At 70.2% G+C, this 52760-nt stretch carries 56 protein-coding genes (1 of these 56 only partly in view); 20 read left to right on the top strand and 36 right to left on the bottom strand.

Annotation, left to right across the window (positions count from 1 at the left end; genetic code table 11):
- From Q9G87_RS47475 to Q9G87_RS47485, 3 genes are all read right to left on the bottom strand, one after another.
- Nucleotides 1–404, bottom strand: the 5' portion of a protein-coding gene (locus tag Q9G87_RS47475) for an RNA polymerase sigma factor (RefSeq protein WP_305923252.1). The gene continues 109 nt to the left of window position 1, outside the view; only the first 404 of its 513 coding nucleotides appear in the window; its start codon is at nt 402–404; the stop codon falls past the left edge of the window.
- Nucleotides 405–408: 4 nt separating this feature from the next.
- A complete protein-coding gene (locus Q9G87_RS47480; RefSeq protein ID WP_305923253.1) occupies nt 409–918 on the bottom strand; it encodes a hypothetical protein in 510 nt (169 codons plus the stop codon).
- A 117-nt stretch (nt 919–1035) separates the two neighbouring features.
- Nucleotides 1036–1401: a chorismate mutase gene (locus Q9G87_RS47485; RefSeq protein WP_305923254.1), complete on the bottom strand. Its 366-nt coding sequence runs from the start codon at nt 1399–1401 to the stop codon at nt 1036–1038.
- A gap of 251 nt (nt 1402–1652) precedes the next feature.
- Between Q9G87_RS47485 and Q9G87_RS47490 the strand changes: the two genes are divergently transcribed.
- Nucleotides 1653–3536: an adenylyl cyclase gene (locus Q9G87_RS47490; protein ID WP_305923255.1), complete on the top strand. Its 1884-nt coding sequence runs from the start codon at nt 1653–1655 to the stop codon at nt 3534–3536.
- 81 nt (nt 3537–3617) lie between these two features.
- Here the strand turns inward: Q9G87_RS47490 and Q9G87_RS47495 are convergent, their stop codons facing one another.
- Nucleotides 3618–3920 carry a DUF3817 domain-containing protein gene (locus Q9G87_RS47495; RefSeq protein ID WP_305923256.1) on the bottom strand — a complete coding sequence of 101 codons (303 nt, stop codon included), beginning with the start codon at nt 3918–3920 and terminating at the stop codon, nt 3618–3620.
- A 209-nt stretch (nt 3921–4129) separates the two neighbouring features.
- Between Q9G87_RS47495 and Q9G87_RS47500 the strand changes: the two genes are divergently transcribed.
- The 3 genes from Q9G87_RS47500 to Q9G87_RS47510 all read left to right on the top strand — a co-directional run bounded on the left by Q9G87_RS47500 (nt 4130) and on the right by Q9G87_RS47510 (nt 6928).
- Nucleotides 4130–4849 carry a dienelactone hydrolase family protein gene (locus tag Q9G87_RS47500; protein WP_305923257.1) on the top strand — a complete coding sequence of 240 codons (720 nt, stop codon included), beginning with the start codon at nt 4130–4132 and terminating at the stop codon, nt 4847–4849.
- A 67-nt stretch (nt 4850–4916) separates the two neighbouring features.
- Nucleotides 4917–5405 carry a MarR family winged helix-turn-helix transcriptional regulator gene (locus Q9G87_RS47505; protein ID WP_305923258.1) on the top strand — a complete coding sequence of 163 codons (489 nt, stop codon included), beginning with the start codon at nt 4917–4919 and terminating at the stop codon, nt 5403–5405.
- A 71-nt stretch (nt 5406–5476) separates the two neighbouring features.
- The gene (locus Q9G87_RS47510) at nt 5477–6928 is read left to right on the top strand and encodes an MFS transporter (protein WP_305923259.1); all 1452 of its coding nucleotides are present in this window, start codon (nt 5477–5479) and stop codon (nt 6926–6928) included.
- Nucleotides 6929–7078: 150 nt separating this feature from the next.
- Here the strand turns inward: Q9G87_RS47510 and Q9G87_RS47515 are convergent, their stop codons facing one another.
- Nucleotides 7079–7426, bottom strand: a complete 348-nt coding sequence (locus Q9G87_RS47515; RefSeq protein ID WP_305923260.1) for a MerR family transcriptional regulator — start codon at nt 7424–7426, stop codon at nt 7079–7081.
- 59 nt (nt 7427–7485) lie between these two features.
- Between Q9G87_RS47515 and Q9G87_RS47520 the strand changes: the two genes are divergently transcribed.
- Nucleotides 7486–8391 carry an aldo/keto reductase gene (locus tag Q9G87_RS47520; RefSeq protein ID WP_305923261.1) on the top strand — a complete coding sequence of 302 codons (906 nt, stop codon included), beginning with the start codon at nt 7486–7488 and terminating at the stop codon, nt 8389–8391.
- Between the two features lie 12 nt (nt 8392–8403).
- Here the strand turns inward: Q9G87_RS47520 and Q9G87_RS47525 are convergent, their stop codons facing one another.
- Complete coding sequence (locus Q9G87_RS47525; protein WP_305923262.1) at nt 8404–9057, bottom strand: response regulator transcription factor; 654 nt, start codon at nt 9055–9057, stop codon at nt 8404–8406.
- Between the two features lie 12 nt (nt 9058–9069).
- A complete protein-coding gene (locus Q9G87_RS47530; RefSeq protein ID WP_305923263.1) occupies nt 9070–11085 on the bottom strand; it encodes a sensor histidine kinase in 2016 nt (671 codons plus the stop codon).
- A gap of 153 nt (nt 11086–11238) precedes the next feature.
- On the opposite strand from Q9G87_RS47530, the gene Q9G87_RS47535 reads away from it, so the two are divergent.
- Nucleotides 11239–11892, top strand: coding sequence for a hypothetical protein (locus Q9G87_RS47535; RefSeq protein ID WP_305923264.1), 654 nt, complete (start codon nt 11239–11241; stop codon nt 11890–11892).
- A 58-nt stretch (nt 11893–11950) separates the two neighbouring features.
- Here the strand turns inward: Q9G87_RS47535 and Q9G87_RS47540 are convergent, their stop codons facing one another.
- From Q9G87_RS47540 to Q9G87_RS47555, 4 genes are all read right to left on the bottom strand, one after another.
- On the bottom strand, nt 11951–12784 hold the full coding sequence (locus Q9G87_RS47540; protein ID WP_305923265.1) for a YoaK family protein: 834 nt from the start codon (nt 12782–12784) through the stop codon (nt 11951–11953).
- A 104-nt stretch (nt 12785–12888) separates the two neighbouring features.
- On the bottom strand, nt 12889–14016 hold the full coding sequence (locus Q9G87_RS47545) for a helix-turn-helix domain-containing protein (RefSeq protein ID WP_305923266.1): 1128 nt from the start codon (nt 14014–14016) through the stop codon (nt 12889–12891).
- A 132-nt stretch (nt 14017–14148) separates the two neighbouring features.
- Nucleotides 14149–15183, bottom strand: coding sequence for a helix-turn-helix domain-containing protein (locus Q9G87_RS47550; RefSeq protein WP_305923267.1), 1035 nt, complete (start codon nt 15181–15183; stop codon nt 14149–14151).
- A gap of 157 nt (nt 15184–15340) precedes the next feature.
- Nucleotides 15341–15799: a GtrA family protein gene (locus Q9G87_RS47555; protein WP_305923268.1), complete on the bottom strand. Its 459-nt coding sequence runs from the start codon at nt 15797–15799 to the stop codon at nt 15341–15343.
- A gap of 145 nt (nt 15800–15944) precedes the next feature.
- Between Q9G87_RS47555 and Q9G87_RS47560 the strand changes: the two genes are divergently transcribed.
- On the top strand, nt 15945–16751 hold the full coding sequence (locus tag Q9G87_RS47560; protein ID WP_305923269.1) for an MOSC domain-containing protein: 807 nt from the start codon (nt 15945–15947) through the stop codon (nt 16749–16751).
- 90 nt (nt 16752–16841) lie between these two features.
- Entirely contained in the window at nt 16842–17138 is a 297-nt protein-coding gene (locus Q9G87_RS47565) for a hypothetical protein (RefSeq protein ID WP_305923270.1), read from the top strand.
- 47 nt (nt 17139–17185) lie between these two features.
- Here Q9G87_RS47565 and Q9G87_RS47570 read toward each other — a convergent pair whose 3' ends face one another.
- From Q9G87_RS47570 to Q9G87_RS47590, 5 genes are all read right to left on the bottom strand, one after another.
- A complete protein-coding gene (locus Q9G87_RS47570) occupies nt 17186–17560 on the bottom strand; it encodes a hypothetical protein (protein ID WP_305923271.1) in 375 nt (124 codons plus the stop codon).
- 179 nt (nt 17561–17739) lie between these two features.
- Nucleotides 17740–17943 carry a hypothetical protein gene (locus Q9G87_RS47575; RefSeq protein WP_305923272.1) on the bottom strand — a complete coding sequence of 68 codons (204 nt, stop codon included), beginning with the start codon at nt 17941–17943 and terminating at the stop codon, nt 17740–17742.
- Between the two features lie 175 nt (nt 17944–18118).
- On the bottom strand, nt 18119–18508 hold the full coding sequence (locus Q9G87_RS47580) for a hypothetical protein (protein ID WP_305923273.1): 390 nt from the start codon (nt 18506–18508) through the stop codon (nt 18119–18121).
- A gap of 138 nt (nt 18509–18646) precedes the next feature.
- Nucleotides 18647–19906 (bottom strand): DUF5994 family protein, encoded by a 1260-nt coding sequence (locus Q9G87_RS47585; protein WP_305923274.1) that lies wholly within the window; start codon nt 19904–19906, stop codon nt 18647–18649.
- A 236-nt stretch (nt 19907–20142) separates the two neighbouring features.
- The gene (locus Q9G87_RS47590; protein WP_305923275.1) at nt 20143–20349 is read right to left on the bottom strand and encodes a cold-shock protein; all 207 of its coding nucleotides are present in this window, start codon (nt 20347–20349) and stop codon (nt 20143–20145) included.
- A 401-nt stretch (nt 20350–20750) separates the two neighbouring features.
- On the opposite strand from Q9G87_RS47590, the gene Q9G87_RS47595 reads away from it, so the two are divergent.
- Nucleotides 20751–22175, top strand: a complete 1425-nt coding sequence (locus tag Q9G87_RS47595; RefSeq protein WP_305923276.1) for a hypothetical protein — start codon at nt 20751–20753, stop codon at nt 22173–22175.
- A 24-nt stretch (nt 22176–22199) separates the two neighbouring features.
- On the opposite strand, the gene Q9G87_RS47600 is transcribed toward Q9G87_RS47595, so the two are convergent.
- Nucleotides 22200–24182 carry a transposase gene (locus Q9G87_RS47600; RefSeq protein WP_305923277.1) on the bottom strand — a complete coding sequence of 661 codons (1983 nt, stop codon included), beginning with the start codon at nt 24180–24182 and terminating at the stop codon, nt 22200–22202.
- A 580-nt stretch (nt 24183–24762) separates the two neighbouring features.
- Between Q9G87_RS47600 and Q9G87_RS47605 the strand changes: the two genes are divergently transcribed.
- The 4 genes from Q9G87_RS47605 (at nt 24763) to Q9G87_RS47620 (ending at nt 28738) form a co-directional block, all read left to right on the top strand.
- A complete protein-coding gene (locus Q9G87_RS47605; protein WP_305923278.1) occupies nt 24763–25692 on the top strand; it encodes a hypothetical protein in 930 nt (309 codons plus the stop codon).
- Nucleotides 25693–25989: 297 nt separating this feature from the next.
- Nucleotides 25990–27060 (top strand): phosphate ABC transporter substrate-binding protein PstS, encoded by a 1071-nt coding sequence (gene pstS, locus Q9G87_RS47610; protein WP_305923279.1) that lies wholly within the window; start codon nt 25990–25992, stop codon nt 27058–27060.
- Between the two features lie 304 nt (nt 27061–27364).
- A complete protein-coding gene (locus Q9G87_RS47615; protein WP_305923280.1) occupies nt 27365–28201 on the top strand; it encodes an SAM-dependent methyltransferase in 837 nt (278 codons plus the stop codon).
- A gap of 126 nt (nt 28202–28327) precedes the next feature.
- Nucleotides 28328–28738 (top strand): ATP-binding protein, encoded by a 411-nt coding sequence (locus Q9G87_RS47620; RefSeq protein WP_305923281.1) that lies wholly within the window; start codon nt 28328–28330, stop codon nt 28736–28738.
- A gap of 86 nt (nt 28739–28824) precedes the next feature.
- On the opposite strand, the gene Q9G87_RS47625 is transcribed toward Q9G87_RS47620, so the two are convergent.
- From Q9G87_RS47625 to Q9G87_RS47635, 3 genes are all read right to left on the bottom strand, one after another.
- Nucleotides 28825–29721: a sugar phosphate isomerase/epimerase family protein gene (locus Q9G87_RS47625; protein ID WP_305923282.1), complete on the bottom strand. Its 897-nt coding sequence runs from the start codon at nt 29719–29721 to the stop codon at nt 28825–28827.
- Between the two features lie 10 nt (nt 29722–29731).
- On the bottom strand, nt 29732–31837 hold the full coding sequence (locus tag Q9G87_RS47630; protein WP_305923283.1) for a PQQ-dependent sugar dehydrogenase: 2106 nt from the start codon (nt 31835–31837) through the stop codon (nt 29732–29734).
- Between the two features lie 226 nt (nt 31838–32063).
- Nucleotides 32064–32828, bottom strand: a complete 765-nt coding sequence (locus Q9G87_RS47635) for an STAS domain-containing protein (protein ID WP_305923284.1) — start codon at nt 32826–32828, stop codon at nt 32064–32066.
- A gap of 85 nt (nt 32829–32913) precedes the next feature.
- Here Q9G87_RS47635 and Q9G87_RS47640 point away from each other — a divergent pair, with 85 nt between their 5' ends.
- Nucleotides 32914–33126, top strand: coding sequence for a hypothetical protein (locus tag Q9G87_RS47640; RefSeq protein ID WP_305923285.1), 213 nt, complete (start codon nt 32914–32916; stop codon nt 33124–33126).
- A gap of 4 nt (nt 33127–33130) precedes the next feature.
- Here the strand turns inward: Q9G87_RS47640 and Q9G87_RS47645 are convergent, their stop codons facing one another.
- The gene (locus tag Q9G87_RS47645; RefSeq protein WP_305923286.1) at nt 33131–34309 is read right to left on the bottom strand and encodes a site-2 protease family protein; all 1179 of its coding nucleotides are present in this window, start codon (nt 34307–34309) and stop codon (nt 33131–33133) included.
- Nucleotides 34310–34737: 428 nt separating this feature from the next.
- Nucleotides 34738–34878, bottom strand: a complete 141-nt coding sequence (locus Q9G87_RS47650) for a hypothetical protein (RefSeq protein WP_305923287.1) — start codon at nt 34876–34878, stop codon at nt 34738–34740.
- 350 nt (nt 34879–35228) lie between these two features.
- On the opposite strand from Q9G87_RS47650, the gene Q9G87_RS47655 reads away from it, so the two are divergent.
- Nucleotides 35229–35729, top strand: coding sequence for a hypothetical protein (locus Q9G87_RS47655; RefSeq protein WP_305923288.1), 501 nt, complete (start codon nt 35229–35231; stop codon nt 35727–35729).
- 18 nt (nt 35730–35747) lie between these two features.
- On the opposite strand, the gene Q9G87_RS47660 is transcribed toward Q9G87_RS47655, so the two are convergent.
- The 3 genes from Q9G87_RS47660 to Q9G87_RS47670 are packed head-to-tail and all read right to left on the bottom strand — an operon-like array spanning nt 35748 to nt 37507.
- Nucleotides 35748–36266, bottom strand: a complete 519-nt coding sequence (locus Q9G87_RS47660; RefSeq protein ID WP_305923289.1) for a GNAT family N-acetyltransferase — start codon at nt 36264–36266, stop codon at nt 35748–35750.
- Nucleotides 36267–36305: 39 nt separating this feature from the next.
- Nucleotides 36306–36776, bottom strand: a complete 471-nt coding sequence (locus Q9G87_RS47665) for a protein-tyrosine phosphatase family protein (RefSeq protein WP_305923290.1) — start codon at nt 36774–36776, stop codon at nt 36306–36308.
- Nucleotides 36773–37507, bottom strand: a complete 735-nt coding sequence (locus Q9G87_RS47670; RefSeq protein WP_305923291.1) for a CGNR zinc finger domain-containing protein — start codon at nt 37505–37507, stop codon at nt 36773–36775. The genes Q9G87_RS47665 and Q9G87_RS47670 overlap by 4 nt, the downstream gene beginning before the upstream one ends.
- Nucleotides 37508–37576: 69 nt before the next feature.
- Here Q9G87_RS47670 and Q9G87_RS47675 point away from each other — a divergent pair, with 69 nt between their 5' ends.
- From Q9G87_RS47675 to Q9G87_RS47690, 4 genes are all read left to right on the top strand, one after another.
- On the top strand, nt 37577–38146 hold the full coding sequence (locus tag Q9G87_RS47675; RefSeq protein ID WP_305923292.1) for a helix-turn-helix domain-containing protein: 570 nt from the start codon (nt 37577–37579) through the stop codon (nt 38144–38146).
- Nucleotides 38147–38219: 73 nt separating this feature from the next.
- Nucleotides 38220–38672 (top strand): STAS domain-containing protein, encoded by a 453-nt coding sequence (locus tag Q9G87_RS47680; RefSeq protein WP_305923293.1) that lies wholly within the window; start codon nt 38220–38222, stop codon nt 38670–38672.
- A 105-nt stretch (nt 38673–38777) separates the two neighbouring features.
- Nucleotides 38778–39437 (top strand): class I SAM-dependent methyltransferase, encoded by a 660-nt coding sequence (locus tag Q9G87_RS47685; protein ID WP_305923294.1) that lies wholly within the window; start codon nt 38778–38780, stop codon nt 39435–39437.
- Nucleotides 39438–39591: 154 nt separating this feature from the next.
- Nucleotides 39592–40704 (top strand): S1C family serine protease, encoded by a 1113-nt coding sequence (locus tag Q9G87_RS47690; RefSeq protein WP_305923295.1) that lies wholly within the window; start codon nt 39592–39594, stop codon nt 40702–40704.
- Nucleotides 40705–40707: 3 nt separating this feature from the next.
- On the opposite strand, the gene Q9G87_RS47695 is transcribed toward Q9G87_RS47690, so the two are convergent.
- From Q9G87_RS47695 to Q9G87_RS47730, 8 genes are all read right to left on the bottom strand, one after another.
- Nucleotides 40708–41553 (bottom strand): geranyl diphosphate 2-C-methyltransferase, encoded by an 846-nt coding sequence (locus tag Q9G87_RS47695; RefSeq protein ID WP_305923296.1) that lies wholly within the window; start codon nt 41551–41553, stop codon nt 40708–40710.
- 22 nt (nt 41554–41575) lie between these two features.
- A complete protein-coding gene (locus Q9G87_RS47700) occupies nt 41576–42730 on the bottom strand; it encodes a family 2 encapsulin nanocompartment cargo protein terpene cyclase (protein ID WP_305923297.1) in 1155 nt (384 codons plus the stop codon).
- Nucleotides 42731–42758: 28 nt separating this feature from the next.
- Nucleotides 42759–44147 carry a family 2B encapsulin nanocompartment shell protein gene (locus Q9G87_RS47705; RefSeq protein ID WP_305923298.1) on the bottom strand — a complete coding sequence of 463 codons (1389 nt, stop codon included), beginning with the start codon at nt 44145–44147 and terminating at the stop codon, nt 42759–42761.
- Nucleotides 44148–44248: 101 nt separating this feature from the next.
- Nucleotides 44249–45181: an alpha/beta fold hydrolase gene (locus Q9G87_RS47710; protein ID WP_305923299.1), complete on the bottom strand. Its 933-nt coding sequence runs from the start codon at nt 45179–45181 to the stop codon at nt 44249–44251.
- Between the two features lie 125 nt (nt 45182–45306).
- Nucleotides 45307–45576: a hypothetical protein gene (locus Q9G87_RS47715; RefSeq protein ID WP_305923300.1), complete on the bottom strand. Its 270-nt coding sequence runs from the start codon at nt 45574–45576 to the stop codon at nt 45307–45309.
- A gap of 39 nt (nt 45577–45615) precedes the next feature.
- Nucleotides 45616–45969, bottom strand: coding sequence for a hypothetical protein (locus Q9G87_RS47720; protein ID WP_305923301.1), 354 nt, complete (start codon nt 45967–45969; stop codon nt 45616–45618).
- Between the two features lie 5 nt (nt 45970–45974).
- Nucleotides 45975–46529, bottom strand: coding sequence for a hypothetical protein (locus Q9G87_RS47725; RefSeq protein WP_305923302.1), 555 nt, complete (start codon nt 46527–46529; stop codon nt 45975–45977).
- Nucleotides 46530–46552: 23 nt separating this feature from the next.
- Nucleotides 46553–47005, bottom strand: a complete 453-nt coding sequence (locus Q9G87_RS47730) for an Hsp20/alpha crystallin family protein (protein ID WP_305923303.1) — start codon at nt 47003–47005, stop codon at nt 46553–46555.
- A gap of 326 nt (nt 47006–47331) precedes the next feature.
- On the opposite strand from Q9G87_RS47730, the gene Q9G87_RS47735 reads away from it, so the two are divergent.
- The gene (locus Q9G87_RS47735) at nt 47332–48672 is read left to right on the top strand and encodes a lipase family protein (protein WP_305923304.1); all 1341 of its coding nucleotides are present in this window, start codon (nt 47332–47334) and stop codon (nt 48670–48672) included.
- 47 nt (nt 48673–48719) lie between these two features.
- Here the strand turns inward: Q9G87_RS47735 and Q9G87_RS47740 are convergent, their stop codons facing one another.
- The 3 genes from Q9G87_RS47740 to Q9G87_RS47750 form a co-directional block, all read right to left on the bottom strand.
- The gene (locus Q9G87_RS47740; RefSeq protein ID WP_305923305.1) at nt 48720–50135 is read right to left on the bottom strand and encodes a hypothetical protein; all 1416 of its coding nucleotides are present in this window, start codon (nt 50133–50135) and stop codon (nt 48720–48722) included.
- Nucleotides 50136–50298: 163 nt separating this feature from the next.
- Nucleotides 50299–51594: an ABC transporter substrate-binding protein gene (locus Q9G87_RS47745; protein ID WP_305923306.1), complete on the bottom strand. Its 1296-nt coding sequence runs from the start codon at nt 51592–51594 to the stop codon at nt 50299–50301.
- 6 nt (nt 51595–51600) lie between these two features.
- On the bottom strand, nt 51601–52760 hold a 1160-nt coding region (locus Q9G87_RS47750; protein ID WP_305923307.1), incomplete at its 5' end, for a family 43 glycosylhydrolase.

A 52760-nucleotide genomic window follows, 5' to 3' on the forward strand; every position in this document is an offset into this window, starting at 1 on the left:
GCGACCTCGGCGGCGGTGAACCCGCACAGGTCCATCAGAACCAGGGCGATCTGCTCGTCGATGGGAAGCCGCCGGATGGCCGTTTCGATCAGCGAGTGGTTGATCGCCTCGTCCTCTACGTCCGCCGGCCCCGGCGGGTCGAAGCCGGGCTGCCAGCTCGTCTCGGCGCGGTTGGCGGTACGGCGCAGCCGGTCGCGGCCCAGGTTGAGGCAGATCGTGGCCAGCCACGGCGCCGCCTTGCGCGGGCGGCGGCCGTCCTGCCAGGCTGCCCACGCCCGCGTGTAGGTCTCCTGGACCAGGTCCTCGGCGTCGGCGGCGCAGGTGGTGAGCCGCCGGGCCAGGTTGTGGACCAGGTCCGACGCGGGCATGGTCGCCTGGAGGAATCGCTCCTGCCGCCGGGTCATGGTCTCAGTGGGTCGTGGCCCGGCCGGGCGAGCCGATCGCCAGGAAGCCCTCCGGGCGCCGGACGCCGGATCCGTAGAAGAAGAACGCCAGCACCGTGCCGAACACCACGTGGGCGAACAGCTCGAACGGCTGGTTGGCGTCCCGGAACACCGGGAACAGTAGCGGCGAGATCACCAGGAAGTTGACCACGTACAAGAGGGCGCCGTACACGGTGCCGACCAGGGCGACGGTGCCGTTGGAGCGCAGCCACGGGGCAATGAGCGCGAACACCAGGCCGAAGGCCATGGACAGCGCCAGGTGCACCACCAGTCCCACCCAGATGCTGGTCTGCCCCGCCATGATTGCTTCCCGGCCGCCCTGCACCATGCTGGCGATCATGTGCAGCGGCATGTCGGCCTTGCCGGGCGGCTGGGTGGAGGCGAACCACATGGTGACCCCGGCGAAGATCAAGCCGGAGATCAGGCCACCCACCGCGCCGCGAGCCAGCCGAGTTGCCAGAGGTTCGATGGCCATCGCGGGCTCCTTAGGAGAGCTTGTCTTTCCTGCTACCCCTACGGACGGATGACAGGCGGCGCTGATTGCGCCCCGCGCGACTCCAGGGTGCTTGCCGCGATGCTCCGGGAAGACCGGCTAATTCCCGCGCGCCGCCGACATGCTGTTGGCTATCAATTCATGATGCCTGACGACTTCTTCGATGATGAAACCCAGAAATCTCTCGGCGAAAACAGGATCGAGCTTCGACTCCTCTGCCAGGAGACGCAGCCGGCGTATCTGCTGGGCTTCCCGCTCGGGATCCGCAGGCGGCAGCTCATATTGCGCCTTGAGTTTGCCGACCTCCTTGGTGCACTTGAATCGCTCCGCAAGAAGGTGAATCAGTGCGGCATCAAGGTTGTCAATGCTGTCACGGAGTCGCTGCAACTCTTTTCGGGCGAGCGCATGGGGATCAGATTCGTCTTCGGCCGTAGTGCCGTCGGAGTGCCCATAAAGTTCAGACATAAGGGTATTCCCACTTAAACTTGCTATGATCCTCTTGCCGGAAAAACCTATCATAGTAAGGTTCCTGCGCTCTGGAGAGCCGAGGCGACGGCCAGAGGATCCCCGGCTACGGGCAGACGCGGTTCGTGCACTTGTGATCCGCCCGGTTCACACGGTAGAAACGTTCCACACCTTTTCTGACCTTGATACGAGCGCTGGTCGCGAGAGAGCGCTCTCTCGTTGATCCGGCGGCAGCGGAAAGGACGACCCGTATGACGACCCAGCCTCCCGGCGACGGGAGTCGCACGAGCCGGAGCCCCGGCCGGCACATCGCCCGGGCGTTAACGGCCGGTCTCGTGCTGGCCACCGCCGTCATGACGGCGGGAACGGCCGCGACCGCCACATCGCCGGCCCCCGGCGCTCCTGATCTCGGGCCGAACGTCACCGTCTTCGATCCGAGCATGCCGGTCAGCGACATCCAGGCGACCCTCGACGCCGCACATGCCGCTCAGGTCGACAACGAGATGGGCGCCACGCGCCACGCCTACCTCTTCAAGCCTGGCACGTACGGGACCGCGGAGCACCCGCTCCAGATCAAGGTCGGCTACTACACCGAGATCGCCGGCCTGGGCGCCTCCCCCACCGACGTCGTCATCAACGGCAAGGTCGAGGTCTACAACCGCTGCCTGGCGGACGGTGGAACCGCCAACTGTCTCGCGCTCGTCAACTTCTGGCGCACCCTGTCCAACCTGTCGATCAACGTCAACGCGGCCGGCCAGGACGGCTGCCGGGCGACGGCGAACTTCTGGGCCGTCTCCCAGGCGGTGTCCCTGCGCCGGCTCAACATCAGCGGCGGCAACCTGTCGCTGATGGACTACTGCACCGCCGGCCCGCAGTACGCCAGCGGGGGCTTCATCGCCGACTCCAAGCTGCCGTCCGTCACGAACGGATCGCAACAGCAGTGGCTGACCCGCAACAGTGAGGTCGCCGGCTGGTCGAACGGCGTGTGGAACCAGGTCTTCTCCGGCGTCGTCGGCGCACCGGACGACGCCGCGTTCCCAAGCCCGCCGTACACGACCCTCGACGCCACTCCCCTCAGCCGGGAGAAGCCCTACCTCTTCGTGGACGCGCAGGGCAAGTACAAGGTCCGCGTGCCCGCCGCTCGGAAGGACACGCGCGGCATCACGTGGGCCGGCGGCATGACACCGGGCCGTACGCTGCCGATCAGCGACTTCTTCGTCGCGAAGCCGTCGGACTCGGTGCAGGTCATCAACAGCCAGCTGGCCCGCGGCAAGCACCTGCTGCTGACGCCCGGCGTGTACGACATCGCGCGGAGCATCGAGATCAAGCGCCCGAACACGGTCGTCCTCGGTCTCGGGCACGCCACGCTCACCGCCGTCCACGGCTCGACCCCGCTCGACGTCGCCGACGTCCCCGGCGTCGTCGTCGCCGGTATGACCGTCGACGCGGGTCTCGAGAAGTCGCCTGTCCTGCTGAGGGTGGGCAAGAAGCACGGGCCGCGCTGGAGCTCGGCGGACAACCCGACGACGCTGTCCGACGTGTACTTCCGGGTCGGCGGGCCGCACGTCGGCAAGACCGACGTCGCGCTCGAGGTCAACAGCGACAATGTGCTCATCGACCACGCCTGGGTGTGGCGCGCCGACCACGGTGTCGAGGGCTTCACCGACACCCAGCGCTGGAACACCAACCTCGGCCGCAACGGCGCCATCATCAACGGGGACCACGTGACCGCGACCGGCCTGTTCGTCGAGCACTTCCAGCAGTACAACACCGTCTGGAACGGCGACGACGGCACGACGATCCTCTACCAGAACGAGCTGCCGTACGACCCGCCGACCCAGGCCGACTGGATGAACGGCGAGGTCGAGGGCTGGGCCGGTTACAAGGTCGGCGACCGTGTGAAGACGCACCGCCTCTACGGCGGCGGGGTCTACGTCTTCAACCAGAACAACCCGCAGATCCACACCGAGAACGGCTTCGAGGTTCCGCAGAGCCCGGGCGTCAAGCTGCACCACATCATGACGGTCAATCTCAGCGCCGGAATCATCGACCATGTCGTCAACGGCGTGGGTGACGCGGCCGACACGACCAAGGTCGGTGTGCCGGTGTACGTCGCGGACTACCCGGCCCCTTAGAGGCCGCCCAGGTGGGCCGGAGTCTCCGCACCCCGGCCCACCGGGCCGTACATCGCGACGGTGTACGAACGGGGAGCTGGGTCAGACGGCTTCGGGGGCGACCTCCGCCGCCCGGGACATGCGCCGCTCGAACCATACCGAGGCGAACGGGGGCACCCCGCAGGCCAGGCCGAGCACGATCGTCCCGGTACGCCAGCCGTGGGCGCGCCCGGTAGAGAACACAGCGGCGACGTACAGCAGGAACAGTGCGCCGTGGATCGGACCGAAGATCTTCACGCCGAGCTCGCCGACCACCACGATGTACTTGAAGAACATACCGACGAGCAGCCCCGTCCACGACAGCGCCTCAGCGATCGCCACGAGTCGGAACAGACGAAGCTCCACCACACGCCACCTTTCAAGATTTGCCAGACTTACAGCGACTTCCCAGATCCACCGCGCCCAGAGGTCGCTCGGGGCTTCTGGAGGCAACGTCACTTACTCTACGATGCGTAGAGCACTGTGGTTACACCGGCAGAACGACCGGCCGTGATCTTTCCCACCAATAGTTTCCCGTCGAACCGGGTCGGCTAAGGACGCTGATGAGGCAACACGTGCGCATTCCGCTGCCGGACGGCAGTTCACTTGACGCGACCGTGGCGTTGCCGGAGGGGGCCGCACCTGCGGCCGGATGGCCGGGGGCGGTGGTCGTGCATGAGATCTACGGCATCGAACCGGACATGCTGGATGTGGTCGACCGGTTCGCCGAGCATGGATATGCGGCAATCCTGCCTGATCTGTACAGTCACGGCACCAGAATCGGATGCCTGGCGCGGGCCATGCACCAGTTCACGACCGGTAAGCCGGGGCGGCCGACCGCCGACATCGACGCGACCCGGCAATGGCTGGCAGACCGCGATGACGTCGACGGCAGCCGGCTCGGCGTGATCGGATTCTGCATGGGCGGTGGGTTCGCCCTCGCCTACGCGGCGAGCACGCCCCCCGGTGTGCGGGCCGCATCGGTGAACTACGGCGCGGTTCCCCGCGACCAGGAAGAACTGCGGACGGTGTGTCCGGTCGTGGGCTCCTACGGCGGGCGGGACCGAGGCTTCCGGGCGCACGGCACGCGGCTGCAGGAGCATATGAGGGCGCTCGGCCTCGAGCACGACGTCGAGATCTATGCGGCGGCCGGGCATTCCTTTATGACCGACGGCCACCACCCCCTCGCGAAACTCGCGCTGTTCCCGCTGCGGCACGGCCTCGTCCAGCCGGCAGCGGACGACGCGTGGCAGCGTACCTTCGCCTTCTTCGACAAGTACGTCGCCAACGGCTGACGTGGGCGCCGCCTCATCGTTCCATCGCAGATAATCCGCACCGGGACGACTTGGGTAGGCTGATGACATGACAGCGATGGCTCCCGCGCGTACAGAAACAGACCTGTCCTTCCTGCTCGACCACACCAGCCACGTGCTGCGCACCCAGATGTCGGCGGCGCTGGCCGAGATCGGGCTGACGTCGCGCATGCACTGCGTGCTGGTCCACGCACTGGAGGAGGAGCGCACCCAGATCCAGCTCGCCGAGCTCGGCGACATGGACAAGACCACGATGGTGGTGACGGTCGACGCACTGGAGAAGGCCGGCTACGCCGAGCGCCGCCCGTCCAGCACCGACCGCCGCGCACGCATCATCGCGGTCACGGACACAGGCGCGGCGATCGCCAGGCGCAGCCAGGAGATCGTGGACGGCGTGCATCGGGCGGCGCTGACCGCATTGCCCGAGGACGAGCGCGAGGTCCTGGTCCGCGCCCTGAATCGCCTGGTCAGCGGGCATCTTGCCGCCCCCGCCGAGGGAGCCCAGCAGACGCGAAGGGCACGGGAGCGCGGAAAGTAGGTCCGAAGAGGATCGTCTATTACGGAACCATCTGCTACGGTCTCTCATGTCGACTTGAGACGGGAGAGACCATGTCGTACGTGCGTAACTCGCGCTGGACCGCCCTGGGTGTGCTGTCCGCGACGGGACTGATGACGATCCTCGACGGCAGCATCGTGACGGTGGCGATGCCCGCCATCCAGGAGGACCTCGGCTTCTCGGGCGCGGAGCTGAGCTGGATGGTCAACGCCTACCTGATCCCCTTCGGCGGGTTACTGCTCCTGGCGGGCAGGTTGGGCGACCTGATCGGGCGTCGGACGATGTTCCTGACCGGGAACATGATCTTTGCCGGCGCCTCCCTCCTGGCGGGCGCGGCCACCGGTCCCGGACTGCTCATCGCCGCCCGGTTCCTGCAGGGCGTGGGGAGCGCGCTGGCCTCCGCCGTGGTCCTGGGCATCCTGGTGACGCTGTTCACCGACCCGCGCGAACGGGGCAAGGCCATCGCGATCTTCAGCTTCACCGGGGCCGCCGGCGCCTCGATCGGCCAGGTCCTGGGCGGTGTGCTCACCGACGCCCTGAGCTGGCCGTGGATCTTCTTCATCAATGTGCCGATCGGCGTGATCACCGTCGTGCTCGCGCTACTGGCGCTACCCGCCGACCGCGGGATCGGGCTGGCCGCCGGCGCGGACGTCCTCGGGGCCGTGCTGGTGACCACCGGCCTGATGCTGGGCATCTACACCGTCGTCAAGGTCGAGGAGTACGGCTGGCTCGCCGCCCACACCCTTGGCCTCGGCGCGGTGTCTCTGGCCCTGCTCGCCGCGTTCGTGGCACGGCAGGCCACGGCCAAGGCCCCGCTCATGCCGCTGCGGATCCTGCAGTCGCGCAACGTGGTCGGCGCCAACCTCGCCCAGATGCTCGCCCTGTCGGGGATGTTCGCCTTCCAGGTCCTCGTCGCGCTCTACATGCAGCGGGTCCTGGGGTATGGGGCGCTGGACACCGGGCTGGCGATGCTTCCCGCCGCCGTGGGCATCGGCTCGATCTCGCTGTTCGTCTCGGCCCGGCTCAGCGCCCGCTTCGGCGCCCGCGCCGTCCTGATGGCCGGCCTGGTCCTGCTCATCGGGGCCATGCTCCTGCTCACCCGGGTCACGGTGAACGCCGGCTACGTCACTCACCTGCTCCCTGCGATGCTGCTGATCTCCGGCGGCGGGCTCGTGCTCCCGGCGCTGGCCACGCTGGGCATGTCCGGCGCGCGGGAGAGCGACGCGGGTCTGGCGTCCGGGTTGTTCAACACCACCCAGCAGGTCGGCATGGCCATCGGCGTGGCGGTGCTGTCCACGATGGCCGCCTCGCGCACCGGTGAGCTGCTGGCCTCCGGAGCCGGCCAGGCCGCCGCGCTGACCGGAGGGTACCGGCTGGCGTTCGGCATCTCTGCCGGGCTGTTGCTCGCGGCGTTCGCCGTGGCACTCGCCGTCCTGCGCCAGCCCGCCGTCGACGGGCCCGCGCAGGAGAAGGTGGCGGCCAGGGAGACCTCTGCGACCTCCTGACAGGAGGCGATTCCGCCCGGCGCGCTGCGGCCCGCCGGGCGATTCGGCGCTCGGTGCCTTCATGCGGTTGAACAGCAGGAGCAACACGGACCGGCATCAAGGGGATGTGGCGGGTGGCGCGGTCGGGGCGGGGTCGGGGTACGGCGGTCGTCAGGCGGCGGTCGTCTGGATCAGGGATGCGAGCGCGGAGCGGCTCTGCTGGAGCGTGGAGATCCGGGCGTCCATCTCGCTGAGCTGCTCGTCCAGGTAGCGGCGGACGCACGGGTGCAGGTCGGCCAGGCTCGGCCCCTCGACGCAGGGAAGGATCTCACGGATCAGGTGCGTGGGCAGCCCCGCCGCCAGCAGTCCCCGGATGTTGCGGACGGCGGCGGGCGTGTCCTCGGCGTAGCGGCGGTGACCTCCGCCGCTACGCTCCGAGCGCAGCAGGCCCTGCTCCTCGTAGTAACGCAGCATGCGGGTGCTGGCCCCGGTCTCCCGCGCCAGATCACCGATCTTCATATGACGTCCCTCACAAACCCTTGAATCTCACACCGGCGGCAAATCCTACGGTCTTGGCCATGAGCGAGAAACTGATCGACACCAATCACGACAACATCCTGCTGGGCGGGGATCTTCCGGTGCGCCGGATCGGCTACGGAACCATGCGGCTCGCGGACGGTCCGGACTCCCCGCGCGGGGCCGAGGCGCACATCTGGCGCCCCCCGGCCGACCGGGCGGCCGCGATCGCGGTGCTACGCCGCGCGGTGGAGCTGGGCGTCACCCTCATCGACACCGCCGACGCGTACGCGCTCGGCGGCGGTGAGGAGCTGGTCGCGGAGGCGCTGTACCCGTACGGCGACGGCGTGGCGGTCGCGACCAAGATCGGCGTGCTGCGGCCGTCCCCTACCGAGTGGGTGCCGCTCGGCCACCCCGCCTACCTGCGGCAACAGGCCGAGCTGAGCCTGCGCCGCCTTCGCGTCGAGCGCATCGACCTGCTCCAGTTGCACCGCATCGATCCGAACGTCCCGCTCGCCGACCAGATCGGGGCGCTCAAGCAGCTGCGGGACGAGGGCAAGGTGCGGCACCTCGGCCTGTCGGAGGTGTCGGTGGAGCAGCTCCGCGAGGCGGCCGAGATCGTCCCGATCGTCAGCGTGCAGAACATGTACAACCTGGCCACCCGGCAGCATGAGCCGGTCGTCGACCACGCCGCGGCCGGCGGCATCGCGTTCATTCCGTTCTTCCCCGTGGCGATGGGCGCGCACGCGGGTCCGGACGGCCCGGTCGCGGTGGTGGCGCGGGAGATCGGCGCGACGTCGGCGCAGGTGGCGCTGGCCTGGCTGCTGCACCGCTCGCCGACCATCGTCCCCATTCCAGGAACGACCTCTCAGTCGCATCTGGAGGAGAACCTCGCCGCGCTGGATCTCAGGCTGACCGACGAGCAGTTCGCCCGGCTGGACCGGGTCGGCGGTGACACCCCTGGATGAAGGCTCACTCGCCTAGCGGCGGCCGAGGCCCGCGTCGCGGGCTCGGACGATGGCCTCGGCGCGGTCGGCGACGTGCAGCTTGGCGAAGATGTTGGAGACGTTGTTGCGTACGGTCTTCTGCGACAGGAACAACGCCGAGGCGATCTGCGTGTTGGACCGGCCGGCCGCCACCAGCGCGAGTATCTCCCGCTCGCGCGGCGTGAGCTGCGGGAACACCGGATCCTCGGTGACCGCAGCCCCCTGGAAGAATTCGGCCACCCGCAGCGCGACGGCCGGCCCGAAGATCGCCTCACCGTGCGCGACGGCCGTGATGGCGCGGACGATCTCCGCCTGGCCGGCGCCCTTGAGCAGGTAGCCACGGGCGCCGGCGCGCATGGCGGCGAACAGCGTGGCGTCCTCCTCCGACATGGTCAGCACCACGACGCCGATGTGCGGGCTGTCGGCGGCGATCCGCCTGGTCGCCTCGATGCCGTCGAGCCCGGGCATGCGTACGTCCATCACCACCACGTCGGGCTGCAGATCGGCGGCGCGCTCGACCGCCTCCGCGCCGTCCGCGGCCGTGCCCGCCACCTCGATGCCCGGTATCGAGCCGAGCAACACCGCGAGCCCGTCCCGGTAGACCGGGTGGTCATCGGCCAGCACCACGCGGATGGTCTCGTCAGACACTCGCCACCTCCATCAAGCCAGACAATCCATCGGCAGCCGCGCGCCGACCAGCGTCCCCCCGCCGGGCGGGCAGCTCACTTCGCAGTGCCCGCCCAGCTCGGCCGCACGCTCGCGGAGCGACAACATGCCGACGCCGGCGGCCACGTCGGGCCCGATGCCGCGGCCGTCGTCCCGCACCGTCACCTCCAGCCCGCACTCGCCCACGCGCAGGCTGATGTCGCAGCGCGCCGCACCCGCGTGCTTGACCACGTTGGCCAATGCCTCGGACACGATACGGTAGGCCGCCACCTCCACCGCCGCGGGCAGCGCGTCCAGCGCGCCATCGCCGGTGACACGGACGTCCAGCGCGGCCGAGCGGACCCGGTCTGCCTGCTGCTCGATCGCGCGCAGGACGCCGAGCTCGTCGAGCGCCGGCGGGCGCAGGTCGTGCACCAGCCGGCGCATGTCGGCCAGCACGCCGCCGACGTCGGCCGCCGTCTGCTCCAGCAAGCGGTCGGCCTGGGCGGGCGCGGTGGCGGCCAGGTTCCTGGCCGCCTCGATGCGCAGTGCCATCGCGCCCAGGCTGGGGCCGAGCCCGTCGTGCAGGTCGCGGCGGAGCCTGCGGCGTTCCTCCTCGCGGGTCAGGACCAGGTGGGCGCGGATGCGCTGCAGGTCGGCGCTGAGCTCGGTGGCCCGCGCCGCCGCGGCGGCCTGCCGTACGAGGTCGCCCAGCAGCCGCTGGTCCCGCTCGCTCAGCTCGCCGGCACGGCACAGCACCAGCCGCCCCACGACCTCGCCCCGGTAGGCCACCGGCAGCGACACCGAGGGCCCGCGGGGCGTCCCGCGTTCCACGACGGAACGGTCCCCGTTCGGGCGTTCGATCTCCACCCGCACGTACGCCAGCCGGAACGCCCCGGCCAGCGTGGTAGCGACCGCGAGCAACTGCTCATCCGGGTCGGTCGCCAGCTCCAGCCGCTCGGCCAGCGTCGAGACCGCGGCGTAGGGATCGTGCCGGGGACCGCGGGTCAGCCGCCGCGCCCCGCGCCACAACCAGCTGCGGAGCGGCGCGTAGAGCACGGCCACGATCGCGATCGCGGCCAGGGCGGAGTCGCGTTCGCCGAGCACACTGCCCGCCGCCGTGAACACCGCCACGTCCACCAGCACCACCAGCGCCGCCAGCACGCCGTAGGCCACGGTGGCCGACATCAGCCTGTCGACGTCGTAGAGCCGGTATTTGGTGACCGCCACGACGACCGCCGCCGAGGTCAGCGCGATGGCCAGGCCCAGCAGCACCGCGGGCAGCTGCGGCGGCACCGTGAGCGGCGTCAGCAGGACGACCATGTCCATCAGGGCCGCCCACATGAGCCACCGGATCTGGGCCCGCCGCTCGGGATCGGCCACCCAGTAGCGACGCACCGTCGCCGCGAACGGCACCACCAGACTCACCAGGATCGACACGTACGCCACGCTGAGCGCCGGCTCCCAGAACGCGTACGGCAGCGGGACCGCCAGCGGATCGAGATCCAGCCGGGCGATCTCCGGCGGCAGCTGCGTGCCGTGATATCGCGCGATCATCGTGAACGGCACGGTGATCAGCAGGATAGGCAGCAGCCCGGTCAACGCCAGGCTCGTCACCGACAACGCGCGCCAGACCCGGCCCTCCGGCAACCGCCCGTCCGGGAACAGCAAGATCAGCACCGGCAGCCCGAGCAGCAACGTCGAGCCGAAACTCGCATAGAACCAGTACGCCGCCGACGCGCCCGGCGTACCCGGCGCCACGTAGATGGCGTAGGCAGCCCAGCTCGAGGCCAGAGAGTCCAGCATCCACAGCAGCCCGAAACCGGTCAGCACCCAGGCCACGGCGTGGCGCGGCAGCAGACGCAGCAACAGCACGCCGGGCAGCAGCATCGCCAGCCCCCACAGCGCCGACGGCCACCCGAGGTCAAGCTCCGCCGCCTCCGGGATCGGCACGCCGCGCGCCTGGACGTCCAGCACCACCGTCGCCACCGCGATGGCCAGCCCGGCGGCGGCCAGCACGACCGGCAGCATGCCTCGCCCCTTACCTGTCATGCCACGAATTACATCCTGGCTTCAGTCCTTTTGTCCCGGGACACGGGTCCCGATCAGGAAGGGACGCCTGGCTCTGCCTGCCCGGGTCACCCGGCGCGGACTCTGGGTGCCACGACAGAGAAAGGAACCGTCATGGACGCCCACATCAGCACCACCCCGGCCAGGGCCAGGACCGATGTCCCCACCCACGGCCTGCCGCCCGCCCCCCGCCGCATCACTCCCGAGGCCGTGCGCCGGCTCGGGCTCACGCTCACCGCGGGCACCGTGGCCTGGGCCACCAGCGTCTTCCTCTTCGGAACCGTCAACGACGGGTTCGAAGAGCGCGTCGGCGACCTGACCGGGCTGGCCTTCCAGCTCGGCGTGTTCGCCCTGCTCACCGTGCAGATCCGCACCCTGGCGACGGGCGTGTCGCGGGTCTCCAGGATCATGCTCAAGGTCGAGTTCGTCCTGCTCGGGCTGGCCAGCCTGTGGTCGCTGCTGCACGGCGTTCTCCCGGACCCCGCCCAGGACCATGTGGCGCTGGCCATCCTCGACGTGTTCTGGCCGCTGTCGATGCTGGGCATGATGATCATCGGCGTGAAGCTGGCGGTGGCCGGACGGTGGAGGGGACCGCTGCGGTGGTGGCCGCTGATCGCGGAGAGCTGGGGCGTGGTGACGGTCCCGCTGTTCATCCTGGTCGGCGAGGACAGCGCGCGCTGGGTGGGCGGCGGACACCTGCTCCTCGGCTATGCCACGCTGGGCGTGCTCCTCGCTCTCCGGCCCGCCCTGGTCATCCCGCGTGACTGACGCGGCCGGTCCTGCGCTCTCCGCGAGGTTGACCGCGCTTCACGCCGGGCGGGCGGATTCACGAACCTTCCGTCCGCCCACGGGTGGAGATCGCGATGATCGCAACGACGACGGCGACCAGAACCGCCGACAGGGCCGGCGCCCACAACGGCGCCACGAGCAGCAGCAGCGCGCCGACGGTGGCGCCGCAGAGCAGCGCCGCCAGCCTGCCCAGGCCGCCGGCGGCACGCCGGAGCAGCCTCCCGGCCCCGCCGGCGGCACGCCCGTGCGGCGTCCCGGCCCCAGCGGCGGCACGCCGGAGCGGCGTCCCGGTCCCGGCGTGCACGAGGCTGGTCAGCGTGCCGGTCAGGTAGGTGGTCGATGCTCCGGGCACGCCGGAGCCGATCGTCAGCGCGCTCTGCACACCCATCGCCGCGGATGCCGGCGCCAGCAGCAGCACGGCGACGGTCGCGTTCGGCTGCCCGCCGGTGACCAGCCATCCAGCGCACACGCAGACCAGCAGCGCCAACTCGGCCACGGCGATCAAACAGGCCCCCCGGCGCCAACCGACCGCGCCGCGGCCAGCCCCACCGCGGCCGAGCCCACCGCGGCCGAGCCCGACGCGGCCGAGCCCGACGCTGGCGGCCGCGACGCCGAGAGCGTAAGCGGCGACGGCTGTGGTGGCGCCCGCCGCCAGCGCACCGTCCAGCGTCGCGACGCCCCGCCCGAGTTGCACGAGATTGCCGGTGATGACGCTGGCGAACGGGCCGCCGAGCCGCATCACGCACACCGCGTCCAGGCAACCCGCCGCCGCGGCGAGAACCACGAGAAGGCGCACCGCCACCCGCTCGGACACCACTGGACCCGCCCCGCTCGACGCGTCCCCGGATGGCCTGATCTCCTTGGGTGACATGCCGCGTCCTCCCTGTTCAGCCGAGAACGGTGGCCGCCGCCCGGCCGGCCACCGTCACGTCACGCGCGGTACTGATCCTTTCCCACGCGCGCTCGGCCACGCCGTCACAAGCAGGCGAGCCGCACCGGGCCGGCCACCATCGACTGGTCGCCGGTCGTGTTCCCCTTGCCGTTGTCGGTGATCTTCACCATGACCAGGCCGGTGGTGACGACCACCGGGACCGGCGCCGGCACCCACGTGCCCTGCCGCATGCGCTGGTCGAGAGTGAACTCCGCAACCGTCCGCGCGTCCTCGTCGAAGCCGTCGCTGACGGTGTACCAGACCCGCTGCCCGGCGAACCCGGACTTAGGGACGTACACCCCCACCAGGCATTGGCGCTGGCCACGCAACCCCGTGGTGAACCTCCACTGGAAACTGTTCTGCGGATGCGTGGCGGCCAGCGGGTCGTACGTCAGCTCCGAGAACAGGAAACTGTCCCCGCAGCCCGCGCCCGTCCAGCCAGGTGCGCTGGCGTCCTTCCAGCCGTCCCGGCCCGGCACCCCATTGATCCGGACGCTCCGGCTGGTGTCACGCGGGCAGCCCGGCCCCGCAACCGCCGAGAAGGCCGGTCGAACCTGGGCCGAGCCGGTCTTCGAACCACCCTGGGTGCGCTGGGGACGCGGCTGCTCGGCTCGAGACGTGGTCGGCTCTGCTTGAGGTCGTGCCGGGAGTGCACCGTCTGCCCTGGGCGTGGGGCCCTGGGTCTGTACGGCGGACACGGATGCGGGCGCCTGGCCCTGGCGGAAATGGATGACCGCGAACGCCGAGACCACCGCCACCTGCCCCAGCACCCCGACGATCACCCAGGTCTTGACGGAGCTTCGCCGCGGACGGGCCTGCTGCGGTGGATAAGCGGGCGAGACTCGGCGGTATGCCACGGTGTCGTGGGACTTGTCCAGCTCTCCTCTGAGGGTGTGCCAGATCTTGGTCCATTCGGCCTGATCGCCACCGCACGCGGCCACGTACGCCTGCGTGAGCGCCAGGCTCGGCAGCTTCTCACCCGCGGCCACCTCGGAGAGTTCCGAGGCCGAATACCCTGTCTTACGCTTCATCCTGCGGTAGCTCGGATTGCCCGCCCGCACCCGGAGGTCGCGCAACCCCTGGGCGAATTCCTGGAGCGGATCGGGCGGCGTCGGTCGCTTGTGCCGCCCACCGGCCGCGCTTTTGTCGACCGTTGTGTTCTTACTTGTCATCGTGTCCCCTAGCGATCGAGCGTTGCCCCTGATTCGGGGCCATACGGATTGCGAACTGACCAATCGGCGATTTCGCCGGGTCGTGTCGTCGTCCATGCGTGCGGCAGGCACGCTCAGGAGCCGGCCGCGCCGTTACGGACAGGCGAGCCGGATGGGGCCGGCCGCCATCGACCGGTCGCCTGTCGTGTTCCCTCTGCCGTCGTCGGTGATCTTCACCATGACCAGACCGGTAGTGACGACGACCGGGACCGGCGCCGGTACCCACGTGCCCTGCCGCATGCGCTGGTCGAGGGTGAACTCCGCAACCGTCCGCGCGTCCCTGTCGAAGCCGTCGCTGACGGTGTAGCGGACCGACTGGTCGGCGAAGGAGGACTTAGGGACGTATACCGCCACGAAGCACTGCTGCCGGCCGCGCAACCCCGTGGTGAACCTCCACTGGAAACTGTTCTGCGGATGCGCGGCGGCCCGCGGGTCGTACGTCAGCTCCGAGAACAGGAAACCGTCCCCGCAACCCGCGCCCCTCCAACCTGGCACGCTGGCGTCCTTCCAGCCGTCCCGGCCCGGCACGCCGCTGACGAGCACACTGCGGCTGGTGTCACGCGGGCAGCCGGGCCCGGCGACCGCCGTGAAGGCCGGCCGGGTCTGCTGGTGCGGCTGGACGGGTGGCGCGGGAGGCTCCGCCGCTCTGTTCTGTGACATCGGCGACGGCGACGGTTTCCGCTGGACTGACGGAGGTTTTTGGAACGCTCCAATCGTGCCCAGCCCGATCAGCCCGAGCGTGGCCACGATCGCCGACAGCCTGATCGCGCGGCCCCCTGGACGCGCCCGCCGGTGGTGAGCGTTCGCGGCACGCGTCAGCCCGACGCCGCCGTCGGAGGGCCTGTCCAGGTCCCCTCTCAGCGTGTGCCAGAACCGGGTCCACTCGTCCTGATCGCCGCCGCATGCGCCCACGTACGCCTGCGTGACCGCCAGGCTCGGCAGCCTGTCCCCCGCCGCCGCCGCGGACAGTGCCGAGGCCGAGTAGCCGGCCTTACGCTCCATCGCCCGATAACTCGGATTGCCCGCCGCCGCCCGGAGGTCGCGTAGCCCCTGAGCGAATTCCTGGAGCGGACCGGGCGGCACCGGGCGCTCCCGTCGTCCTCGTGTGGTGCTCTCGTTCTGCAACATCGTGCCCCCTGCCGAGATGAACTGTCGCCTCCTATTCGTCGGTCGCCCCGCCGATGGACTGCTCATTTGACAAAGGCGTCGACCGGGCACGCAAAAGCGGGTGACCCCTGGTCAGGGGCCACCCGCGGCCGGCAGTCCGAAGGGGAACGAGACCTCGTCAGTGCGTCGCTGAACGCAGCCTCGGGTTGAACACCCATCCCTGCAACAGGGCGAACCGGATCGCCGACGCCAGCCCATTGGCCAGGATCACCGCGATCAGCTCCGCCGTCGCCGACGAGCCCGATGGCAGGACGGCCAGGCTCAGCGTGGAGATCGCCAAGCCGATGAGGAAGGCGATGAGCCCGCCCAGATGATCGCGCACCGCTCCCGCCCTTCCGGTCACCCCGAACGTGAACCTCCGGTTGGCGGCGGTGTTGGCGATCGCCGTGGTGAGCATGGCGAGGGTGTTGGCGGCCATCGATGGCAGGATCGCGGAGAGCGCCCAGAACAGCACCAGATAGGCCACCGTGCACGAGGCTCCGACGACCGCGTAGGACGGCAGCCGGCGGGAGAGCGCGGCGGGGGCCGGGCCCGATGCGGCGGCCGGGGCGTGGGGAGTGACGGTCAGGACGCTCATGACGTCGATGATCGAGAGCCCGCATGGGAGCCCCCTTGGCCGAGCATGAAACGCAGGTGAGAAATGCCGCCGATCAGCGCGGCCTGGCCATGGTTCCTTCCGCGTGGCATTGTGCCTGCGTTCCGGCGCGCCCTACGATCTGATCATGAGAGTGGTCGATATCCGGATTTATCCTGTTAAATCCGGTGCTGGGTGTCCCGTGCCCGAAGCCACCGTGGAGCCCTGGGGGCTGGCCGGAGATCGGCGGTGGGCGGTCGTCGACGAGGCGGGCGACAATCTCTGGCTCGGCGAGTATCCCCGGATGGCGTCGGTCCGCGCGCAGAACGTGGACGGCGGCGGCCTCCTACTGTCCGCTCCCGGACTGCCCGACCTGCAAGTCCCCCCGGCCGCCGGGGAGCCGGTGCCTGTCGGCTTCACCGGCCTGGATCGGGCGATCCCCGCCGGCGACGAGGCCCACGCGTGGTTCACCCGGCTCCTGGGCCGCACCGCCCGGCTGGTCTGGCTGGACGACCCGCACCGCCGTACCATCGACCCGGCCCACGGCGGCCTGCCCGGCGAGGTCGTCAGCTTCGCCTGGGACGCGCCACTGCTGCTGACGTCCGCCGCGTCGCTACGCGTGCTGGATGAGCAGATCGGCGGGGACACCCCGCTCGACATGGCACGTTTCCGCCCCAATGCGGTGATCGACGGCGCCGCGCCGTACGCCGAGGATTCCTGGACCGACGTCAGGATCGGCGAGGTCGACTTCCGTGTCTCCGAGTTGTGCGACCGTTGCGCGGTCACCACCATCGACCCCGTGACCCTGGTCAAGGGCAAGGAGCCCCTCCGCACCCTCGCGAAGCACCGCCGGTGGGACGGCAAGACCTGGTTCGGCATCCGCCTGGTGCCGCGGAACCCGGGACGGCTCCGGCTCGGCGATCCGGTGACCGTCACATCGGATGGCCAGGGCTGATGGCCGCCCTGCAGGCGGTCCTGGTCCACGGTCTATGGTGGAGGTGAGGGAGGGTCATCAAGCCGAACCTGTGTTCCAGAGGAGGCTGTGATGAGGGAACACTACGTCTGGGTGACGACACGCCGCATCAGGCCGGACGCGCTGGAGGAGTTCGAACGGGCCTGGCGCCCGGAGCCCTATCCAGAGGGCCTGCGCCACGCCTACGCATACTGGTCCGAGGACGGGCAGGAGATCACCGGAGTCTCGTTCTGGGACTCGAAGGAGGCCTGCGACTCCTGGCGAACCTCCGAGGGCGAGGCGCGCCGACGCGAGGCCATGGCCCCTTACGTCGTCGAGGAGCGAGAAGGCTTCTACCGCGGCCGTGAGCTCGCCGTACCCGTGCGATAGAGGCAGCCGGGGGCGACGGCGCGTTGCCGCGCCGTCGCCTGGCTCGATCAGCTGTAGAAGTACTTGGAGCCGCGGTTCACAATGGTGCCCCGCTCGCCCCAGTAGGTCTTGACCGTGGCGCGGTAGTAGGTGTCCTCGTACGCGGTGGCCAGGCTCCGGCACGTGGGGTCACCGGAGCTGGTGGTGTCCCTCCAGGTGTACGAGGGGCCGCCCCCGTTGACCGGGACCAGCGCCACCTCCACCCAGCGAGAGCCCTCGCCGGTGTACGCGTCGGCGCAGATCCTGTCCGCACCGTCGTCGTAGGTGACGAGGCCGTCGCCGACGTTCCACGAGAACGAGGCCGCCGAGGCCGGCTGCGCGAGAACCATGCTCGCCGCCGCCACACCGATGCCCACAACGGCCGTCTGGATCAGTTTCTTCATCTTTTCCCTTCCGGCTCGAGCGGCTCGTCGCCGCTCGCAGCCGATCTTGGACCAGACGACCAGACTGACAAAAGGCCTGACACGGAGTGTTCGCCACCTAGACACCCAAACGTAGACATCCGCCCACCAAGGCGACATTCATCACACGAGACGCGTTAGACGCCGGAACGGTCCAGGGATCAGCCAACCCGGCGGAAGGCGACGGTCGCGCGGTAGCGGTCGTGGCGCTCCCCCTCCGCTTCGGCCTCGGCACTGATGACGTCCAGTTCGGCGTCTGGACCGAAGAAGGCGTGAGCCTCAGCCCGGGCGTTCTCTCTGATCTCGTCTGGAGTCGCTCCACTCACGGTGACCCGCAGGGTGAGCGGGAACCCTGTCACACTCATTGGCGGCCTTCTTTCGGAGGTTACGATCATTTTATGTTTGCCGGAATAAACGGCCACACCTGCAGCCTGCGCTCAACTAAAACCGTCCTCAAGCTGTAACAAAGACAGTAAAACTGGTATCTCCGTCTATTTGCCACCTTCGGCCTCCCCTGAGCCCGCAACGCGCGGTCGCTCGTCAGGAGTGGACGGCGCGGACCTCCGTCACCGTGAACGTGTTGGCGATGTGCTGGTTCTCGATGAGGAACCCGACCAGCCCGGCAACCGCCTCCGTCCCGGTGGCGGCCCGTGCCTGCCCGCTGAGGAGATAGACCAGGGGAGTGGACGGCTGGTCGAGCGAGAAGCTACAGCCGTGGCGGCGTACGTCTTTCAGCGCCCTGATCGGCATCGGCCGCGTCGAGGTGAACCACACCGCGACCTCCCACAGCGGCAACGCCGGGTCGGCCTCGGTCGAGGCGCGGTAGCAGGCGACACAACCCTGGCCGGCGTGCAGGCCGTGTGGGCAGGTCCATCGGACGACGTCGGCGTGGGACTGCTCGCGGGCGCCCAGCTTCGCCGTCTCCGTCACGCGGCGACGTACGCGTCGCGCCCGGTGCTCGGACGGGGGAAAGGAATCGGAAACGATGATCAAATCCTTTCGCGTACGTGCCGCGGCTGCTGTGGGGACGGATCTCTGCGGCAGGTGCCCCACGGAGTACAGATGTGGTCAGTCGGCGGCGGCGTTGTTCGGCCGGGTGAAGGAGACCAGGTGGTCGATCTCGGCGAAGCCGGCGGCGTCGAACAACGCCGCGGACGATTCCGGGTCGCCGGCGGCGTACAGGATCGCCTCCGATGCTCCGTGTTCACGCAGGAGGGCATCGGCCTGGAGCAGCAGCGCCCGTTCGAGGGCCGGATCGCCGTGGTCATCGGCCGCGCTGAACCACCACAGGACGCCGAGGCCGTCGATCGGCTCCTGCGCGACGAGTTCGGCGGAGGAATCGTCGTCTCGGGCCTTCAGCAACCAACCGGATGGGGCCGCGCTCGCGACGACCTCGACCGACGGGCACGCCGCGCCAGGAAGGTCACAGGGTGTCGTGCGGCGTAGGTAGCGCCAGGAGTTCCGGGCGACGAACCCCGCGTGTTCGAGCACCTTACGCGTGACGGGCCGGCGGCCCGTCGGCAGGGCGGCCAGGCCAAGGCCCAGCGCGGCGGTGAAGGCGTGCACAGGCTTGCCGCCGCCCAGTCGGCGAAGGGCGTGGAAGACGAGCGCTTCGACGACGTCCAGGATCTCACGTCCGTGCAACCACAGGATCTGCCCGGCGCTGCGATCTCGATGTGCCGCGTACGACACGACGCCCGCAGCGTGACCGTCCGGATCCACCAGCACGTCGATGCTGGGGTGTCTGATGTCGGCCCAGGGATCGGGATCGCGGCGGGACGTTCCGGCCACGGCCTGATCGAGCAGGTCCGGCGTGCACGGCGGCTGTCCGGGCAGGCGGTCGGCGTCGATGAGCGCCAGCACGGACTCTCTGTCCGCGTCACGGTAGCGGCGAATCCTCATCTCCGGTACGGGGGCGCGCGAGTGGCAGCACGTGAGGATCTCGGTCGCGGACATCGTGTTGCCGGTGCGTGCGGCGGTTCTCATGGCGGCGGCCGCAACGGGCCCCGTGGTGTCCGGCGGGATCACCAGGAGCAGGAAGCCATCCTGGCTGCCGCGGATCACCCTGATCGTGTTGGAGGTTGCCGAGAGGCCGCTGACACGCAGGAAATGACCGTCGATGAGCAGGTGGGCGGGGACCTCGTCCCATGCCGCCGTGTCGAGCCTGACCCGCAGGATGGGACCGAGCCGGTCCTCCAGGATGCGAACGAGGGCGGGCAGCTCGCGGTGGAGATCGGTGGAGTGGGGCCACCAGGCGCCGTCGAGCGTTCCGTCCCTGGTCAGCGTGGGCTCGAGGAACACCCGGGCCGGTTGGAGGGCGATGGGCATGACGGGTGCGTGGTGGTTCGGCATCTGATGTGCCGCCTGTCTCCGGCGCGATCGACCGGCTGGTCTGGGAAGACGCCGACGCGGCTGCCGACATGCGGAATATCCCAGGTAATCCACCATACGCCGCCCCGGCTCGGCTCCCTGAACCACACACGGGAATGCGGGATCTTGGGGGTGAACGCGGTCTGGGCCCGCACCCATTGCGGGTGCGGGCCCAGACTTACGAACGTGCGAGGTCAGGCGGGGACGATGTTCTCCGCCTGCGGGCCCTTCTGGCCCTGGACGATGTCGAAAGACACCTTCTGACCCTCGTGCAGCTCACGGTAGCCGCCATTGGCGACGATGTTGGAGTAGTGGGCGAAGACGTCGGCGCCGCCGCCGTCCTGCGCGATGAAGCCGAAGCCCTTTTCAGAGTTGAACCACTTGACGGTTCCGGAAGCCATGTCGATCTCCTCGAGATGTGTGCAGGGACGCAATTCGCACCGTGCGAATTGCCGTGTCGCCGCGATGAGCCCATCCGGAGATGACCGGGAAACAAAAACGCGCCTTGCAATCACTCTGCCAGGCGCGCACAAAGCATGTTATGGGTACAACAACTGCAACGACAGGTAGTCTAGCACAGGCATTCCACCACATCGTCCAGCCGTCCAGCGGGCATTTATCGGCAATCGCGATTTACTCACGGCTGAACATATCCGGCAGGTGGGCACGCACCGCCTGCAACCGCCGCGGCACCGCTACGTGGGCGGGAGCCCACGCGTACTTGCGCGGCGAGGGCGTGATCGGCCACCATCGTCGGCATGACTAGTGGAAAGGGCGGTCTCCGCCCAGGCCGTTGAGGCCCATGGAGCCGGCCGAGGAGCCGGCCCACGACATCAATCTCCCCGCCGCCACGTTGCTGGCGCATCTTGAACCCCTGCCGCACCCGCGCCGCATGCGCGCGCTCGCACTCCACGCCCGCCGCCTGGCCGGCACCTCCCACCTGCGCGTTCTCCTGCGGGAGCTGCTCTCGCAGGACCAGTACGCGCGGCGCATGGCCCTGCACGTGGCCATGGCGGCTCGCGACCTCGGTTTCATCCAGGAGATCCTCGCCGGGCCGGACATGGGGCTGCGACGCGCGGCCCTGCGCGCGGTGCGCACCCTGCCGGTGCCTGATCCGGCGGTGGCCGCCGTGCTTCAGGACGCGCCCACTGAGCTGCGGCTGGCGTTGTACCGCACGCTGACGCAGGCCCGCAGGACCGCACTGGCCGAGTCCCTGCTGCCGGACGTCCACGCTCGCTGGGGGGACCGCGAGGCCGCCGCGCTGCTGCCTGCCTGCGGCGCCGGGACCGTCACGCAATGGCTGCCCAAGCTCGCCCATGCGGTGACGTCCTGGGCGGCGCTGTCCAAACGGCACGCGGGCGCGGTCATGGCGGTGGCCGAGCAGGATTTGTCCACGGGAGTTCCGGCGTGGGCCTGGTGGCGTCGCCGCGGCGCGGGTGTGGCGCGCGCCGCGCTCGCCGAGCCGGCGCTCATGCTGGCCCTGCTGGAACGACACGACCTGCGTCACCTCGCCTTCCGGCTGCCGGGTGCGGTGCTGAACGCACTGTTCAGGGCGGACCCCGCACATGCCATCAAAGTGCTGGTCGACGGCTCATCGATCGGCTGGGCGGAGCCGCCCAAGGCGCTGCTCCGCCACCTGCGGTCGGGTTCGGAAGCGGAGATCCTGCGCCTTGCCTCGGCCGAACACCGGCTCGGCCCGGTGTTGCGGTCGCTGCCACCCGCCCGGCGGACCGCGATCTTCGAGGCGGCCGCCGAGCGTAGAGGTGGCTCGACCGGGCTGTGGGGAATGCGGCTGCTCAGGTGGCTGCCTGCCGAGACGGCGGCGGGCGCGGCCGGACGCATGCTCGCCTGGCACGACTCGGTGTGGCACTCGGCCCGTTCCCGCCTGGACGATCCGGACATCCCGCTGGAGCTCACCTCCTACCTGCCGTACGAGGAGGCCGTCGGCCCGCTGCGCGAGGCGGCCGTGGGCGGGGACCCGCGGCGGCGCGGGCTGGCCAGGACCCTGCTGGTGCAGTGCACGGCCCGGACCCGGAACCGGGCGGCGCTCCACACGCTCCTGGCCGACCTGGCCCTGCGTACCGTCAACGAACAGGATCCGCTCCGCCGGGACCTGCTGACTGCCCTGGCGGACGTACCGCCGGGGCTGCTCGACGACTCCTGTGCGGAGACGCTCGAACGCATCGCCACCGACGCGGTCGACCGGAAGCGCTTCGCAGCGTCTTGAATTCTCTATAGTTCCCTGAAGGAATCAGGCAACCCGGGCAGGCGTAGCCTGGCCCAAGCCACCCCGGTGCTCGGCGAGTGCGAGCACCGGGGTGGCTTGGGCGTGGTGGAAGCCGGTCCGGTGGTGAGAATTCCTGACATGCCCTGTCCGGGACGGCGGGCGCCGTGTCGGCTGGGGTGCATGGCCCGCCGGACGCTGTCCACTCCTGGCAGGGAATGGGGCGGGCACCGTGCGCCGGTCGGGCACACGGCTGGAGGTCATCAATGTACGCACCGAGCTGGTGCGTGCCGGTCGTTTCGGGGTGGGACGGCTCTTGGACCTGTCCCGCGCCGCCGGTCGGGGGTGCAGGTCGGTCCGGGTACGGCGGGCGCGCCGGGCGGCACGGGTGGGTTTGCGCGTTCGGCGGGCGCGGGCCACGTTGCCCTCCACCACTTGGGGGATGGTGCGCTGCCCGGTGGTGCGGTCGGTGCGGGTGGCCTGCTGGCCGAGCAGGCCGCGGGCCAGGATGCGTTCGGCCGCCGCCCAGTCCCGATCACACGACAGCCCGCACGCCGGGCACCAGGCCCACGCCCAGCCCCGCTCGGCGAGCCGGTCCGGGGCCGGACAATGCGTCAGCACCGACGTGCCGTCACCGCACCGGGGACAGTACTTGGACGTGCCGCGGGCCGGGACGGTGACCACGGCGATGCTGTGCTTCGCCGCCAGGTGCCGGATCGCCTCCACGACCTGCCCGCGCACCTGCCCCGACAGCCGCGCGTTCGCCCGTCCCCGCCGCCCTCGCGCCTCCAGGGTGGCCAGGTCCTCCATGTAGATGACCGTCGCCCCGGCGGCGAGGGCTTGGTCGAGTGCCCAGCGGGCCGCCGACCAGGCCAGCGCCTTGTTCAGGTGCCGGATGCGCGCGCACAGCCGCTCGTGCTCGACGCTGATGACCTCATACGCCGCGGCCAACGCGGGGAAGCGGCGGTCGGCGGGCGGGATGCCCGCAAGCAGCCTTTCCTGGTGTTTGCGTTTGGTGGCCAGGTGCTCGCGCTCGGCCCGCAGCCGGTGCAGCTTGGCCGACACGCCGCTGGCGTCGTAGGTCAGCGGCCGTCCATCGGAGACGACCCGGCCGCCGTTCAGGCGTCCTGTCGCGCCGGTCAGGAGGGTGTTGACGCCCCAGTCGAAGGCGCACGCCACCACATGTCCGGTGGCGGGCGCGAAGCCGATCGGGCTCTGGAACGGCAGATCGACACGCACCCGGCCCTTGGCCACCCGCAGCGTGGGGGTGCACAGCTTCGCCTGGGGCGGGACGGTCGGTGGCAGGGTGATCGGCAGCACGTGCCAGGCCCAGTCCCTACCGGAGGCGGGGGATTCGGTCAGGGGGAGGCGTATCCGCAGGCGGGCGCCGCCCTCGCCGGTGCGTTCCAGGGTGACGAGTTGCTTGTCGGCCGCGGCCAGCACGATCTGCGCCGCGATGTTCGGCGGCTGTTCCAGGTCGGTCAGATCGGCCGGCAACACGCCATGCTCGTCCAGGTAGGCGCGGACCTGCCGGGTGCGGTGACGGATCTCCGCCGCGCTCACCCCGTCCGGCAGGACCTTGCGCAGCGCCTGCCATTCGGCGTCGGTCCGCTTGCGCGCATCGCCCGGCCAGGTGGTCGTGATCGCCGCCACCAGCGTGCGGCGGTGCAGCGCCAGCCGCAGGGTGCGGGCGGCCTGCTCCTGGGCACAGCGCAGCACCCGATCACAGACATGCACGCCCGCAGCCGGGGCCAGGGCCCAGCCCAGCCGCCGCACCGCCATCCAGCCCTTGGCCGGCAACGCCCGCCCGTCCAACCCGACCCCGCAGGCCAGCGCGTCCAGATCAGCCACCGTCCAGCGGGCGGCGACCAGACGGGCGGTCAGGTCCCGGGCCAGGCCGGCCAGCCAGGCGACCCGTTGTGCCAGCAACGGCTGGGGGACGACCTGGCCGGTCTGCTCCACCAGCGCGGCATAGGCGGTGCAGGGGGCGGTCGCGGTGAGCTTGCTCATGCGCCGCCCCGGCATGCGAGGCGGCATCGACAGAGGCGGCATCGATAGGTGTAGTGATGCGTGTGCCGCTCGACCTGCACCCCGCCCACCCCTCGCTTCCCGCACCCCAAACCCACGATGTGTAACGGAAACACTACCAAGAGTTTGCCCCTTGGGGTAGAACGCTTGAGCGAAATCCCAACCGGCCGGACACCACCGCCCGCACCCTCAACGCACCGCGGCCCTGCCCGCACCCCCGCCCAGATCGCACGACACGAATCCCGGCGGGCCGCCCGGCCCCTCGCCCTGCAGGCACATTCCACCGGCATAGTGTGCACCACGAGATCGAGACCGGCTCCGGCACGCTACCGACGACTCGACCCGGACCCGATCCGCAGCGCCCGCCCCCGCCGAGACCCGAACCACCACGCCCGGACCCGCCCACCACAGCAAGGCCGCAACGGGATCATCGCAGAGCCCTAGGCTTTCATAGCGAATATAAAGAACCGTTCATACCCTGGCCGGTCGGATCCTGCGGCATCACGACCCGGCCGCCGCACCCGCGCTGACCACATGGGGGCTGGGCGCGTACGGAAAGCTGGTGGCCCGCCACGGCGCGGGCGGCCTGCCCGCACAGGCGCTCCAGGCCTCCCCCGTCCGCCGCCGTCGCGACTACGCCGACGAGCCCATGGAGCCACACGGTCTGGACCGGGTGTTGCGTGCGGGCCAGGAGCACGACCTGCTGGCAGTGCTGCGCCCGCACCTGCGCGCCGCGCGCGAGCGGGAGGACTTCACCCTGGCCGTGGCCCTCGCCCACGCGCTCGGCCGCCGCTCATGGGCGCTGGCCGAACTCCAGGACGACTTGCGCGCCGCCATCCGCACGGCGCCGGAGCCGCTCGCCCGCGAGGCCGCCGACCTGTGGCTGACCCGCCCGCACGGCCGCCGCCGGCGACCCCCCGCCCGGGCGTCCCGGCCGGCGGGAGCCGACACGGCCGCCGCCCAGCCGCCGCCGAACCCTGCGACCCTCCGGCTGGAGCGGGCGGCCGAGCTCGTACGCGAGGACCCGTCGGCCGTGACGCTGCCCGCCGTCTGGCGCACGGTGGCCCGGCACCGCACCGACCTCCTCCTCCCGCTGCTGAACGGGAACCACGGCGGCCGGTTCGCCAACTCCTCGTCGGCGCCACCGGCCGGTCGCGGCCGGTTCGCCGATCCCACGTGGGTGCCGGCGGTATGCGGCGGCGACGCCGGCCGGTGGACACCCGAGCAGCGCGACCGGATACGCACCGGGCTCGCCGCCGTCGTGGACGACGAGCGACTGCCCGTCGCCGCCAGGGTGGCCGCCGTCCAGGTGACCGGCCTGATCGGCGGAGGTCTCGCCCTGCTCGCCACATGGGCGCTGGCGGAACTGCTCCGGGACCGGCCGGTCCTCGCGGCCCGTACGGCCGACCAGGCGATCTCGAAGCTGTTCGGGAACTACGGCAGGCGGCCGCCGATACCGCCCGCGGCGGGCTGCCCGCCGCCCGGCGCCTGACGGACCGCGGCGATCTGGCGGGGGCCCTGTTCGCATGCGCACTCACCCGGGTCGGCGGGGAGCGCACCGACTGGGCCGCCCCATGGCGGGAGCTCCTCCGTGACCTACGTGACTCCCCATACCTGGAGGTACGCCAGGAAGCCTGGGACACCACCGTCGACCGACTCCAGGGGACGAGCCGGCTTGGCGCTCGTGTCTGCGGATTCGGGACAAGTTGACGAGGAAATGACGTTATATGTCCGGGCGCTTGACGTGCGATGAACGCCTCAGTCATGTGCACTTCATAGGCTCGATGAAATGGCAAAGCTGAAATGCACCGCTGGGCAGGCAGCCCTTGCCCTCGTCCTGGCCGCCTCAGCCGCCGGTGTGGGCGGGGCCGCGATGTTGGCCGCCCGCGAAGACGTACCCCAGAGTCCCCCGATCACCGCATCGATCTCCGGCTCGGGCTCGACCGCGCAGAAGGGCGCGATGGACGCCTGGCGTGCCGAGTTCCACCGCATCCACCCCGGCCTGCGGGTGGACTACGAGGCCAACGGATCGGGGGACGGCATCCGGGACTTCATCGCGGGCACCACCGCGTTCGCCGGCTCCGACGTCGCGATGCACCCCTCCGAACAGGCGCTGGCCGACCGGCGCTGCGGCAGCCGCGCGGTGCACCTGCCGATGGTGGTCGGCCCCATCGCGCTGGCCTACAACCTTCCGTCCGTGCCGGATCTGAAGCTCTCGCCCACCACCCTGACCGGCATCTTCAGCGGGCGGATCACCAGATGGGACGCCCCGGAGATCGCCGCCGACAACCAGGGCAAGCGCCTGCCGCACACCGGCATCCGCTTCTTCCACCGCTCCGACAGCTCAGGGACGACCCACAACTTCACCACCTATCTCAAGGCGGCGGGCCGCTGGCCGCACCAACCGTCCAGGAAGTGGCCGAGCCGGGGGCACGGCGTCGCGGGCTCCTCGGGAATCATCGACGCCGTCCAGCACACCGAGGGGTCCATCGGGTACGTGGAGTACGGGTTCGCCAGCACCGCCCGCCTGCCTACCGCGAAGGTGCGCAACGCCTCCGGCCAGTTCGTGGCGCTGTCGCCCCAGAGCGCCACCAAGGCGCTGGAGGGCACCCGGATGGCCGGCCGGAACGATGACCTGGTGGTGGAGTTCGACTACCTGACAAAGGTCAAGGGCGCCTACCCCATCGTCCTGGTCACGTACGAGATCACCTGCTCGAAGAACGCCGACCCGCTCGTCGAAACCTTCCTCCGTTACACCGCCGGCGACGCCGGCCAGTCCTACCTCTCCCTGTACGGTTACGCCCCGCTCCCCCAGGACCTCCTCGCCAAGGTGCGTCAGCGGCTCGACGTCACCGACTGAGCCATCGGGTTGCGCGGCCGCTCTGGCGCCCTTCCTGCTGGCCTTCACCGTGCTCGACCTGCTGCCACCGGGCGTAGCGGATCGAGCGGCCCTGCCGCTGGTGCGGGCCGCCCGGACCGGCCCGGCGACGCGGTGACCACAGATCATTTCGCGAAGATTCTGGTAACAAACATTTCCCGAAATAACCGGTCTATCGTATTGCCATTGACTGGAATTGTTGGAACATATGGTCTGAGTCGTCGAGTGAGGTCCATAGATCGCTTACCGCGAGAGGGTGGGCGGCGAGGGGAAAGGGGCAACGCTCATGCACGGAAGAGCTGTCCGAAACCTGGCCAAGCTCGATTCCACGCAAGCCAGAATCACCCGGATATTCGACGCCGCAGCAGGTGGGAAGAACAACTTCCTGCTGGACAAGGCCACAGTGCGCCATTTCGATCAAGTGACCCCCGCGATCACGACCGCCGCCCGCGCCGTGCTTCAGTTTTTGTCCCGAGTGGTACGCCACTTGGCCGCCGACGAAGGCGTGGACCAATTCATGATCGTGGGGAGCGGAGTCCCCAGCGGCCTCTCGGCCGGGCACCGATTGCATGACATAGCGCGCCGCGCCTCGGCCAACCCCGATCTGCGGGTCGTGTACGTGGAGAACGACCCGATGGTGGTGACCATGGCGCAAGCCACCATCGAACCCTTCACCGACCTGGTCCGCGTGGTGGAGGGTGACGTGCGGGAGATCGACGAGATGCTCGGGGACCAGGTGATCCACACGTTCCTCGACTGGGACCGGCCACTGGCTGTGTTGCTGCTGTCGACGTACAGCCTCGACGACGATGAATACGCCCATTACGTCATCAAGCGACTCCGGCACATCGCGCCGATGGGAAGCTTCCTCGGCCTGTTGCACACGACGTTCGACAGCATCCCGCCGGAGTTGCTGCCCGCCATCCGCGATCTGCTCGCCATGACGCTGCCGGGTCTCACGATCCGCTCCAGGGACGAGGTCGCGGCCTTGCTGGACGGTCTCGACCTGGTGGAGCCCGGTCTGGTGTGGGTCCCGCAGTGGCGTCCCGCCGGGCGTGATCTCGCCTGCCGCGACCAGCCAGGCTCATCGGGAAACTACGGGGCCGTGGCCCGCATCCCCTGAGCACGGATACCGCACGACCACCGAGACACGAAATCACAACAATCCTGTCTATCCCGGATTCCAAGAGTGAGGACGGCGGGTTACCGTAGGGATTGGGAGCGCTCCCAAGCGAGAGATGTGATGCAGATGTCCCCCCATCCCGGCTCCTTGTCGGCCGCACCGATCCGCACGGCGGAGTACGTGCTGCCGTCAGTGCCCTCCGGCGTCGGCGAGGCGCGCTCCCTCGTCCGCACCAAATTGACCGTCTGGGGCCTCGAGAAGGTCATCGACGATTGCCTGCTCATCGTCAGCGAACTGGTCACCAACGCCGTACGGTACGGCGGAGCGGCCTATGCGCTGCGCCTGGAACAACGTGACGGCCGGCTGTACGGCGAGGTTTTCGACCCGGGTGACGGCGACCCCCACCCGTGCTCAGTAGATGTCGACGCGCTCTCGGGCCGCGGGCTTCAGATCGTCGCGGCGATCGCCGACGACTGGGGAGTGTCCGCCGCGAACGGCGGCAAGATCGTGTGGTTCTCCGTCAGCCACACAGCCTGACGGCGTGCGGCCTTCTGCACGCGTCGGCCCGGCCCCCGGCGCCGCGGCAGGCAGGCGAAGGGGGCCGGGCTCGGCAGCGTGGGTGCTCAGAACCTGATCTTCCGCAGGTAGCGGTATCCGACCTCCGCCGTCTGCCGGGGAGTCACGTCGGGAGTGTCGTTCTCCACGATGTACTCCAGCACACGGTGCCTGTCCAAGATCCGCCGGAAGTCGATCGTCCCGGTGCCCAGGTCGGCCATGTCACCGTCGAGATGCCGGTCCTTGACGTGGAACTGCAGCACGCGCTGCGGCGCCTCCCGGATGACGTCGAGCGCGAAGCGCACCGGGTCGGCGGCGCCGCGCCCGACGCCACCGGTGACCGCCCAGTAGATGTCGATCTCCAGGTGGACCAGCCGGGGATCAAGCTCGGCGGTGAGCACGTCCCATGGCGTCTTCCCGCCGCCGAGGTCGATCGTGAACTCGTGGGCGTGGTTGTGGTAGCCGTACCGCAGCCCGGCCTTGCGAGCCGCCAGGGCCTCGACGTTCATGCGCTCGGCCCAGGCCTTCCACTGGTCCTCGCTGTCGGAGTTCAGATAGGGCACCACCATGAAGGACTGGCCGAGGGTCAGCGCGTTGGAGATCTTCGTCTCCAGGCCGGCGTCGTCCGCGCTGATGCCGTCGTGGCTGGAGGTGGCACGGATGCCGAGCCCGTCGAGAAACGCGCGGAGCTGCTGCGCCGTACGGCCGAAGTAGCCGAGCGCGAGCTCGACCTTCGGGTAGCCGATCTCGGCCAGGTAGGCCAGGGTCGCGTCGTAGTTCTTGGCGAGGTCGTCGCGTACGGTCCAGAGCTGGATGCTGATCTCGCCCGGCGGGACGCGGTCCCTGCCGTGGTGGTGCGGCGAGGTCGCCGCGGCGGCAGGGGAAGCGGCGGCGAAGGCGGCCGCTCCGAGTCCGAGGCCCGCGGCGAGCAGGGAGCGCCTGCTGGGGCCATAGCCGTAACACATGGGGGTTCTCCTAACTGGTGGGCTCGAGTACGGCCTGGTCGCTACCGGTCAGCGAGGGCAGCCCGTCGCCGCCGGGGTCGGTGTAGGTGGCGACGAAGACGCCGGTGAGGTCGTCGCTCCCCGGGTCGTGGCCGCTCGGCTCAGTGGTCTGGATGGAGCCGGTGCAGCCGCGTGCCGTGGTCTGCGGATGGCCGTGGTCGTCGTGGCCGAGGATGTAGTCCACGGTCACGTTCGCGCAGTTCACCGGCTGGTCGTCGGTGACGCGTACCTCGAACTCGACCACGTCGCCGAAGGCGACCTGCCCGCCGTCGGCGGGCCGGACCAGCTCCACGACCGGCGCGGCGTTGCCGACCACGATCCGCACCGACGTCGCCGCGGACATGCCGGCGGGATCGGTGACCCGGAGGGTGGCGTGGTAGAGGCCGTTCTGCTGGTAGGTGTACGAGGCGTCGGGGCTACGCGCGTCGACCCTGCCGTCGGCGTTGAAGTCCCACGCGTAGCGGAGCCTGTCGCCGTCGGGGTCGGACGTGCCGGCGCTGGTGAAGGCGACCGTGAGCGGCGCGTGGCCGGCGGTCGCCGACGCCGCGGCCACCGGGATGGGCGTGTGGTTGCCGGTGTAGCCGATGTAGTCGAAGCGCGAGAGCTGGGCGTCCGGGTTCTCGCTGAAGAAGCCGTCGCCATACTCCAGCACGTACAGCGCCCCGTCGGGGCCGAACTCCATGTCCATCGGGTTGTCGAAGACGAGCGAGGGCAACACGTTCTCGATCCGCCGCCCGTTGTCGTGGAAGGCCTTGACGTAGTCACGGGTCCACTCGTAGAAGAGCGGGACGCCGTCGTAGTACTTCGGCCAGGCGATGGGCGCGCGTCCGCTCGCCGTGCGTGGGTCGAAGTCGTACGCGGGCCCGGCCATCGGGCCGATGCCGCCGGTGCCCAGCTGCGGGAACTCCTGCGACGGCCCGTACGAGTACCAAACCTCCGGCTGGACCACCGGCGGCAACACACGCAGGCCGGTGTTCCGCGGCGACTCGTTGACGGGCGCGGCGCAGGTGAACGGCGCGCGTGACGCGCCGGTGGCGAAGTCGTAGTCGACGTACGGGAGCCGCGCGGTCGCGCAGTAGGGCCAGCCATAGTTGCCGGCCTTGCGGACGACCGCCCATTTGCCGTGCCCCGCCGGGCCACGCTGGGGATCGGCCTCGTCCGCGTCGGGCGAGTAGTCGGCCACGTACAGATCGCCGGTGCGCCGGTTGAGCTCGATGCGGAACGGGTTACGCAGCCCCATCGCGTAGATCTCCGGCCGGGTGCCCGCCGTGCCGGGCCTGAACAGGTTGCCGCGCGGGATCGTGTAGGACCCGTCGTCGCGTACCTTGATGCGCAGGATCTTGCCGCGCAGGTCGTTGGTGTTGCCGGAGCTGCGCTGGGCGTCGAACGCCGGGTTGCGGTCGGCCCGCTCGTCGATCGGGGTGTAGCCGTCGGAGAAGAACGGGTTGGTGTCGTCGCCGGTGGACAGGTAGAGATTGCCGTCGGCGTCGAAGACGATGTCCCCGCCGACGTGGCAGCAGATGCCGCGGTCCACCGGCACGTCGAGGACGCGCTGCTCGCTGCGCAGGTCGATGGTGGCACCGGTGAAGCGGAACCTGGACAGCCGGATCAGCCCCTTGAAGGGCGCGAAGTCCTGCGGTGTGCCGGTGAACGGCGCGTCGCCTTCGTTGACGTCGGGCGTGGCGGGGTCGTCGATCGGGGTGTTGAGCGGCGGGGAGTAGTAGAGGTAGACCCAGTCGTCCTGCTTCGAGCCCGTGCCGAAGCCGGGGCTGAGGGCGATGCTCTGCAGCCCCTCCTCGTCGTGCTGGTAGACGTCGAGCCGGGCGGCCAGCGTGTTGAGTCCGGTCTTGGGGTCGTGCAACCAGACCTCGCCGGGGCGGGTGGTGTGCAGGACCCTCGAATCCGGTAACACCGCCAGGTCCATCGGCTCGCCCGGATTGTCGTTGAGTGTCACCTTCTGGAATTGGGCGTCTGGCGGCGGGGCCGCGGCTCCGGCGGTTCCCGTAGCGTTCGCGGCGGCGGCCGGCATGAGGATCGCCGCGGCCGTCATGGCCGCGATCATGGTTCGCGCTCCCATGCCTCTCCCTTCGGTCTACTCGGGGGATAAGAGAGGGCAAAGTAACGTGAATGTAACCCGACTTCCGCCGATCGACGAGAGCCTAATTACCGAAAACCGCGACACCTTTCGCGTCCGATCGGACTAAGTGCCCCGCACGGGCCCGCTGCTGGGGCACATCCGCCCAGGTAGGCCTGGTCTCTTGAGTCGACCCCGCTGACGATGCCCGCCCTGTCGGACGCAGCCGCTAGTCCCCCGGGCTCTCGTACTCGAGCGGTACGAACGTGAGGGAGTCGAGGCGGTGGCGGAAGTCGTCGGAGATCCCCTTCACGGTCATCGAGACGCCCGGGGCCGCCTTGACCTGTTCGTGCGCCGTGAGGAGGGCGGAGATGCCGATGGAGTCCCAGAAGCTCATGCTGCTTAAGTCCAGAACGAGGCGGCGCGGCCGGGCCGCCTCGATCAGGGACTCGACGGCGGCCGTGAGGTCGGGGGCCGTTCCCTGGTCGAGGTCGCCGATCAGGCGCAGCGTGGTGTGGCCGTCATCGTCGTGCCGGGTGAGCCGGAAAGAGGGGCGTCGAGGGTGGGGAAGGGCGAAGCCGACGCCGGCGACGGTGCCGTCCGGGCCCCTGATCACGAAGTGGCGGTCGCCCAGGGAGCGGACGATCCACAACCCGTGACCGAACTCGTACGGCCACGCGGGGGCTCCCGGCACCGCGGCACAGCCGGGGTCGATGACCTGGCAGTGCACCATGCCGTCCGCCGTCCGCAGGCGCACCCGTCCCGCGCCCGAGCCGTGCAGGATGACGTTGGTGGCCAGCTCGTGCACGGCGAGCACCAGGTCGGCGGTGCGGCCCTCCGGCAGGCCGGCCTCGATCGCGTGCGCTTCCACCGTCGCCCGCAGGACATACAGCGAGTCGCGGTCGAACGACTGCTCCCACACCACCTTGCCGATGGCCGCCACCTCCCGGGCGCCCGAGTGGTCGCCCACTACCCCGCGAGCGGCGGACGACACCTGTGATTTCGACGTACCCCTCGGTGCCGTTGACGCGGATGAGAGGGGTCCTGCTGGGCAGGGGACCGAAGAAGGGGGAGTCGAGATGAGCAACCCAAAGGATCAGGCGCCTGCGGAGCGGGAAGACGACGAAGAAACCATCCGGACCTTGCTGACCACGGCCAAGGAGGAGTCGCCCGTGCTCGCTGCGGACGAGGAGCCCGTGCTCGCTGCGGACGAGGAACCCGGTGAGATCCTGGACGAATTCGACGCGGCCTTCATCAGGAGCAAAGAGCTGAACCCTGACGACTTCGAGTGACGTCTCAGAAGCCGTCACGGTGCGGCACGGCCATGTCGGCGCCGCGCGGGTGCGGATAGGGATCGTTCCCGCGCAGGCCGGCGGTCTGGATCACGCGGCTGATGTCGGTCGGTGTGAGGAGCCCGATGAGGCGCCCGGAGGGGTCGAGCACCACGGCGCGGCCGTCCGCGCAGCCGGTCATGCGGCTCAGCAGGCCGGTCAGCGGCTCCTCCGTGGTGGCCCGCGGCACCTCCTCGGGCGGGCAGGCGATCTCGCGTAGCCGGGTCGTTTCCCGCGCCTCGGGGGCCACCTGCCGGATGCGGTTGAGCGTCACCAGGCCGAGGAATCCGCCATTCTCGTCCACGAGCGGGTACGTGGACAGCCGCCGGCTCATCACCAGCCGCTCGATCAGCCCGGACACGGTCTCGTCGGGGTGGGCGGCAACGGGCTGGGCGGACATCACGTCCCCGACCCGTACCCCATGCAGGGCGGCGCCGAGTTGCGCCTGCTGCTCCTCGGCGGTGGCGGCGTTGACGACGAACAGGCCGATCAGCGCGAGCCAGAGCCCGTCGAGACTGAGCCCGGTGACGATCAGCACAAACCCGAGCGCGATGAGCGCGAACCCGAACACCCGCCCCGCGCGGGCGGCGGCGACGGCGGCCCGCACCCGATCCCGCCACCGCGCCCAGAGCGCGGCACGCAACACGCGGCCGCCGTCCAGAGGCGCGGCCGGGATCAGATTGAACACCGCGAGCAGCACGTTGACCGCGGCCAGGTACGCGAACATCCCGGCCACCAGCGGCGCGCCGGACGTCAGCAGCGCCATGGCGCCGAAGACCACCGCGCAGGCCAGGCTGGCCACCGGACCCACGACGGCGATCTTCAGGTCCGCGGCGGGCGTCCGGGGCTCGCTGCGCAGTTCGGCCACCCCGCCGAGCAGCCACAGCGTGATCTGCGGCACCTCGATGCCGTGGCGCTTGGCCACCAGGGCATGCGCCAACTCGTGCGCGAGCAGGGAGGCCATGAACAACACGGCCGCGCCCAGGCCGGCCAGCAGGTAGACGGCCGTGGAGTGACCGGGGAAGGCGATCGGGAAGCGCCCGAAGGCCAGCCCCGCGACCAGGATCACGACGATGAACAGCACGCTGACGTTGAGCCCGACGACGACCCCGCCGACGCGGCCCAGACGGAACGACGATCGCATCTGCCCACTTCCTTAGCCAACGAGCCGACCAGATCCGGCTACCCGGGTGGTGCTCAAGAAACCTGCCGCCCGTTTCGCGAAGGGCGGCTCGGGTAAGGCGTGATGCTCATGAGGGTCAAGGACAAGGTCGCGCTCGTGGAGGGGGTCATGCGCCGCCTGCGTGCCGCCCGGGCCCAGGTCGACTTCGACTCCTCCGTCAACATGGTGCGAGCGACCGGCCGGTTCCTGCGGGGCAAGGACCACCGGGGCATGTCGGTGGGACCGGGCTCCCGCGTGCTGGCGGCTCTCGCCTCGGCGCCGCCTGCGCGGGTGCGGCGGCTGATGTACCAGGCCATGGGCCTGGTCCAGGGCCTGCCTCCGCACCGGGTGCCGCAGGTCCGCCGCGAGGACCTGGACTACTGGGTGGTCCGGCAGTACGGTCCCGGCCCTTACCCCGCCTTGGTGGTGGGCGCGGCGAGCGGCGCGGCCCTGCATCTGGCCGCCGCGCTGGGCGCGCCCTTCCTGCCGCAGACCACGCTGGTCGCGGTCAGGGACCGGGACACCGATCCGGACGACCCGGTCTCGGCCATGCGCGCGCTCGCCCCGACGGCCCAGCTGATCGCGCAGAACAACCCCGACCTGTCCGTCTACCACATGCACGACCCGGTGCAGGACCGGCCGATGCTGGAGGCGATGGCGTACATGCGGCTCAAGCGGCTGCGCCTCGGCCCCGCCTACGAGCGGTTCCTGGAGGAGCGGCTGGCCGACGGCGGGAGCATCATCCTGCTCGACTGCACCAGGACCTGGCGCTCCACGGGGACCGGGGAACGAACCTGCTTCCAGTTCGGGTGCCTGGGCGGGCTGACGCCTGGACCCCGCCATCGTCCCCGACCTGGAGAAGCTGGCGGAACGGCGCGGCTACCGGCTGCGCAGGCTGACGGTGGCCGGGCCCGAGGATCTCAGCCCCTTCGTCGCCGACTTCTACCGCTGGTGGCATCGTCGCCGTGGCCTGCCCGCCGATCGGCTGGTCGCCGAGTCGTACGTGCAGGCGGACCCGTACTGGGTGCTGCGCACGGCTTCGGTGCCGTTCTGGATGCGGTTCAACTCGGACAACGATTACGAGGAGCTGGAGCGCTACCTCCGGACCGCTCCGCCGTACCGGTCGATTTACCTCAACGTCTTCTCCCAGGGACTCTGGTCGCCCGGGGTCGTGCCGATCCCGCAGTGGGAGGAGCTGATCAGCCGGTACGCCACCGACAAGGCCGAGATCATCGGCGTCGACACGCAGGCCTACCCTGCCGATGCCGGCAGCTCGCTGCGCTACCAGCCCGCCTACCGCGCGCTTCCCGGCCGCCACCCCATGCCGCCGCCGCTCACTCCCGACGCCATCGACGACTTCTTGGCCCAGGCAGGCACGGACTACCTGCTCTCCTGGCGCTGATCCTGGAAAATTGTGAGCTCAGGCGACGGCCAGGGCGCGTTGCATGAGCGTGGTGTCGATCCAGCGGCCGTGCTTGTAGCCGACCTCCGTCAGCCGGCCCGCCTCGGCGAAGCCGAAGCGGCGGTGCAGCTCGATCGAGCGGTCGTCGCCGGCGTCGGCGTCGGCGATCACCGCGATCATGCGGCGCATCCCGGCCGCGATCGACCGGGTCACCAGCTCGCCCAGCAGGGCTCCGCCCAGCCCCCGGCCGGTGTGCTCGGGGGACAGGTAGATCGTGTCCTCCACGGTGTTGCGGTAGGCGGGCTTGGGGCGCCAGGGGCCGGCGTAGGCGTATCCGGCCACCTCGCCGGACACGTCGGCGACGAGGAACGGCAGGCCGCGGTCGGTCAGATCGGCCAGCCTCCTGTGCCAGTCGTCGACGGTCGGCGGCGTCTCCTCGAAGGTGATCACGGTGTTGGTGACGTAGTGGGCGTTGATCTCGGCCACGGCCTTCAGGTCCGCGGGAACCGCCGGGCGGATGACGGCTTGAGGAGACACCACGATGATCGTCTTTCTCTATAGCGAAACCAGATCACATTATAGAGCAGGAAATCGGACGATCCACCGGCGCTGCCACGGGGTCTCGACGGCACGGGGGTGGTGGTGCTCTCTGGTCCAGGTCACGGCGGCGGCGGGGTCCAGCCCGGCCAGCACGGCGAGGCAGGCGATGACCGTCCCGGTGCGGCCGATGCCGCCGCCGCAGGCGACCTCGACCGCCTCCCCCGCCCGCGCCCGCTCATGCAGCGCCCGAATGTGCCGGACGGCCTCGTCGCGGTCGCGCGGGAGCAGGAAGTCGGGCCACTCCACCCAGGTGTGCCGCCACGGCAATGCGCCGTCGTGGCGGCGGCGCAGCCGTCCGGAGCCCAGGTAGAGGCCGAAGCCGGGCACCGGCCCCGCCGGGAGCGGGCGGCGCAGGCCCCGCCCTCGCACCCAGGAGCCGTCCGGCAGTCGGAACGCCCCCACCAGCGGCGGAGCGCCCCCGGCCCCGGCCGACGACCGGCCGCTCATCGCGCCACGCTCGTGTTCATGGTCGCGACCGCTTCGCTCGTGTTCATGGTCGCGACCGCTTCGCTCGTGTTCATGGTCGCGACCGCTTCGCTCGTGTTCATGGTCGCGACCGCTTCGCTCCTCGTTGGCTCGTTCCTCGCTCTCTCGTCGCGAGCTCCTTCGCTTGTCGTCCGGCGGCGGGCACGGTGGCCGGCCACGTTGACGCGGTTGCCGCACAGGTCCGGCGCGCAGTAGGCGCGGCGGCCCCCGCGGCTGGTGTCGACGAACACGCCGCGGCAGCCCGGCGCCGCGCACCGGCGCAAGCGCCCCGCGCCGAGGGCACGCACGGTGCCGAGCACGCCGATGCCGATGAGGGCGGCCAGTTCGGCGGCGAGGGAGGCGTCCGCGACGGTCGGGACGTACCACTGCCAGCCGCCGTCGCCCTCGCGGCGCAGCTCCGGCGCCCGGCCCGCCCAGCCGGCCAGCACTATCGCGCCCGCGACGATCCGCTCCTCCGTCTCGGCCTCCAGCACGAGGCGGACCTCCCGGCGCAGCAGGTGCACCTGGCGCAGGTCGTCGCCATCCGGCAGCCGCCCGCCCGCCAGGGCGTCGGCTCGGACGCCATGCTCGCCCAGGAAGGCCGTCAGCGCGTCCACATCCGGGAGCGCCTCCCCCCGCACGTCAGGCGAGGTGTTGACCAGGCCGGTCGCCACGGCCGCCCCCACCGCGTAGTCGTTGATCGAGATGTTCACGCCCAGCCCTCCGTAAGACTTATAGCCGAACTATAACCCTTACAGCATCCTTGGCTACGATGGGAGTCAGTGAACCTCGAAGCCATGGGCAGGCACATTCAGGAGCTCCGCCGCGACCGCTCCATGACGCTCCAGCAGCTGGCCGACGCGGCCGATGTGAGCGTCAGCATGCTGTCCTCGGTCGAGCGCGGCCACAAGGCGCCCACTATCGTCGTGCTGGCCCGCATCGCCGACGGGCTCGGCGTGCCCCTCGCCGAGCTGGTCGCGCCGCCCGACGACCACCGCGTCGTCGTGCGCCGCGCCGCCGACCAGGAGCACATCGACGAGCCGGGCGGGTGGCACCGGACCATCCTCACGCCGGTGGTGCCCGGGGTGAATTTCGAGTGGATCCGCACCACCCTGCCACCCGGGTGCGACGCGGGGCGGTTCCCCGCGTACGCGGCCGGCTCCCACGAGTACGTGGCCGTCGAGTCCGGCACCCTCCGGCTGACCCTCGGCGACAGAGACCTCGATCTCACCGCGGGCGATTCGGCCTATTTCGCGGCGGATGTCGAGCACGCCTACGCCAATCCAGGCACCGTCCCGTGCACGTACTACGTCGCCGCGCTCATCATGCGCCCCCGAAGGGCCCGCCGTTGACAAATAACTGGACCTCGAGTGAAAAAGAGACGCGAGGCATCTTCTACGACGGGGAGCCGCCGGTTATTGTGCGATGAGGCAAGCCATCGCCTGCGTCCATATCTCCGAAATTCGTCTCCGAATTCCGATCGGTGGGCCTCGCATGCTGGATTTGACGTTCGCCACCCAGTGGCTCCCCGGTGTGAGTGTGATCTCCGTGGCAGGGGAGATCGACACCGCCAACGCCGGTCGGCTCGACCGCCACATCCAGCAGAGCCGGCGAATGCCCGGCGAGCACATGGTGATCGATCTCAGCGAGGCCAGGTTCGTGGGCAGCGCGGGCATGCGCGTCCTGCTCAACACCCACGCCTTCGCCCGCCAGCACGGCGGCACCCTGCATGTGGCCGCGCCTCACCCCAAGGTGGCGCGCTTTATGGACGTCACTCAGGCGAATACCGTTCTGCACGTGCACGCCACCGTCGAGGCGGCTGTGATCGCCGCACTTCAGCGATCCCGCGCAACGGAGGAAACGCTCACGCAAGCGTAAAAGGGGAGTGCCAGAGATTACGGGATAATCCTTCCATAGGACGATGACGCGTCCGCGATCCGGCGCATAGGTTCAAGATCGGTGACCGTCCTCCGAAGGAGCCCTGTGACCAGGTTTCCCGATATCTTGCATCGCGCTCTCTTCAGATCCTTCTCCCTGCTCGGCGCCCGATCCCAGGGAGCCGTCCTCCGTCGTTACTTCGACTGGTGGCACCGCCGGCCCGACCCGTGGCGCCTGTCCACGGACGCGTACGAACAGCACAAATACCAGACCACGCTCGGGCAGCTGCCCGACCCCGCTTATCGTCGGGTCCTGGAGGCCGGCTGCAGCGAGGGCGTCTTCACCGAGCTCCTCGCAGCCACGTACCCGGATGCGGAGATCACCGGCGTCGACATCTCGGAGAAGGCACTCGAACGCGCGCGCCTGCGTAACGAGAAGTTCGCCGGCCGCGTACGTTTCCTGCACGCCGACATCCTCGAGCACGACCTGCGTCCCGGCTTCGACCTGGTGATCTGCGCGGAGACCCTCTATTACGTCGGCGGCGGCGACCGGTTACGGCACGCCTCGCACCGCCTGACCTCGCTGCTGGCGGCCGGCGGGCTGCTCGTCCTCGTGCACCCGTGGCCGGAGGCCACGCGGCTGCACCGGTTCGCCGACGCCGCCCCCGGCCTCTCCAAGATCACCGAACGTGTCGAGCGCAACGTCCAACGCCCCTTCTCGGTGTCGCTCTACCGGGCGGCGGACGAGTCCCGCGCCGTCTCCTGACTACGGATTTCCTCGGATTTCCGGCCGTGGCGCCCGCGTGCTGCCAGCGGCGATAAGGCCGGGATCAGCAACCGCCGGTCGCCGGGATCTTGGGCTTAAGCAGCACTTACTCGCCATTGATCACCCTTGTGTCATCGGGACCCAAGGAGATGACATGGACACGAACGAGCCGCGGCGGCAGGGGTTCCTGCTGACCCGCAAGGCGATCGCGGGGATCGCGCTGGCGGCCGCGACCGCCCTGGGGATGTCGGCGCTCGGCGGGGGCGCGGTGGGCGCGTATGTCGCCGGCGCCGCCCGCCCGGCCCCAACCGCCGGTACGACCACGGCGACCCCGGTGTTCCGCACGGTCGCCGACCAGCTCACGGTGGCGCAGGTGGCGGAGAAGGTGCAGCCGTCGGTCGTGATGATCCAGGGGCAGACGGCCGAGGGCTCCGGCGTGGTGCTGTCGGAGGACGGCCTGATCCTCACCAACAACCACGTCGTGTCCGGCCAGAACTCCCTGACCGTGAAGTTCAACGACGGCAACACGGCCAAGGCGAGCGTGGTGGGCGCCGACCCGGCGACCGACCTCGCCGTCATCCGCGCCGAGGGCGTGAAGGGGCTGGCCAAGGCCACGCTCGGGGACAGCGACCAGGTCAAGGTGGGCGACGAGGTGCTGGCCCTGGGGAGCCCGCTCGGCCTGGACGGGTCGGTGACGTCGGGCATCGTCAGCGCGCTGGACCGTACGGTGACCGTCGGAGGCAGTCCCAACGACCAGCAGCTCCCGCCCGGCTGGAGCCGGCAGGGCGCGGAGAGCGAAACCACCACGCTCGGCGGCATGATCCAGACCGACGCGGCCATCAACCCCGGCAATTCCGGCGGCGCCCTCGTGAACGCGGCCGGCGAGCTCATCGGCATCAACAGTGCGGTGTCCGCCGAGGGTGTCAACCTTGGTTTCGCGATCCCCGTGAACACCGCCAAGCTCGTGTCCGAGCAGCTCATCAGCAAGGGGAAGGTGAGCCACGCGTTCCTCGGCGTGAGCGTCACCGACTCCGCCGGCCAGGCGACCGGCGCGCTGATCAGTCAGGTGACCGAGGGTAGCCCGGCCGACACGGCGGGTCTGAAGCAGGGCGACCTCATCACCAAGATCGGCGAAACCGAGGTCGAGGGCGGCGACACGGTCGTCGGCCAGGTCCGCGGGTTCACGGTGGGCCAGCAGGTGGCCGTCACCTATGTGCGCAACGGCGCGACGCGGACCGTGACCGTCACCATGGAAGAGCAGAAGTGACCGTCAGACGCGGTCGGCGGCGATGAGCAGATATTGGAAGCTCCCGTTCTTGTACGCGTCGAGGAAGGACTGCTCGATACCGGTCGCCAGATGGGTTTTCGCACGCAGCTCCCAATAGGGAATGGTGGCGGCGGTCAGATCCAGAACGCTGATGGGAATGAGGCGGTTGGCCACCATTTCCCGGAAGTAGGTGCTGCGGGAGTGGATGTCGCAGATGTAATGGGCGTTGATCTGGCTGATGGCCCGGGACGGCAGGCCATAGGCGTCGTTGTAGCACCCGGTGATGCAGACGTAGCGGCCGCCACGGCGCAGGAGCCGGGCGTGCTCGGCGAACAGCAGGGCGAGCTCGACGTACATCGTGCTCTCGTTGTTCCAGATCGCCTGGAAGGAGCCGGTCTCGAAGCGGGTGTCGAGCATGTTGCGGAAGTGGAAGCGGACCTTGTCCCCCACGCCGCGCCGCCTGGCCTGCTCGTTGGCGAAGGCCACCTGCGACTCGGAGATGGAGACGCCGTCCACGTGACAGCCGTAGCGCAGGTTGGCGAGGAGACTGGAGCCGCCGCGGCCGGAGCCGGCGTCCATGACCCGGTCCTCGGAACGCAGCGGGCCGAGCCGGGCGATCAGGGTCTCGGCCTGCACCGTCTCGAGCCGGTGCAATTCGGCGACGACGCGTTTCTCCCTGGTCTCCGCGGGGCCTTCCAGGACCGACCAGTCCACGTCTCCGATGCCGTAATGGTGGTGATAGAGGCCGTCCACCTCACCCAGCCGCAAATTGACCGGGTTCCTTTCCTCGTTCCAATAGTCCGCGACGGCATGCTGGTAGAGGCTGTCGAGCACGGGGTTGGCGGTCACCGGGAGCTCCTTTCGAGCGGTGTCATGACTGGTAGCGGCTGGTGCTGCCGTGCCATTCGAGGCATCCGGCCATCCACGCCTGCGCGCCGCGCAGGAAGCGCTTCAGCTCGGGGCAGGGCACGGCCGCCAGCCTGCGCTGGCCGGCCTCGAAGTCCCTGACGAAGTCGTTGTGGAGCGAGACAGCGCGTTCGGTCGCCTCGCGGATTGAGCATTCGTCCTCGGCGGCGATGAGCAGGATCACGTTGGAGTCGGGGAGCTCGTCGGCCGCCTCCCTGGCGACCGAGTGCAGGTCGTTGACGATCACGCTGGCGGTGCCCGCCTGCATGAGCGCGGTGTGGAAGCGCCGGTCGGAGAAGAGGTCGGCGGGCAGCACGTAGCCGCCGACGATGTCGATGAGCGTCATCGAGGTGTAGAAGCTGTCGTGCTGGCGAGCCGCGAGGTAACGCCAGACCGGCGGCGGCGTCTTCAGGTAGCGCCAGGCGGCGTACGCGCACCAGCTCACGTACATCTGGGACGTGATGCCGCACACCCGCATGACCTGCGAAGGGGTCGCGTGGCGGGAGACATGGCTGATGGCCGAGCGCAGCGCGACCAGGACGGGGTCGGCCTTGATCGCCTCCTCCAGCCGGCGGGTGTAGTCGCCTGCGGGCGGCGGCGGGTCCATGGCCGACATCACCAGCGCCAGCCGCGGCGGCAACTCCGTGGGCGTGGCGCCGAGGTCGGTTTCGTCGGCGTAGTAGTCGTCTGCCGCCCACCAGGCGGCGTTCATCTGCGCGGCGACCAGCAGCTCGTCGGGGTCGTCGCTGTCGGCGTGGGCGAGCATGGCCAGCCGTCCGAACCCGGTGTCGCGGAACTCCTCCATCCGCCCCTCGTGCAGGCCGATCCCCTCCGCCCACGCCGCCAGCCGCCGGTCGACCTCCGCGCCGAGGTCGTCGTCGACGCGAACGGTCTCGGGGCAGTAGAGCGGCGGGTACGTCCCGTCGCCCCATTGCCGCTCCCGATAGGCCAAGGGGGCGAGGTCGTAGCGGTGCCCGCCTCCGGGCAGGCCAGGTTCGTGCCCGTCCCCTTCCTCGAAGGCAGGCCCCGGATCCGCGGCCCGGAGGCTGAGCGTGGACGTGCCCAGGCCCGTGGGCAGAGCCGGGAGCCGCAGCGCCGGGGTCGTCTCGTTCGCGGACATGACGCATCTCCTCCGGGGGTCGATGGGATCAGGAGCGCGGGGCGGCGATGTCGACGTTCTCGAGGATGCCGATCGCGTCAGGGACCAGGATGGCCGCCGAGTAGTAGGCGCTGACCAGGTACGACATCACGGCCTGCGGGTCGATGCCCATGAAGCGCACGTTGAGCCCGGGTTCGTACTCCTCGGGGATGCCGGTCTGGTAGAGGCCGACGACGCCCTGGTCGTCCTCGCCCGTCCGCATGGCCACGATCGAGGTGGTGTGCCGGCCGCTGATCGGGATCTTGCCGCACGGGAAGATCGGGATGCCTCGCCACGCGGGAATCTCGTGGCCGTTGACCTCGGTGCTGCCGGGGACCAGGCCGCGTCTGTTGCACTCGCGGAAGAACGCGGCGATCGCCTTGGGGTGGGCGAGCAGCAGGCGGGTCTTGCGGCGCATGCTGATCAGGTCGTCCAGGTCGTCGGGGGTCGGCGGCCCCGACCAGGTGGCGATGCGCTGGCCGTAGTCGGCGTTGTGGAGCAGCCCGAACTCGCGGTTGTTGAGCAGCTCCCACTCCTCGCGCTCGCGGATCTCGTGGATGGTCAGGCGCAGCTGCTCCTCCAGCTGGTTCATCGGCTCGTTGTAGAGGTCGGCCACGCGGGTGTGGACGCGCAGGATCGTCTGGGCGACGCTGAGGGGGTATTCGCGGGGATGGAGGTCGTAGTCGACGAACGTGCCGTTGATGACCGGCTCGCCCATGTGACCGGCGGCGATGTCGACCGCCGCCTCGCCGCGGCGGTTGACCGGCTTGCGCAGGACCGCCTGATAACGCTCGACCTGCGCACGCAGGGCGGGCGAGCTGCCGGTGATCCGCTGGAACTCCGCCAGCGGCGACACCAGGATCGTCCCCGCGGTGGCCGCCCTGACCGTATACGCCCAGCGCGGGTCCTCCTTGCCGACGGCCTCGTCACCGAACTGCTCGCCGTCGGCGATGACGCCGAGGGCGAGCGGGGCACCGTACGGGCCGGTGGCGAGCCGCTCGAGGCGAGCGTGGGCGATCACGTAGGTGCCGGTGATGGGGGCGCCGGCCTCGACGACGACCTCGCCGGCCTGGACCTCCCGTGGCGTGAACGTCGCGGCGATGGCCGACAGCACGTCCGCGTCCGCGAAGCCGCGCAGCAGGGGCAGCTCCGCGAGCGTCTCCGGGATGATGCGCACGTCGTCCGCCCCGTGCTGCGCCACGCTCACCCGGCCCCGCCCGACCCGGTGCGTCAGCCTGCGGTTGACCCGATAGGTGCCGCCGCGCACGTCCACCCAGGGCAACATGCGCAGCAGCCACCGGGAGGTGATGGCCTGCATCTGGGGACGGGTCTTGGTGGTGGTGGCCAGGTTGCGTGCGGCCCGGACGTCCAGGCTCGACCGCGCATCCGTGGAAGGCATGTTCCCTCGCAATCACCGCTTGGGCCTGTCTCACTACCGAACGTATTCATGCGAGTACGATCCGTAGAGTTACCTGATGGCGAGGGAATGCTTACGGCGGGCTAACCGCCGGCGACGTCGCGGATCGCGGCGATGACCAGCTCAGGCTGGAAGGCCTGCACGTAGTGCTCGGCGGTGGTGGCGACCACCAGGCGGCCGCGGCCGGACAGCGTGGCCAGGCGGCGGGCCCGGTCGACCGCGGTGGCAGGCTGCCCCGCGGGGATGATGACCACGACCGGTCGATCCCCCCATGCCCCCGGCCGTACCGTCGCGCTGACCTGCGCGGCGCTTTCCAGGCTGGACCAGGCCTCGGCCCGCGCGGCATCCATGCTCCCGCCCCCGTAGACCACGGGAGCATGGGCCCGCGCCACGGCGGTGGCCTCGGCCGGCACCAGGGCGTCGCCGGCCAGCCGCAGCAGGCCGGCGCGCGCCAGCAGGCCGAAGCCGGTGAACTGGGTCGCGATCAGCGGACGGGACACCGCCAGCGCGTCGTCGGCGGTCTCGTCGGTGACGTCGATCAACACCAGGGCGGCGGTCAGGTCCGGCCAGCGGTCGGCGAAGATCCGCACGATGGTGCCGCCGTAGGAGTGGGCGGCCAGCACGTACGGGCCGCGTTCCCCGGCCGCGGCGAGCAGGGCGTGCAGTTCCGCTGCGGCCTGCGAGGCCGTACGCGGCCCCGGGCCGTCCTCGCTCCAGGCATAGCCGGCCCGGTCGTAAGAGCACACGCGGGAGCCGCCGGAGAGCCGGCGCTGGATGTCGTCCCAGCTCGCGCTCGACTCGGCGAGCCCGGCTTCCAGCACGATCGTGGGCGTGCCGGCTCCCGTACAGGTGATGTGCAGACGGTGCTCCCCCACGCGGACAAGCCTGCCCGGCGCGGGATGCCGGGTGCCGTCCCCCTGGCGGGCGAGGCTCTCGTAGCCGAACCCCGCGACCACCGTCAGCGCGACCAAGGCCGCGAACCACAGGACGACCCTGCGCAACCACCGTGTTCTCACTCCACGAATCTAGGAGCGCGATCGCCGCGTTTCCTCGTCCCGGCGAGCGAACCCCGTCTGGGACCAGGACCCCAGGCCACATCCACCACAAGGAGGAGCCGCGCCGGGGGTAGGGCCTGCCGGTGTCAGGCGCCCAGATCCCGGACCACGTTGTCCAGCCGATCTGCCAGGTCCTCGAGGACCCGGTCGGTGAGGCCACTGTCCGGGAGGTGGGCCAGGACCTCGTCACGGCGGGCGATGACCAGCCTCTTGTGCGCGTCGTCCACCTCGGCGGCCGGCATGACCAGGCAATCGCCGCGCACGTAGACCAGCGTGGCGTCGGTGTCCCTCGACTCCAGCAGCCGCCGGACGCACTCACGGTCGATGAGCCGCGTCAGTTCAGGATGGTGCTTCATGCCGTTCTCCTCACCCAGGCGACAGGCCTGAAACCCGGCTCATCCGAACGTCGGGGGCCCGCCGTCGTCACGGGCCCGCCGCACGCCGAACACGACCAAGTACGCGGCCGCGCCCAGCGCCACGACGGCCGGCGGGATCGCCAGCGCCGCCTGCCCGGCCAGCAGTGCCCACATGGCCAGCACCACCCCGGCGAGCAGGGCGAGGGCGGCCGCCAGCAGGCGCATACCGAGGACGTTCGAGGGCGGCGGCGACTTCGGCCAACTGGCCCGGCCGGCGCCGGCCACACCCGGCACGCCAGTGTCGCTCACCTTCCCCGGGCCACGGGGCGGCGGCTCGCGCAGCACCGGAGCGAAGAACTCGTCGTCCGGGTCGTCGTGTGATTTCTTCTTCATCGGGATCAGTCCAGTTCGCGCAGGAAAGGCGTGACGACGTCGTTCAGCTCCGCCACGAGCGCTTCCAGCGAGGCCTGGGCGTCGTCCAGGTTCGGCAGCCCGTCGGCCCGCGCCCGGGTGGGCGTCGGCAGCCGGTCGGCCGCCAGCGGCACCCGCAGCTCCAGAGTGGTCAGCGCGGTCGGCCGCTCGTACGGCGGCGCCACGTACGCCGGGTCGTCCCCGTTCTGCCGGTGCCAGGTGGACCAGCCGTCGGGCAGCGGGAATGGAGCCGGGACCGCGAGCTCGACCACGGCCAGCGGGCCGCGCGTCTCCTCCGCACGGTGGCAGGTCGCGTCGAGCACGCGGGGGTGACAGCGCACGTAGGCCGATTCGGCCATCGGGCGCGTAGCGACCTCCCACGCGCCCAGCGCGAAGTGCAGCGGGTCCAGCGTGATCCCGCCCGACCCCGGCTCGCCTTCCGCGGCCGTGAAGACGTGCCGCCACTTGCGCAGCTGCTCCCCGTAGCGCTCCTGGGTGCCCTCGTGCGCGGCGTCGATCCAGAACGCCTGGGTCCCGGCCATGCGCCTCCCCCGTGCTCGCTCGGTCAGCCCTTGATCTGGATGCGACGGGAGCGGCCCCGCTCGGTCTTGGGCACCCGCAGCGTCAGCACGCCGTCGTGCAGCTCACCGTCGATCTTCTCCGGGTCGGCGTCGGTCGGCAGGATCGTGCGGTAGACGAACTTCCCGGTACGCCGCCGGAGCATATTCCCCTTGTCCTTCTCCTCCTCGTTGATCTCCCCCGAGATGCACAGCTCGTTGCCGTTGACCTCGACGTTGACGTCCTCGCGCTTGAGTCCGGGCAGCTCGGTGCGCACGACGTACGCCTCCGGCGTCTCCTCGGTCTCGGCGAGCGGCCGCCAGCCGGTGATATCGGTCTCGGCACTCTGCTCGAACAGCCGCCCCATCTGATCCCACAACTGCTGGAACTCCGTGAAGGGATCCCACGACCGGGCCGGCCAGGCACCGCCCAACGGAACGGGTGCCCGATTTCGCCTCATGGGCAGACCCATCACTCTCACCTCCGTGACCCCAGGAACTGATCGTCCCTGCTTGCTTCATTCATTGCGCCTCTACCCCCGCGACTGCCCGCAAACGACGTGACGCTGCGATTGCATGACGGACTGGCGAACGACGCCCCAACGCTGACATACCCGGCGGCGACCTCCTTACGACCCATGTCAGGACTCGATCAACACCTCTCGTACCGCGCGGCAATTCCGTGCGGCCGGGTGACGCGCCGGGGCCCCGGCCGCCGCCACCCCTCCCACCTGCTCGATTACTGTGAGTGATCACACGTCATTGAGCAGGTGGGAGGGGATCCACCATGGCAGAGGAACCCAGGATCGACGTCGAGATCAACGCCAGGACCATCGAGAGCAGCCTGACCCCGGAGCAGGTCCAGCGGGTGGCGAGCGCGCTCGGCGACCCGGGGGTGTGGTTCGCCACCCCGCCGGCGCCGAGCTCCGGCGCGGGCGAGGCGGCCAGGCCCGACTTCGTGTGGGAGCTCGTGGGCGACAAGCCGCATCGGGGGCACATCGCGACCGGCCGGGCCCACGTCTACCTGGCGGAGGCACACTCCGCGCTGGCCCGGCCGCTGATCTTCGCCGACGGCTTCAACTACGGGCCCAGCGACCTGAACGCGATGTGGCGGCATTTCAACGCCCCGTACGAGAAGGGTGTCCCCGGCCTCCTCGACCAGTTGCGGACGTTGGGCATCGACGTCGTGTTGCTGGGCTTCGACCAGCGGCAGACCTACATGCAGGCCAACGCGGGCGTGGCGGTCGCGTGCGTCCTGCGGGCGCTGGCCGAGCGGCAGGGCGACACCCCGCTGGTGGTCGGCGGGGCCAGCATGGGCGGCCTGGTCACCCGCTACGCACTGGCCCGCATGGAGAGCGAGCGCATCGACCACCAGACCGACAAGTACTTCTCCTACGACACCCCGCACCTCGGCGCCTGGATCCCGCTGGTGCTCCAGCAACTGGCCTACCTGCACGAGTCGCTGCAGCCGCGGCACGACGGGGCCGGGCAGGCCGAGCTGATCCGCAGCCCGGCGGCGCAGCAGCTGCTGTGGGCCTGGGCCGAGAGCGCGAGCTACTCGGGCCAGGTGACCGCCAGTCCGCTGCGGAAGGAGTTCCTGGACGATCTCCGCAGAATCGGGTGGTTCCCGATGCGGCCCTACAAGCTGGGCCTGGCCAACGGGACCGGCGACGGCAGTGGACCGCATCTGAAGCCCGGCACGCCCGTTCTCGACCTGGGCGAAGGGCCGCTGCGACTGGTCGCCAGGATCCAACCCGACATGGGCGAGCTGCGGAACGTCGGCGCGATCGGCTTCGGCGAGCCGGTGTGGACGAGCGCGACCTCGCACGTGGCCGCGTTCGACGGGGCGCCCGGCGGGACTCTGGACGCGTTCGGGCGGGTCGCCGACGCGATGGGACTGCCCGTCCAGGACCGCTTCCGCGGCACCTGCTTCGTCCCGTCGGTCAGCGCGGTCGCGCTGGCCAGGGATCCGCGCCACTGGCAGGCCGACCTCTACACCGACCTGCGGGAGCTGTCCAAGGACGACACGTTCCTCGACACGTTCTGCTGCGACACCGGCAACCACCCCCACGGTGCGGTCTCCAAGGCGCTGGTCGAGTGGTTCGTGGCGCAGCTGGCCGGCTGGTGAGCGGCCCCTGAGGGGGTGCCGGCTCGGCGGAGCCGGCACCCGGCGCCTCAGCGGTTGCCTCGGTGCACGACCAGGAGCTGGTCGCGGGTGGCGTTCTTGTCGCGGTAGGCGATGGCGGCCGGCGCCTCGGCGCTGTGGTGTGCGGACAGCCGCTCATCGGGGCTCCAGCTGGAGCCGTCGAAGGAGGCCCACCACAGGCTCTGGTCCGACGCGCCGCGGTGCACGACGTAGAGCCGGTCCTTGTAGACGGCCAAAGCCGGGCCCTCGGCGGCGAAATGGCCGGGCAGCCGCTGGTCGGCGCTCCAGCTCGAGCCGTCCCAGCGGGTCCACCACAGAGACGTGTCCTCGCCGGCGCCGCGGTGCACACAGTAGAGGTGGCCCCTGTACGCCGCCAACGCCGGGTTGGACCGGCTGGCGTGGCCGGACAAACGCTGGTCGGCGCTCCACTTGGCGCCGTCCCAGACGGTCCACCAAAGGTTGTCGTCGTCGCCGCCCCGGTGCACGCAGTAGAGCTGCCCGTCGTAGGCCGCCAACGCCGGCGCGCTCGCGCTGAAGTGCTTGGGCAGCTTGACGTCCTGGCTCCACTTGGAGCCGTCCCACCGTGTCCACCAAAGATTGTCGTCGCCGCCGCCGCGGTGCACGCAGTAAAGCTGCCCGTCGTACGCCGCCAACGCCGGCGCGCTCGCGCTGAAGTGCTTGGGGAAGCGCTGGTCCTCACTCCACCCCTGCTCCGCGTCGTAGGCCGTCCACCACAGGGCGGAGTCGCCGTCGTTGCCGCGGTGGGCGACGTAGAGCCGGTCCTTGAACTCGGCGACGGCCGGTCCCGAGGCCGTGAAATGATCGACGAACCGCTGGTCGTCGCTCCACCCCTCGCCGGGCTCATAGACCGCCCACCACAGCCGGGCGTCGCCGTCGGGCGCGCCGCCCACGCGGACCGGGATGAGCGCGGCGGGCGTGGTCCACGACGAGACCAGCTTGACGCCGTACGGCTGGGCGATCGAGGTGATCCAGTCGGCCTTGCCCTTGACCGACCGCTCGACGATCGGCGCGAGCCAGCCGCCGAGCACGATGCCCGCGAGCTCACCGATCGCCTTCGAGATCTCGGCGGCGCGCACCCCGCCGTTCTCGTTGAGGCTGATCTCAAAGCCCCACCATCTGGCGACCGGCCAGACGTCGGCGCCGAGGGCACGCAGCTCGCTCTGCACCCGGCGGACGCGGTCCTGGTCCTTGAGATCCAGCTCGGCGATCTGGCGTTCGCTCTCCCCCTTGGCCGCCAGCCACTCAGCCTCGGCGGCCGCACGGCCGGCGAGGTCGTCCTTCTCCAGCAGCTCGATCTCCACGGCCAAGTCGACCGCCGCAGCGGCCACCGGGTCGTCCTGCGCGTGCAGCAGCGGCTCCTCGGCCTCGGTGCCGATCTCCTCTGCGATTTCTGCCCTGTCAGCCGTGGTGTCGTCGTCGTTCATTTCATCCCCCCGGTACGGGCCGCTCCTTTTGGGACGCGCCCGCACGATGCGTACATGCACGAACGTGACACATAGTAACTGTGCGTGTCGGCATGAATACGCTGGGGTTGGACGGTGGGCCAGGTAAAGGTCCTATCCGGCCCACACCGGTTGTCCCGCTACGTCAGCCGTGCCGTTCCTTGTATCCGGCCTGCGCCTCGGTCAGCTTCGCCGCGAACTGGTCCAGGAAGTCCTTGGCGCTCAGCTCGCCGAGCAGCACCTTCTGGAACAGCGGCTCCGCCCAGGTCTTGGTGATCTCGTTGAACTCCGGCAGGTGGTAGGGCATCTGCACGACCTTGGTGGCCGGGTCGTTCATCACCCGCTGTGCCTCGACGATGTGCGGGGCCTGGTTGCTCTGCGCCTCGGTGTTGGCCGGGATGACACCGGTCTTCTCCGCGATGTAGCCGCCCATGTCCTTCGAGGTGAGGAACTCGGCGAGCTTGAACGCCGCGTCCTTGTTCTCGCCCGCCGCGAAGACGCCGACGCCGCCGACGGGGTTGGACAGCACGGCCTGGGTGCCGGAGTCGGACTTCGGCACCGAGAACGAGGCCACCTTCTCGGCTCCCAGGGCCTTCATGTGGTCCTGGTAGGAGCCCAGGTTGTGCTGCATGACGGCGATGCTGCCCGCCGTGTCGAACTGGGCGACCATCTTGACGTAGTCGTTCTGCAGGTCGCCCTCGGGCGTGTTCTTCTTGTAGAGACCGGCGTACTTCTCCAGCGCCGTCACATTGCGCGGGGCGTTGATCGTGGACTTGCCCGCGGCGTCGAAGAACTCCGTGACGCCGGACTGACCGTAGACGACCTCCAGCATCTGGGCGATCGAGCCGGCGCCGCCGCGGATGGTGAAGCCGAACCGGTTCTCCTTGGCATTGGTCAGCTTGTCCACCGCCGTGAAGAACTCGCTCCACGTCTTCGGCGGCTCCAGCCCGGCCTCCTTGAACCAGTCCTTGCGGTACCAGAACGCGCCCGCGTTCGTGGACAGCGGGAAGATGTAGGTCTTCCCGTCCGGCACCACGTTCTTGACGGTGGTCAGCAGCGCCTCGTTGAACTTGCCATTCAAGGCGGGATTCGCGGCGATGCGCTGGTCCACCGGTTCGAGCGCCTTCTGCGCGACGAGGTTGCCCAGCCCGGAGGTGGAGATGTCGGCCACGTCCGGCACGCCGCCGCCGGCGATGGCCGTGTCGAGCTTCTGCGGCGCCTGGGCGATGGGGACGCCCACATATTTGACCTTGATGGTCGGGTTGGCCTTCTCGAACTCGGCGATCGCGTGCTGCCAGATCGGCGTACGGGACGGCCCGGCGTTGGTGTCCCAGAAGGTGATCTCGGTCTTGCCGCCTGAGCCCGCGTCCGAGCCGCATCCGGCCAGCACGGCCAGTACGGCTACGGCCAGGAACGCGCCCGGCACCACACGTCGTCTCATTGGCTCCTACCTTTCGATGTCCACGGTGAACGCGTCGAAGATCGCCTGGCCGGTCCCGCTGCCCGTGGCGAACAGGCCGATGACGGCGCCGACCCATCGGCCCTGCGTGGCCTGGAAGGGCTCGCCGACCTTGCGCGGGCCGTCCCCGGTGTCGGCCAGGAACGTGACGAGGGCGCCTTCCCCGATCTGCGCGCCGATGGTGATGGGCGCGCCCGCCTCGACGGGCACGGGCTCGGCATCCCCGCAGACCAGGCGGGCGCCGTCCGGGGTGCTCTCCAGCGCGACGCAGGCGTAGGTGTCGCCGACCACGGCCAGGCCTGCACGGCCCTCGCCCTCGAGAGTCACAGTGGTGGTAACCGTGCAGGGGTCGCCGGGCAGCCGCTGCCCGAGCACGGACGGGCGCTGCCTGAGGTCGTCCGGTCCGGGCACGCAGGCCAGGCGCAGCGTGCCGTCGCGCAGCTCCCACCAGGACGGATGGGGGTTGGCCTGCCAGCTCCACTGCAGCCCCAGCTCGGGTCCGGAGAAGTCGTCGGAGGTGGCGGGCCTGCCGAGGGCACCGCCGGGGACCGGCATGGGCCCGCCCGGCACCGGCTCGCCGTCGACGCCCATGACCGGCCAGCCGTCGTTCCACGCCATGGGCTGCAGGTGGACGACCCGGCCGTAGGGTCCGCGGTCCTGGAAGTGCATGAACCAGTGCTCGCCGGACGGGGTGTCCACCCAGCCGCCCTGGTGCGGGCCGTTGACGTCGGTGCCGCCCTGCCGCAGCACGATGCGGTCCTCGTACGGGCCGAAGACCGACTCGGCGCGGAACACCGACTGCCAGCCGTTCTCCACGCCGCCCGCCGGCGCGAAGATCCAGTAGACGCCGTCGCGTTTGTACAGCTTGGGGCCCTCCAGCGTGCGGTAGCCCGGCAGCAGGTCGGCGTCGATGATCAGCGTGCCGTCGTCCAGCACGGTGCGGGCGTCGGGCGACATGCGGTGCAGGGTGAGCCGGTTGTTGATCCCGGCGCGGCTCCTGGCCCAGCCGTGCACCAGGTACGCCTGCCCGTCGTCGTCCCACAACGGGCACGGGTCGATCAGCCCGAGCCCGGGCTTGACCACGTGCGGCTCGCTCCACGGGCCGCGCGGGTCCTCGGCGCTGACCTGGCAGATGCCCACGTCCGGGT

The sequence above is a fragment of the Nonomuraea turcica genome (genome assembly GCF_030718205.1).
Classification (GTDB): domain Bacteria; phylum Actinomycetota; class Actinomycetes; order Streptosporangiales; family Streptosporangiaceae; genus Nonomuraea.

Excerpts from the sequence above, each read along its gene's own strand:
- Q9G87_RS47740 (WP_305923305.1), bottom strand. The coding sequence starts at position 50,135 with ATGAACGACGACGACACCACGGCTGACAGGGCAGAAATCGCAGAGGAG.
- Q9G87_RS47630 (WP_305923283.1), bottom strand. The coding sequence starts at position 31,837 with ATGGGAGCGCGAACCATGATCGCGGCCATGACGGCCGCGGCGATCCTC.
- Q9G87_RS47715 (WP_305923300.1), bottom strand. The coding sequence starts at position 45,576 with ATGAAGCACCATCCTGAACTGACGCGGCTCATCGACCGTGAGTGCGTC.
- Q9G87_RS47535 (WP_305923264.1), top strand. The coding sequence starts at position 11,239 with ATGGACGCCCACATCAGCACCACCCCGGCCAGGGCCAGGACCGATGTC.
- Q9G87_RS47575 (WP_305923272.1), bottom strand. The coding sequence starts at position 17,943 with ATGAGTGTGACAGGGTTCCCGCTCACCCTGCGGGTCACCGTGAGTGGA.
- Q9G87_RS47515 (WP_305923260.1), bottom strand. The coding sequence starts at position 7,426 with ATGAAGATCGGTGATCTGGCGCGGGAGACCGGGGCCAGCACCCGCATG.
- Q9G87_RS47625 (WP_305923282.1), bottom strand. The coding sequence starts at position 29,721 with ATGTGTTACGGCTATGGCCCCAGCAGGCGCTCCCTGCTCGCCGCGGGC.
- Q9G87_RS47565 (WP_305923270.1), top strand. The coding sequence starts at position 16,842 with ATGAGGGAACACTACGTCTGGGTGACGACACGCCGCATCAGGCCGGAC.
- Q9G87_RS47730 (WP_305923303.1), bottom strand. The coding sequence starts at position 47,005 with ATGAGGCGAAATCGGGCACCCGTTCCGTTGGGCGGTGCCTGGCCGGCC.
- Q9G87_RS47645 (WP_305923286.1), bottom strand. The coding sequence starts at position 34,309 with ATGCGATCGTCGTTCCGTCTGGGCCGCGTCGGCGGGGTCGTCGTCGGG.
- Q9G87_RS47745 (WP_305923306.1), bottom strand. The coding sequence starts at position 51,594 with ATGAGACGACGTGTGGTGCCGGGCGCGTTCCTGGCCGTAGCCGTACTG.
- Q9G87_RS47650 (WP_305923287.1), bottom strand. The coding sequence starts at position 34,878 with ATGGCCGAGACCGGGTCGTCCGGATCGGTGTCCCGGTCCCTGACCGCG.
- Q9G87_RS47585 (WP_305923274.1), bottom strand. The coding sequence starts at position 19,906 with ATGCCCATCGCCCTCCAACCGGCCCGGGTGTTCCTCGAGCCCACGCTG.
- Q9G87_RS47615 (WP_305923280.1), top strand. The coding sequence starts at position 27,365 with ATGCACGGAAGAGCTGTCCGAAACCTGGCCAAGCTCGATTCCACGCAA.
- Q9G87_RS47735 (WP_305923304.1), top strand. The coding sequence starts at position 47,332 with ATGGCAGAGGAACCCAGGATCGACGTCGAGATCAACGCCAGGACCATC.
- Q9G87_RS47680 (WP_305923293.1), top strand. The coding sequence starts at position 38,220 with ATGAGGCAAGCCATCGCCTGCGTCCATATCTCCGAAATTCGTCTCCGA.
- Q9G87_RS47560 (WP_305923269.1), top strand. The coding sequence starts at position 15,945 with ATGAGAGTGGTCGATATCCGGATTTATCCTGTTAAATCCGGTGCTGGG.
- Q9G87_RS47640 (WP_305923285.1), top strand. The coding sequence starts at position 32,914 with ATGAGCAACCCAAAGGATCAGGCGCCTGCGGAGCGGGAAGACGACGAA.
- Q9G87_RS47690 (WP_305923295.1), top strand. The coding sequence starts at position 39,592 with ATGGACACGAACGAGCCGCGGCGGCAGGGGTTCCTGCTGACCCGCAAG.
- Q9G87_RS47570 (WP_305923271.1), bottom strand. The coding sequence starts at position 17,560 with ATGAAGAAACTGATCCAGACGGCCGTTGTGGGCATCGGTGTGGCGGCG.
- Q9G87_RS47520 (WP_305923261.1), top strand. The coding sequence starts at position 7,486 with ATGAGCGAGAAACTGATCGACACCAATCACGACAACATCCTGCTGGGC.
- Q9G87_RS47505 (WP_305923258.1), top strand. The coding sequence starts at position 4,917 with ATGACAGCGATGGCTCCCGCGCGTACAGAAACAGACCTGTCCTTCCTG.
- Q9G87_RS47490 (WP_305923255.1), top strand. The coding sequence starts at position 1,653 with ATGACGACCCAGCCTCCCGGCGACGGGAGTCGCACGAGCCGGAGCCCC.
- Q9G87_RS47700 (WP_305923297.1), bottom strand. The coding sequence starts at position 42,730 with ATGTCCGCGAACGAGACGACCCCGGCGCTGCGGCTCCCGGCTCTGCCC.
- Q9G87_RS47480 (WP_305923253.1), bottom strand. The coding sequence starts at position 918 with ATGGCCATCGAACCTCTGGCAACTCGGCTGGCTCGCGGCGCGGTGGGT.
- Q9G87_RS47555 (WP_305923268.1), bottom strand. The coding sequence starts at position 15,799 with ATGAGCGTCCTGACCGTCACTCCCCACGCCCCGGCCGCCGCATCGGGC.
- Q9G87_RS47620 (WP_305923281.1), top strand. The coding sequence starts at position 28,328 with ATGTCCCCCCATCCCGGCTCCTTGTCGGCCGCACCGATCCGCACGGCG.
- Q9G87_RS47595 (WP_305923276.1), top strand. The coding sequence starts at position 20,751 with ATGGAGCCGGCCGAGGAGCCGGCCCACGACATCAATCTCCCCGCCGCC.
- Q9G87_RS47540 (WP_305923265.1), bottom strand. The coding sequence starts at position 12,784 with ATGTCACCCAAGGAGATCAGGCCATCCGGGGACGCGTCGAGCGGGGCG.
- Q9G87_RS47485 (WP_305923254.1), bottom strand. The coding sequence starts at position 1,401 with ATGTCTGAACTTTATGGGCACTCCGACGGCACTACGGCCGAAGACGAA.
- Q9G87_RS47510 (WP_305923259.1), top strand. The coding sequence starts at position 5,477 with ATGTCGTACGTGCGTAACTCGCGCTGGACCGCCCTGGGTGTGCTGTCC.
- Q9G87_RS47530 (WP_305923263.1), bottom strand. The coding sequence starts at position 11,085 with ATGCTGCCGGTCGTGCTGGCCGCCGCCGGGCTGGCCATCGCGGTGGCG.
- Q9G87_RS47665 (WP_305923290.1), bottom strand. The coding sequence starts at position 36,776 with ATGAGCGGCCGGTCGTCGGCCGGGGCCGGGGGCGCTCCGCCGCTGGTG.
- Q9G87_RS47600 (WP_305923277.1), bottom strand. The coding sequence starts at position 24,182 with ATGAGCAAGCTCACCGCGACCGCCCCCTGCACCGCCTATGCCGCGCTG.
- Q9G87_RS47550 (WP_305923267.1), bottom strand. The coding sequence starts at position 15,183 with ATGTTGCAGAACGAGAGCACCACACGAGGACGACGGGAGCGCCCGGTG.
- Q9G87_RS47725 (WP_305923302.1), bottom strand. The coding sequence starts at position 46,529 with ATGGCCGGGACCCAGGCGTTCTGGATCGACGCCGCGCACGAGGGCACC.
- Q9G87_RS47545 (WP_305923266.1), bottom strand. The coding sequence starts at position 14,016 with ATGACAAGTAAGAACACAACGGTCGACAAAAGCGCGGCCGGTGGGCGG.
- Q9G87_RS47590 (WP_305923275.1), bottom strand. The coding sequence starts at position 20,349 with ATGGCTTCCGGAACCGTCAAGTGGTTCAACTCTGAAAAGGGCTTCGGC.
- pstS (WP_305923279.1), top strand. The coding sequence starts at position 25,990 with ATGGCAAAGCTGAAATGCACCGCTGGGCAGGCAGCCCTTGCCCTCGTC.
- Q9G87_RS47705 (WP_305923298.1), bottom strand. The coding sequence starts at position 44,147 with ATGCCTTCCACGGATGCGCGGTCGAGCCTGGACGTCCGGGCCGCACGC.
- Q9G87_RS47720 (WP_305923301.1), bottom strand. The coding sequence starts at position 45,969 with ATGAAGAAGAAATCACACGACGACCCGGACGACGAGTTCTTCGCTCCG.